The organism is Flavobacterium koreense, from assembly GCF_054776075.1.
The window spans coordinates 1-57,671 of the sequence record NZ_BAAHCF010000013.1 but is presented as its reverse complement, the minus strand read 5'-3'; the positions used below and the strand labels follow the sequence as shown (position 1 = coordinate 57,671).

Sequence of the window (57,671 nt, the reverse complement as noted above, 5' to 3'; positions counted from 1 at the left end):
ATCTTTTACTCTTCCGCCTCTCACTAATACTATCGAGTGCTCTTGTAAATTGTGTCCTTCACCTGGGATGTAAGCATTCACTTCATTTCCATTAGTCAAACGTACACGCGCTACTTTACGCATTGCAGAGTTTGGTTTTTTTGGAGTTGTAGTGTAAACACGCGTACAAACACCTCTTCTTTGAGGACAAGAATCTAAAGCAACCGATTTACTCTTCTTAGTGATCTGAGTTCTTCCTGTTCTTACTAATTGTTGAATAGTTGGCATAATTAAATACTAAAAATTACTTGTTTATAAAATTCCCGCTTTTTACGGGGTTGCAAATGTAGTAATTATTTTTAATAAAAAAAATCATAATTCATTAATTTTCAATAACATTTCTTAACGACGGAAAAAAATATATTAAACTCTAAAATTTTACGTTATTTTTACAACGATAACAAATAGTAAAATAACTAGCTCTATAGCCCTGATGCAAGGGAAAATCCTTTTTTTGTAAAAAAAGATTTGGAAAGGCAGCAGGAATAAGGATTGCTGATAAAGCTCAACCCATTCGCTCCTCCTTCGACAAGCTCAGGATGACAAAACAAAAAAATATTTTGAAACAACTAATTTTAATTTTCACACTTCTGTTTTCCCTAAATAGCTTTGGGCAAAATGTGCATTTGAAGATTATTGGTGAAAATGACAAGCAAACTAAAATTATCGATTCTGTAGGTTATTCTAAATCTTTTAGTAATGCCAAAGGTGTTGTTGATGAAACAAAATTATTTTCGGAAAAGTTGTTGAAGGTTGGTTTTTTAGAACAAGAAATTATTGAAAGTAAAAAGGAAAATGACAGCACTTTTTTATACCAATATAATATAGGTGAAAAAACTAATTTTATACATATATATATAGGTAAAGATTATGCCGTTAAAAATTGGGGTATTTATGAAGTTAAAAATGATACTTTGAAATTGCCTTTTAGTGAAAGTGAAGCTTTTTTGAATGCTACATTGAAACAATTGGAATCAAAAGGCTTTTCTATGGCAAAAGTAAAATTACTAAACATTAAAAATAAAAAAGGTGTTGTTACTGCCGAATTGAATGTAAAAACGGAACAAAAGCGTCAACTGAATGATATTGTTATTAATGGTTATGACAAATTTCCGGAAGGTCATAAGAAAAATCTGAAACGACTTTATAAAAAAAGAGTTTTCAATCAACAGAATTTGGAAAAACTTTATAAAGACATTGAACAATATCGATTTGTAAAGCAAACTAAATATCCTGAGATTTTATTTACCAAAGATTCTACCAAAGTTTATGTTTATTTGGAAAAAGCAAAAGCAAATAATTTTGATGGTTTTATTGGATTTTCTAATGATGAGAATTCTAAAGTCATTTTTAATGGTTATTTGGATTTGACTTTGAATAACATTTTAAATTCAGGTGAAAAAATAGCTTTATATTGGAAAAGCAATGGAGAAGATCAAAAAACGTTTAATCTAGGTTTGGAACTTCCTTATATTTTTAAAAGTCCGATTGGTTTGAAAGCGCAATTAAACATTTTCAAACAAGATAGTACCTTTCAAAATACTCAAACTTCTATCGACTTAGGTTATTATTTTAATTACAATACTAGATTGTATTTAGGTTATCAATCGGCTGAATCTAGCGACATTAATAATGTAAATACCTCTACTATTAGTGACTTTGAAAACCAATTTATCACATCTACTTTTGAGTTTGTAGATTTCAAACAAGATGATTTTCTGTTTCCGGAAAAAAGTAATTATAGTGTAAAAATTGGAACAGGAAAACGCGAGTCTAAATTTCAAAGTAATTCGCAGTTTTTTGGAAGTTTGAATTTGAAACACAATTTGTATCTCAACAATAAAAATGTGGTCAATTTAAAAACTCAGAATTTCTATTTGCAAAGTGATGATTTTATTATTAATGAGTTGCATCGTTTTGGCGGTATCAATTCGATTCGAGGTTTTAATGAGAATAGTTTGCAAGGCAACATCTTCTCCTCTATTTTGACTGAATATCGCTATATTCTTTCGCCAAATATTTATGTTTATTCTATAATAGATTACGGTTATTTTCAAGACAAGACCACTAATTCTAATGGCAATCTTCTTGGACTAGGTTTCGGATTTGGATTATTGACAAAAAACGGACTTTTCAATTTGATTTACGCCAACGGAAGCACCAACGAACAAGCCATAAAACTTTCTAATTCTATTGTTCATATTAGTTTGAAGGCAACCTTTTAAATAATTAAAAATTATGAATTATGAATTATGATGTTTTTATCAATTTTTAATTCTTAATTTTTAATTCCTAATAACTACCTTTGCGCCATGGAAAAAGAAAACCAAATCTTCGGAATTAGAGCAATTATAGAAGCTATAAATGCAGGAAAAGAAATCGATAAAGTATTCGTTCAAAGCGATGCCCAAAGTGAATTGATGCAGGAATTGATGAAAGCTATGAAAAAAAATAGCATCAATTTCTCTTATGTTCCTGTTGAAAAATTAAACCGATTAACTCCAAATAATCACCAAGGTGCGGTGGCAACCATTGCTCCTATTTCGTTTGTAAAGCTAGAAACTTTGGTTGACAGCGTTGTAGAAAGCGGAAAAATGCCATTATTTTTAATCCTTGACCAATTGAGCGATGCTAGAAATTTTGGTGCTATAATTAGAACTGCCGAATGTACTGGTGTTGACGGAATTATTGTTCAAAAAACGGGTTCTGCACCGGTGAATGGCGATACTGTAAAAACTTCAGCTGGAGCGGTTTTTAATGTGCCAATTTGCAAAGTAGATCACATTAAAGACGCGATTTTCTATCTTCAAGGAAGCGGCATCAAAACTGTTGCTGCAACAGAAAAAACAGAAGATAGTATTTATGATATTTCATTAAACGAACCGGTTGCCATCATCATGGGAAGCGAAGACAGAGGAATAAATCCATCAGTTTTGAAAATTGTTGATGCCAAAGGAAAACTACCTATGTTCGGAACTATTGGTTCGCTAAATGTTTCTGTGGCTTGTGGAGCATTTTTGTATGAGACAGTTCGTCAACGACAATAATAATTTTATTAGAAGCGAATGGCTTGGGCTTTATTTGTAAACCATTTTCCCGCTATACATTACAATCTCGTCCCAAAAGACGAGATTTTCATTACTATCGGGGCTAAAAAGCAAACTATTCGTCTACTTGATCTTCTTCCTTATTTTCCTTAAAAACATAAACATATTTCAAAGGTTCAGCTAAAATTTCTTCATACTCAACCATTAGTTCTTCAGGTTTTGGTGGATTTACAAAGTTGCCGTTTTCATCAAATCGTTTCATGAAAGCATCTTCTTGCGGATTGAAATCAGGCTTTTCCCATTCGTATTGTATATCTTTTACGTAATCGGGTGTTTTGAATTTTACTGCAAAAACAAATCCTGTAAGCAAACCAGCTAAATGTCCTTCCCACGAAATTTTGTGGTCTACATCGGGAAAAACATACCAAATCATTCCGCCATATAAAACTACTACAGCAAGTGATAACGCCATCAATCGATAATATTGCGTCATCATTCCTTTAAAGAAAACGAAGGAAACCAAAACATAAATTAATCCGCTGGCACCGATATGATAGGATTCGCGACCAATAATCCATGTGATTATTCCTGAAAATAGTATTCCGTAAACCAAAACTTTTAGAGAAACTTCTCTGTAAAAATAAATCAAAGCTGTTGTCAAAATAAAAAGCGGCAACGAATTATTAGCAATATGACTCAAATCACCATGCAAAAACGGGCTAAAAATAACACCTTGTAATCCTGAAAAAGTTCTTGGTAGAATTCCGTGATTGTTTAAATCTAGGTTGAACGAATTGTCTATGTAAAATACAAACCAAATTACAACCATTAAAAACGTTGGAACAATCCAAGTTGATGGTGAAAATTTAAAATGGTTTATTTCGTTGTTGTGTCTCATAGTGACAATTGATTTATCAAAAATACAACCAATAATTATTTAATGCTATTTTGTCAGAGGAATCGCATTTAGTTATGAAGTTTATGTGATTTCTCGTTTGTCGAAATGACAAAAAAGAGAAAAAATATGTAATTTTACCACATGGAAGCACCTTTAGCCGAACGCATTCGTCCGCAGAAATTAGAAGATTACATTAGTCAGTTGCACTTGGTTGGACCAAACGGTTCGCTGACGCAACAGATTGCTCGTGGCGTTATTCCGTCTATGATTTTTTGGGGTTCGCCTGGAACTGGAAAAACAACATTGGCGCAGATAATTGCTAAACAAAGTAATCGTCCGTTTTACGAATTGAGTGCTATAAATAGTGGTGTGAAAGACATTCGCGATGTGATTGAAAAAGCGAAACAAAGTGGCGGATTATTCACGGCAAAAAATCCAATTTTGTTTATTGATGAGATTCATCGTTTTAGTAAATCGCAGCAAGATTCACTTTTGGCTGCAGTTGAAAAAGGTTGGGTTACTTTGATTGGAGCGACAACTGAAAATCCGAGTTTTGAGGTTATTCCTGCGTTATTGTCACGTTGTCAGGTTTATGTCTTAAATCCGTTTTCTAAGGAAGATTTATTAGCACTTTTAGAACGAGCGATGAAATTGGACACTATAATTTCTTCCAAAAAAATAAAAATAAAGGAATCAGAAGCGTTGTTGCGACTTTCTGGTGGCGATGGACGCAAACTATTAAATATTTTTGAATTGGTTGTAAACGCAAGCCCAGAAGGTCAAATTTTGATCACCAATGAAAAAGTTTTGGAATTGGTACAACAAAATACAGTTCTTTATGACAAAACTGGCGAACAGCATTATGATATTGTTTCAGCTTTTATAAAATCAATTCGCGGAAGCGATCCAAATGGTACTGTTTATTGGTTAGCTCGAATGATTGAAGGTGGCGAAGATGTGAAATTCATTGCAAGAAGAATGTTGATTTTATCAAGTGAAGATATTGGAAATGCTAATCCGACTGCTTTTATTATGGCGAATAATACGTTTCAAGCCGTTTCCACAATTGGTTATCCTGAAAGCAGAATTATCTTAAGTCAATGCGCAGTTTATTTAGCAACTTCTCCAAAAAGCAATGCAAGTTATATGGCTATTGGCGAAGCTCAAGCCGTTGTAAAACAAACTGGAGATTTACCGGTTCCAATTCATTTACGAAATGCTCCAACTAAATTAATGAAGGAATTGGGCTATGGTGATGAATACCAATATTCACATAATTATGCCAATAATTTTAGTGAACAAGAATATTTACCTGATGCCATTAAAGAAACTAAATTCTACGATCCTGGAAATAATTCTAGAGAAAATGGAACAAGAGAATTTTTAAAAAATCGTTGGAAAGATAAGTATGGGTATTAGTCCTTAGTTTTTTAGACTTTTTACAAATTAAAACTTTACTTCCACTTTTTCAGAAACTAATTTATCATTTTGATAATATTCAAAAATCCATTCGTTGTTTCTTGAATAGAAAACGCCTTGAATGATTCCTTTTGTAGCGATATAAACATCTTTTGTTGAAGTATTGAAGATTTTATAAATCACTTTTGGTTCAGAGTCTATGATTTGAAAACCATTTGTGATTGGTTGAACAAATAAAGATGAATTATCAACTTTAGAAGTATAAACCTTGACATTCTCACTAGTTACAACAACCTTTTCTACATTTACTTTAACAGGAGCTGGAGCTGGTTCACCAATCATTCCTAAACTCTTTTGCGAAGGTTGATATTTGTGGTTTTTTAAAATACTAAAACTATCAAAAGCCATTCTCAAAGCTTGATTATAAGCAACTTTATATTCTTTATCTTTACTTGTTCCTTCTTCTGAAGTATATAAAATTGTTCCTCTACAGTCTTTTATAACAACTTTCACTCTTGTTGTGAAAAAATTATTATTAGGAATAACATCAACAAATACTTTATTACAATTATTTGCAATAAAATCATCTGGAGCAGTTTCATTACTTAAATAGGTTTCGAAACCATATTTTTCCATAAATAATTTAGTCAAAGCATTTAAGTTATACATGTTTTCTTCTTTCAAAAAGTTGAATTTTGAAGGCACCATTGCATACTTATAGTCATTCAAATTTTGACTAAATCCGATAGCAGAAACTAATAAAAATAAAAGATAATATTTTTTCATTACAGGTAATTTTTTAATTCTATTAAGTGATTCACTTGTTTTATATGAGAAGGAATTTCAATTTTACTTTCGTTAAAAAATATTGCATCAATCCCAAAATCTAATGCTCCTTTAACATCAGCATCTATACAATCGCCAATCATAATACTATTCTGTTTATTGGCATTTGCTTTTAATAAAGCATACTCAAATATCTTAGGATTCGGTTTTTTTACACCAGCCATTTCCGAATTGGTTACAGAAATAAAATAATCTGAAATTCCAGAATTATTTAATTTTTTATATTGAACTTCCGCAAAACCATTGGTTATTATATGCAACTTATACTTAAGATTGAGATAATCTAAAACTTCTTTTGCGCCATCAAATAACATGTTATTTTCTGGCAAATAGGTTATATAATCAACTGACATTTGATTAATATCTTCATCGGAAATTGAATAGTTTAGCGCATCAAACGAATCTTTTAATCTCTTGTATCGTAGTTCCTCATGAGAAATTTTATCAACTTGATACAATTTCCAACACGCTTGATTGATTGGCGCGTAGATTTCTACAAACGATTTTGTATCCACTTTTGGGTGATTTTCTTTAAATATTTTATCAAATGCCAATTCAGAATTTTTATCAAAATCCCAAAGTGTATGATCTAAATCAAAGAAAATATCGGTAATATGTTTCAATTTTAAATTTATTAATTGACTTGAAAAATTGCTAACTTTTGAATTTATAATTAGAAAATACCATTATCATTGAAACTATAATAACCATTTTCTGTAATAATAATATGATCCAATACAAAAATATCCATTTGTTGACCAGCTAATTTCAATTTTTTGGTCACTTCTTTGTCTGCATCACTTGCTAGCAATTTTCCAGATGGATGATTGTGTGTCAAAATTAACGAAGTTGCGTTATATTCCAATGCGGTTTTGAAAATTATTCTGCTGTCTACAACTGTTCCTGTAATGCCACCTTTTGATAGTTGTGATTTATGGATTACTTTATTGGAATTATTGAGATATAAAACCCAAAATTCTTCATGAGGTAATTCGCCAATTATGGGTTGCATAATTTCGAAAACGGCTTTGCTTGAGGTTATTTTTTTAAGCTCCTCTGCATCTTCGGTTCGTCTTCTTCTTCCTAATTCTAATGCTGCGGCGATAGTGATTGCTTTTGCTTCACCAATTCCTTTAAATTCGGTAAGTTTTTGGATTGATAATTTTCCGAGTTGATTTAAATTATTATCGACAGAAAATAAAATGCGTTGACAAAGTTGCACTGCGCTTTCATTTCTTGAGCCGGAACCAATTAAAATAGCAAGTAATTCGGAATCTGATAAGGAAGATTTTCCTTTTAGTAGAAATTTTTCTCTTGGGCGATCGTCTTCAGCCCATTGATTGATAGGTGTGTACATAATTATTTTGGCGTTTATAAAGCACAAAGAACTATATTTTTTTAAAGAGTTCAAAATAAAATGATTAGAATTTTCGTTTGAATAAGAAACAATTCATGAAACTAACTCTAATTCTTCTAGTGATTTTATTTTCTTTTGGATGCAAAAAAGCTGAAAAAAATAATTTGAAAACTGATAACATTTCAGTTGCTGCGATTGAAAATCCTTCTACTTTTGAAGAGAAGCTTTCAAATGCTGCAATTTCAATTATTGATGAAAATGTAGTTTACACTCCAAATTATGTTTCTTTAAAATATCCAAATGGAGATGTTCCACCCAAAACTGGAGTTTGCTCTGATGTTGTAATTCGGGCTTACCGAAAACTTGGAATTGATTTGCAAAAAGAAGTTCACGAAGATATGAAAGCCAACTTTTCGAAATATCCAACCAAATGGGGTTTGAAAAAAACAGATACTAATATTGATCATAGAAGAGTTCCGAATCTTGAAGTGTTTTTTGAACGAAAAGGCAAAAAATTAGAAGTTTCAAATAATCCAAACGATTATAAAACAGGCGAAATTGTAACTTGGATGATTAATGGAAAATTACCTCACATTGGAATTTTAACTCACAAAAAATCAATAGATGGAAACCCAATGATTGTCCACAATGTTGGTGGAGGACAAGTCGCAGAAGATTGCTTGTTTAGTTGGGAAATTGTTGGGCATTTTAAGTATGGAAAGTAATTACACTTCCTTTTTAGCAAAATAAGAATAAATTAAAAATACAATTACAGCTAAAATCCCTAAATAAAAAACAATTAAAATTAGAACGGAAATAAATGCAATAAATCTAGTTCCAATATAACTATCCGAATCAACAAATATTTTCCAATTCTTATTTAAAACACCTTTAGAATCCAAAACATAAAATAAATCTAAAATTGCGCTTAAAATCTCCATTATTTTCTTTTAGTTTCAAATAAAGAATATATTTTCAAATTACTTCAACAATCCTTTTACCTCATCAAAATTCAATCCACCATAATTTCCTGAACTCATTAATAACAATGCAGAATTATCAAAGTTTTGACTGAATAAGAAATTCTTAAAATCGGCTGGATTGGTATAAATTATTAAATCTTCTCTTTGAAATGATTGTGCAATTTGATCGTAAGTTACTTCTTCTAGTTGCTTGATTTTTACAGCATCTGGCGAATAGAAAACTACGGCAACATCTGCTGCGTCTAGTGCGCCTTGATATTCTTTTAAGAATTCGGCATTTAAACTACTGTAAGTATGCAATTCTAAACAGGCAATCAAAGTTCTATCTGGATATTGATTCTTAACCGCTTTTGTAGTTGCTGAAACTTTACTTGGTGAATGAGCAAAATCTTTGTAAGCTACTTTTCCTTTTCCTTCAGCAATTTTTTCTAGACGTTTACTTGCTCCTTTAAAACTGGCAATGGCTTCGTAGAAATCGGCTTCATCAACACCCATATTTTGGCAAATCCATTTGGCGCCAGCAAGATTATTTAAATTGTGTGCTCCAAAAACTTCAATTGGCATTGAGCCTTCTGGCGTATCAAGCAAAGTAGTTCCATCTTCAACTGTGTAACTTGGCGTTTGATATGCAATTTTTCTGATTGGGTTTTCAGAATTTTCGGCTACTTTTTTAACGGTTTCGTCTTCTTCATTGTAAACAAGAATTCCACCTTTTGTAATTTGATTTACAAATATTTCAAATTGCTCTACATAATTTTCAAATGTTGGAAACACATTAATATGATCCCAAGCGATTCCGGAAAGCAAAGCAATATTAGGTTGATACAAATGAAATTTTGGTCGTCTATCAATTGGTGAAGACAAGTATTCATCACCTTCAAGGACAATAAAATCGTTGCTTTCTGTTAGATGCACCATGGTGTCAAATCCTTCCAACTGTGCTCCAACCATATAATCAACTTCGATATTATGATAATGCATTACGTGCAAAATCATTGAAGTTATGGTCGTTTTTCCATGTGAACCACCAATTACTACTCGAGTTTTATTTTTGGATTGCTCGTATAAAAATTCAGGATAAGAATAGATTTTCAATCCTAATTCTTTTGCTTTTAGCAACTCTGGATTGTCTGCTTTGGCGTGCATTCCTAAAATGATAGCCTCAATATCTTGAGTAATTTTTTCTGGAAACCAACCCATTTCAATAGGCAACAAACCTTTTTTTTCTAAACGTGATTTTGATGGCTCAAAAATCGCGTCGTCGCTTCCTGTAACTTGGTATCCTTTATTGTGTAATGCTAGTGCTAAATTGTGCATGGCTGCACCGCCAATGGCTATGAAATGTGTACGCATTTGAAATTCCAATTATTAAAATTCCAAATCCCAAACCTATAATTATTGGAATTTGGAATTTGAGTTTTGTTATTTTTTTTCGAATTGTTCTTTTAACTTTGTTGCTTTCGCCTTGTCTTTAATTTTATTCAAATATAAATTATATAATTTTTGAAAAGTGGTTTTTGAGTTGCCAATTTCGTGTGCTTTTATATAATTTGCTTCTGCTTTTTTATAACGATTGAAATATTCGTCGATGTAACCTTTGGAAAGGTAGCCATCTACTTTAGAAAGTTCCATTAATTCGTTAGAATATTTTACAGCTTTAGTCTCACTTCCACCAACAATTCCTGGCAATTCTATGTAAAGCATTACCAATGCCCAACGTGAATCTATATGTTTTACATCTAATTTTGCAGCTGTAAGAAAGGCATTTTCTACATCATCAATCATTCCTAAAGCTTTGAATTTATTGACTGATTTTGCTTTCATTCCTAAAGCTCCACCATATTTATACCAATAATTGGCTGTTTTAGGAAACTGAGTTTTTAAAACTTTATATTGTTTGATAGCTTCGTCCCATTTTTTTTGATGTCCTGCAATATCGCCAAGATATTCAACTGTTTTGTAGTGATTTGGATTGGATTTTAAATAGCTTTCAAAAAGAGTTTTGGCTTGATCGTACTTTTCTTGTTTGTAGAGTTTTTCTGCTTTTTCAAAATCAGTTTCTGCCATCATATTGAAGGAAATTAGAAGAAATAAAAAAGGTAGAAATTTCATGGGTTGTTATTATTTTTCAAAAATAAGAAAAGTTATGTATTAAAGATGAAAGTGTTTTAAAGAACTTAACATTTGTTCGATACAATTGCTACCTAGCCATGATTACCTCACTTGACTTTTATTTTATATAAGTGTTCGGTGAATGCTCCGCATTTGAAGCAACTGCCATGCAGTGCAAAAAGCAGGAAAGCTTCGGGACAAAAATTCCCGAGCCATTCGCTAATAAAAAAACTCCGAACTAATTTCTTAATTCGGAGTTATTATTTTACGATTATCTCGTAATTCGTATTTTGTACTTCGTACTTTTATTTATCTTACCAAAGTCATTTCGTCAACGATGTGTTTTGCACCTGAGAAATTTTCAATAACCCATAGAACATAACGAATATCTACGTTGATTGTTCTTTGTAATTTGTTATCAAAGATTACGTCACCAGCCATTGCTTCTATGTTTCCGTCGAAAGCTAGTCCGATTAATTCTCCTTTTCCATTAAGAACTGGCGAACCTGAGTTTCCTCCTGTGATATCATTATCAGTTAAGAAATTCACGTGAAGCGAACCATCTTTATCTGCATAACGTCCGAAATCTTTGTTTTTGTTCATTTCTAAAACACGCGCTGGTAAATCAAATTCTTGATCTCCTTTTTTGTATTTTTTTACTTGACCTGCAAGTGTTGTGTAGTTATTTACAACTGCATCATTTCTTTTGTCTGCTGGAAGTGAACGAACTTTTCCATAAGTTAAACGCAACGTTGAGTTAGCATCTGGATATTTAATAGCTCCAATTTTAGATTCTCTTAAACCTTCTACCAATAAACGGAATGAAGAGGCAAAATCATTTTGAGCTTTAGTTACTTCATCCGATTTTTTTCCGAAATGTGCAACCATATCATTTGACAAAGCATATAATGGATCGTTTGTTAGCATAGCTTCACTTGGTAAATCTAAGAATGCTTTAACTCTATCTACTGATGTAAAAATACTTAAATCAAATGCAGCGTTTACATATTTTGTAAAATCATTATTGTTTGCATCACCAATTTGTTTTACCATAGGAGCAATTGCATAACCTGTTGATTTAGTTGCATATGTTTTTAATTGAGCCGCAAGAATGTCTTTCTCTGCTGGAATGTGTAATTCTTTAAACATTTCTGTAGCCATCTCAGTGATTTGAGGTGCCATTGTAGCACGTTTTGCAGCATCAGCTTTCACATACAAATCTAATTGTCTTCCTAAACTTCTTCCAATAGTTCCGAAAGAAGATGTTCTGAATAATTGTTGTAAGTAGTTATCGTGACGAGATTTCTCGTTTGTTAAAGCATAAAAATTATTTAAGTTAGCAATTACGTTTCCGTATTTAGCTTTATTTGCTGGTTTGTTAGCCCATTTATTAAATTTAGCTTCTTGAGCTGCTTTAGATTTTGCAGTACCAAATTTGGTTAAAGCATCAATCATTCCTTGACGGTTTTTCCAGTAATTAGCAGTTGAAGCATATTTAGAAGCATACACTAAGTTCAAAGCATCACTTTGATTCATATATTTTTTCATTCCGTCCATACCTGTTTTTGCACCTTCAACCCAAGCAGGATATGCAAATTTTACATTTTGCTCAATTCCACCGGCTGGCATCCAACGGTTAGTTCTTCCAGGATATCCAAGAATCATTGCAAAGTCATTTTCTTTAACACCACTTAAATTAACTGGTAAGTAATGTTTTGGTTTTAAAGGAACATTGTTTTCAGAATATTCTGCTGGAGAACCATCAGCGTTTGCATAAACTCTAAACATTGAGAAATCTGCAGTATGACGTGGCCATTCCCAGTTGTCAGTATCACCGCCAAATTTTCCTAAACTTTCTGGAGGAGTTCCAACTAAACGAACGTCTTTATAATCTTGGTAAACAAAATAATAGTATTCATTTCCTTGAAAAAATGGACGAACAGAAACTGTATATTTTCCACCTTCGTTATTTTCTTTTTCAATTTTAGCAATTTCAGCATTGATAGCTTTTTCTCTATCTGCTTCGCTCATACTTGAGTTTACTACTGCTAAAATTCTTTTTGTACAATCGTCCATACGAACAAAGAAACGAACGTATAAGCTTGATGGTTTCATTTCAGATTTTCTATCTGCAGCCCAATAACCATCTTTTAAATAATTTTTTTCTGCTGATGATAATTCTGCAATAGCATCATAACCACAGTGGTGATTTGTTAAAACTAAACCATCTTTAGAGATGATTTCTGCTGTACAACCTCCGTTGAATTGTACAATAGCATCTTTCAAACTATGATTGTTGATGCTGTAGATTTCTTCGGCTGTCAATTGCAAGCCCATTTTTTGCATATCGCGGTGATTTAAACGTTCGATGAACATTAAAAACCACATTCCTTCGTCAGCTTTAACACTTGTTGGAACAAGCATAATGGCAGCAATTAAGGATAATAAAATTTTCTTCATAATTGAAAATATAAAAGGTTAATTGTTTGTTCGCTAATAGTCTATTTAAAATGCAATTTGTTACACTTTGAATTGAATATTGCAAAATTTTAGTGTTGCGAAATTACGATTTTTTGAGGATTATTTAAATTTTATGGTCGAAAACCTGAATTAATAAGTTAATTTTAACTTTACTTTAGGAAATCAAAACACAAAAAAAAGCCTCGAAAATTTCGAAGCTTTACTTTATTTAGAAATATCTTACAAACCGTGGCTGTTCTCAGGCTTTTCATCTTCTACATTTAGCATTTCCCAAAGTTTGTCTTTTAATTCTGTCAAACCTTGTTGAGCAACAGATGAAATGAACATATAAGGAATTCCGAGTTTGGATTTATCTAGATGTTGTTTCATTTCTGCTTTTAATTCATCATCGAGCATATCGCATTTTGAGATTACTAAAAGTCTATCTTTATCCAACATTTCTGGATTGTAACGACGTAATTCGTCTAATAGAATTTCGTATTCTTTTTTAATATCATCCGCATCGGCTGGAACCAAGAATAACAGCGTTGAATTTCTTTCGATATGACGCAAGAAATAATGTCCTAATCCTTTTCCTTCAGCTGCACCTTCAATGATTCCTGGAATATCTGCTATAACAAACGATTGAAATTCTCTGTAAGCAACAATTCCTAAATTAGGTTTTAATGTTGTAAATGGATAATCTGCAATTTTTGGTTTAGCTGAAGTTAAAACTGAAAGTAAAGTTGATTTTCCTGCATTAGGAAATCCTACTAAACCAACATCAGCAAGCACCTTTAATTCTAGAATAACATCCAATTCTGTTGAAGGCATTCCGGGTTGTGAATATCTTGGCGTTTGGTTGGTTGAACTTCTAAAATGCCAGTTTCCTAAACCTCCTTTTCCTCCTTGAGCTAGAATTCGTTCTTCGCCGTGTTCTGTGATTTCAAAAAGAATTTCTCCTGTTTCGATATCTTTTACAACAGTTCCTAATGGTACTTCTACATATTTATCTTCACCATCGTGACCAGTACTTCTAGAGCTTCCTCCATCGCCACCGTGACCACCACGCATGTGTTTAACAAATTTCAAATGGAATAATGTCCAAAGATTTTTATTTCCTTTTATGTAAACGTGTCCACCACGACCTCCATCACCACCATCTGGACCGCCTTTTTCAATAAATTTTTCTCTATGTAAATGCGTTGATCCTTTACCTCCTTTTCCGGAAGTAACATATATTTTTACGTAATCTACAAAATTTCCTTCTGTCATTTTATTAGTATTCAGTGTTCAGTGTTTAGTATTCAGTGATTTAGATTTTCTAAAACAATACTTTCACATAGCACTATTTATTTTTCAATGAACAAATTAAAGTAATCAGAAAACTGAACACTAAAATCTGAACACTGATTACTTTTTAATTATTTTTAATGTTGGTAACTAGCACTTTGTCAATTTTAACGCCATCCATATCTATAACTTCAAATTCTAGTTTGTTCCAAATAAGTTTTTGTCCTTGTTTTGGTATGATTCCTAATTCGGTTACGATTAATCCGCTTACGGTTGTTACATCGTAATCGCCAATTAAATCATCCATATCAAAATAGGTTAGAAAATCGTGTAACGAATAATGTCCGTCCACCAACCAACTTCCGTCTTCACGAGCAACTATTTTGAATTCATCTTCATAGAAGTCAGCAGCGTCTCCAACTAAAGCTTCTAGAATATCATTTAATGTAATAATTCCTTGAAAAACACCGTGTTCATCAGTAACTAAAGCATAATGTACTTTAGACAATTTAAAATTTTCAAGTGCTTTATAGGCAGAAGTATGTTCTATAAAATAGACTGGCTCTTTCGTGATTTTTTTCAAATCAAACTCACCTTTTTCAAAACTTGAAAACAAATCTTTCAATAATACTATTCCGTTTACGTCATCTAAATTATCTTCACAAACTGGATAAACTGAGTGCAACTCGTCTAGAACTTTGTTTTTAATTTCCTGAATTGAATCTTCGTGAGATAAATAAATAATAGAATTTCTATGTGTCATTAACGAATTTACTTTTCTATCTCCAATATGAAAAACACGTTCAACAATATCGTGTTCAATTTCTTGTATTTCTCCGCCTTCTGTACCTTCTTTAATAATTGCCTTAATTTCTTCTTCGGTTACTTTTCCGTCTGCAGTTGGTTTAATTTGCAATATTTTCAATAAAAAATCTGTTGAAGTTGTAAGCAACCATATAAATGGCATGGTAACTTTTGAAACAATTTTCATTGGAACAGCAACAGCTTTGGCAATTGATTCTGGATAATTTAGTCCAATACGTTTTGGCAATAATTCGCCTAAAACTAAAGAGAAAAAGGTTAAAGTAACTACAACAATTCCAACTGCAATTGAGTTTGCATAAGGTTTTAATGCTTCAAATGATGCTACAAAATTTTGAACATCTGTAGTTATTTTATCACCTGAATAAATACCGGTTAGAATACCGATTAATGTAATTCCAATTTGAACTGTTGATAAAAATTCATTAGGTGAATTTGCCAAATCTAAAGCAGCTTTGGCATTGGTATTCCCTTTTTTGGCAGCCGTTTCTAATCGATTTTTTCTAGCAGATATTAATGCAATTTCTGACATTGAAAAAACACCATTTAAAATGATTAGAAAAAGTATTATTAAAATTTCCATAGTTTAAAATTACAAAAAAAGAGCATAAATCCCTATTATCGGAAATAGCTCCTTTTGTGAGTGCAAATATCTGAAAAAAAATTGAATGCTCGAAATTTATCTCCAGGTCAATTCTTTAGACTATAATTTATCGAAAATTTGATTCAATCGTTCGTTAACTTCTAAGATAGTTCCGATACCATTTACAGCATGAAATTTTCCTTGAGATTTGTAATAATCCATTAAAGGTGCTGTTTTTTGATTGTATTCGTCATAACGATTTCTGATTTTTTCTTCATCTTGATCGTCTGGTCTTCCAGAAGTTTTTCCTCTTTCTAACAAACGAGCTACAAGAATATTATCATCCGCTTCAAGTGCAACAGTAGCCGTAATAGTTTGATCTTTAGATTCTAAAAATTTATCTAAAGCTTCTGCTTGTGCTAAAGTTCTTGGAAAACCATCAAATAAAAAACCTGCCGAATGTGGGTTTTTATCAACTTCGCTTTGCAACATTTGGATAGTTACTTCATCTGGAACTAAATCGCCTTTATCCATATAGGTTTTGGCTAATTTTCCTAAATCAGTATCATTTTTGATGTTAAATCTAAAAATATCTCCTGTTGAAAGATGTGTTAAATTGTATTTTTCTTTTAAAAATTCAGCTTGTGTGCCTTTTCCTGCACCTGGTTTTCCGAAAAGAACGATGTTGATCATTTTGATTAAGATTGTTAGATTATTGGATTGTTAGATTATTGTGCTAATTGATAAACGTCTGCTAGGTTTCTTCCTAAACCATCGTAGTCTAAACCATATCCAACGATGAATTTATTAGGAATTCTAATACCTACGTAATCTATTTTAATGTCTTTTTTATATGCTTCTGGTTTGAAGAATAAAGTTGCGATTTTTAAATGCTTTACTCCTTTTTCTTTGAAAATTGCTTTCAATTCTTCAATCGTATTTCCTGTGTCTACAATATCTTCAACAATTACAACGGTTCTTCCTTCAAGGTTTTCGTTGATTCCGATTAGTTGTTTAACGTCATTTGTAGATTGTGTTCCTTCGTAAGAAGCCATTTTCATAAAACTTACTTCACACATTCCTCTGTAGTGCTTCATCAAATCGGACATTACCATAAAGGAACCATTTAAAATCCCAACAAAAACTGGAACTTCATCAAAAAAATCGTCGTCCATTTGTTTGGCCATATTTGCAATTGCGAAGTCAATTTCTTCTGAAGAAATAAATGGCTCGAAAGTTTTATCATGAAGATGTATCATTGTGTTGTTGTTTTAAAAAATAAAGGAGCAAATTTAGTGAAGTATTAAGTATTAAGTATCAAGTATTAAGATTTTTTTGTTAATTTAATATATTTACAAAATGAATGCAACTTATTACAATCAAATCGCTAAAAGCACAGCACATAGGAAAAGTAGAGATGATAATAAAGATTTCATCTTTGCCAATCCTGATTATTTAAAGTATTTATTAGAAATTGCATTTAATATTAAGGACAAAAATCACCATAAAGCGTGTTGGATTTTGGAATTGATATGTGAAGAAAAAATGGATTTATTTCTTCCCTTTTTAGAAGATTTTTGCGAGACTTTACCTCATTATAAAAATGATTCTGCCATACGTTCGATTTCTAAAATCTGTTTATTTCTATCCAATTCTAAAAAATATTCTTTAACAGAAAATCAAGAAGAAAAGATAATTGAGACTTGTTTAGATTGGTTGATTGAATCCAACAAAGCTGCAAATGCAGCTTATACAATGCGAACTTTGTACAATCTCGGTAAAAAACACACATGGGTTAATGAGGAATTAATAGTGCTACTTCAAAGAGATTGCAGTCACCAAACTCCTGCTTATAAATCGGCAGTGAAAGATATTTTGAAAAAATTGTAAAATTAATAGTTTTGAATAACTTTTTCTAAAATCATTCTATCGGTAATTTCCTCACAATATTTTTTTATTCCATCAAAATTTGTATAACCAATTGCTCGCCAAGTTACTTTTCTTGTATCCTTATTAATAGCAAATGTTTCTTGAGTAAAAGACACACCATAAGCACCATAATTATATTTATCGTATTTAAAGAAAATAATTCCATCATTCTTATTTTTATCGCATATTGGAATTAAATCTTCAATAAATGATTTTTTCTCTTCATTCAATTTTAAAACATCTTGCTTTATTTCAAGCAAGTAAAAATCAGCATTTATATTTGTAAGATTATAGTAATCTTGTAGTTTATTTTCAATCCTTTTAGATGTACTTTCAGTAATTCCGTTGTAAGTAATTACAATTAATGGTTTTTTGAAAGACACCAAATTTTCATTATCAATTACATTTGAAACTATTTTAAAACTTGCACACCCAGTAAAAAAAAATAAAATAATTAAATTTAAAATCAATATTTTTTTCATATCAAAGTACTTTGTCATTTATTAATTTATCAACAAACTCAGTAGTCATATTATTTACTGAATTCCCATGCCAGGGAGAATATACTTTTGACTTCCAAACTTCTTTATTAATTTTATAATCAAAAGCAGTAACTAAATAACTAAAATCTGTAATACTAGTCATTCCATAACTTTCATATATATTTATTTGGGTCAATTTAAAAGTAAAAACAATATCTGAGGTTTTATCTTCATACGTTTTTATCATCATTGAGTTAATCTGAGATTCATTCATTTCATTCAAATTAATTAGTATAACATATGGAGCCATCCTAGATGCTTCAAAACTCTTATTCAAATTTTTCTCAACTTCCTCAGCAATTTTTTGCTCTCTTTTACCTGAAAACATTATGTAAAATATAGGCGCTTTATAGGGTTGAGAAAACAAAGTGTTATCCACAACAGAATACATTCCCGGTTTTATACAACTTTGAAGTTGCAGAGTGAGAAATATTAGTAAAAGAACTTTTTTCATTGAATAAATAATTTATTCAAAAAAAATGATAAAGATTTAATAAATTTTAATATTCCAAAATAATTATTTACGTACATTTGTAAAAACTTTACGTATATGAATACTAAACTCACTTTATCTCTTGAAAAAGAAATCATAGAAAAAGCAAAAATCTATGCTAAAGGAACAGGCAGAAGTTTATCTGAAATGGTTGAAAATTATTTTAGAAGTTTGGTTGAAAAATCAAATAAAAACAATGAAAAAGATGAATATGAAGACATTCATCCAAGTGTAAAAAAATTAATTGGAAGAATTACACTTCCTGATGATTTTGACATTAAAAAAGCTAAAGAAGAATATTACAAAGAAAAATATGGAATATAAGCATATTTTTTTAGACACCAATATATTAGTAGATTTAGTAGCCAACAGAAAACCTTTTTCAGAAAATGCTATTTCAATTTTTGATTATTGTCAAAAGTCAAATATAAAAATGTATTCAACATCACACTCTATTGCAACACTGCATTATATTGCAAAAAAAATGGTTGATGAAAAAGAATTGCGTTTAATTATTGAAGATTTGTTGGATACCATTTCCATAATAGCTGTAACGGAATCTATTTTAAAAAAAAGCTTGAAATCAAATCATAAAGATTTTGAAGATGCTATACAAATCGTTTCTGCTCAATCAATTAATGATATGAATTGCATTGTTACAAGAGATTTGAAAGATTATAAATATGCCGAAATCAATGTATTAACGCCTGATGATTTTTTAAGCACACTAGAATAAGATTAAAAAAATTGAAAAATTGAAAAAAACAACACAACTACAACGCAATGAATTATTTCTCATCCGATTTTAAATTAGGTATTCTCGGTGGCGGACAATTAGGCAAAATGCTTTTGACCGAAACTAGAAAATTCGATATACAAACTTTGGTTTTAGAACCAAGTGAAGAAGCTCCGGCAAGATACAGTTGCAATGCTTTTTATAAAGGAAGTTTGATGGATTATGACACCGTTTATCAATTTGGAAAAATGGTAAATTTGTTAACCATCGAAATCGAAAACGTAAATCTAGATGCTTTAGACGTTTTGGAATCAGAAGGATTACCAATATTTCCTTCACCAAAAACATTGCGTTTGATTCAGAATAAAGGTCGTCAAAAAGATTTTTATGTTGAAAATAACATACCAACTTCACCTCATCAACGATTTGTGGATTTGAATGATTTGAGAAAATCTTTAGAAAAAGACGAATTAGAATTTCCTTTTGTATGGAAATGTGCCCAATTTGGTTATGATGGAAATGGTGTAAAAATAGTACGCTCAACAATAGATTTAGTCAATTTACCAGAAGTAGAATGCATTGCAGAGCAAATGGTTCCGTTCAAAAATGAGTTGGCAGTAATCGTTGCTCGTTCGGTTTCTGGCGAAGTGAAAACCTATCCTGTGGTTGAAATGGAATTTCATCCTGAAGCCAATCAAGTAGAATATGTGATTTGTCCTGCAAGAATTGATGAAAAAGTGGCTCAAAAAGCTACCGAAATAGCTCTTAAAGTTTCAGAAGCTTTCAATCACGTTGGATTATTAGCGGTAGAAATGTTTCAAACAGAAGACAATGAAATATTAGTAAATGAAGTTGCGCCAAGACCTCATAATTCAGGACATTATTCGATTGAAGCGAGTTATACTTCGCAATTTGAAAATCATTTACGTGCTATTTTAGATTTACCTTTAGGAACTACCGATAGCAAAGTTGCCGGAATTATGGTAAATTTGGTCGGTGAAGAAGGTTTTTCGGGACAAGTGATTTACGAAAACATCGAAAAAATAATGGCAATTGATGGTGTAACACCTCATATTTACGGCAAAAGAGAAACAAGACCTTTCCGAAAAATGGGACACGTTACGATTATAAATGAAAATATGGTTGACGCGAGGAAAATTGCGGAAGAAGTAAAAAATAGTATTAGAGTGATCAGTGGTCAGTCGCAGTAATCAGTCGCAGTTGGCAGTTGTGGTCAATAGAAACAATTTTAAACAACATTAAACTAAAATAATGAGCAAAGTAGCGATCATAATGGGAAGCATTTCGGATATGCCTGTAATGCAAGAAGCCATCGACATCTTAAAAGGATTTGACATCGAAACTGAAGTCGATATTGTTTCGGCACATAGAACTCCTGAAAAGTTATTTGATTTTAGTAAAAATGCACACAATCGTGGAATTTCAGTAATAATTGCTGGTGCTGGTGGCGCGGCTCATTTACCAGGAATGGTTGCTTCAATGTCGCCTCTTCCTGTAATTGGAGTTCCTGTAAAATCTAGTAATTCTATTGATGGTTGGGATTCAGTTTTATCGATTCTTCAAATGCCTGGTGGCGTTCCTGTTGCAACAGTTGCGTTAAACGGATCAAAAAACGCTGGAATTCTTGCTGCACAAATCATCGGAAGTCATGATAAATGTGTGCTTGACAAAATAATTTTCTACAAAGAAAGTTTGAAAGAAGCTGTGAATAAAGCAGCATCTGAATTGAAAAAATAATTATCTTTGATAAAAAGAATACTATGAACATTCAAACTTCTAAAATTGAGTTGGCAAAGGTTATTTTGGATATTGAAAACCCAAAGTTGATTGAAGAAATTATACTTTTGATACAATCCAAATCCACTTTAACCGAAAAGCAAAAAACGGCTATTGATGAAGCAATTTATTCATTGGAAAATAATGAAGGAATTACTCATAATATGGTTATGGAAGAAACTAGAAGTCGTTATTCTAAGTATTTCAAATAATGAATATTATTTGGTCGCCACAAGCTAAAAAAGACTATTGGCAAAACATTGATTATTTAGAAGCTGAATGGACATTTCAAGATGTTGTGAATTTTATCGACAAAGTTGACTACACCATTACTTTATTAGATAAAAATAACATTGAATTCATTTCTACAAATTATAAAGAAGTTAATAAAGTGGTGATTACAAAACAAATTACTCTTTATTACAAAATAAATTCCAACACCTTAGAATTACTTCGTTTTTGGAATACCTACCAAGATTTAGAAAATTTTAAACTTTAAAAAACTTTGCGCCTTTGCGCCTTTGCGAGCAATGAAAACACTTACCTCAACATTCAATACCAAGAACAACACCGCACCTTTTTCGCAAATAAAACTAGAAGATTACAAACCTGCTTTTATCGAAAATATTGCAAAAGCAAAAGCAGAAATTGACGCCATAATTACAAATTCTGAAGCTCCAACATTTGAAAATACGATTGTTGCTTTAGATTTTTCTGGTGAAAATTTAGATAGATTGTCATCGATTTTCTTCAATTTGAATTCGGCAGAAACTTGTGACGAAATGCAAAAAATCGCTCAAGAAGTTTCTCCGTTGTTGACTGAATTTAGTAATGATATTGCTTTAAATGAAGATTTATTCAAACGAGTAAAAGCAGTTTATGATCAAAAAGATTCTTTCACTTTAACTACTGAACAAGCTACTTTATTAGATAAAAAATTCAAAGGATTTTCTAGAAATGGAGCTTTATTGAATGAAGATGACAAATTAAAATTACGTGAAATTGACACCGAATTAGCCAAAATCAAATTGACTTATGGAGAAAATGTTTTAGCAGAAACTAATAACTATCAATTGCATATTACCAATGAAGAAGATTTAAAAGGTTTGCCTGATGGCGCCAAAGAAATGGCAGCAAGTTTGGCAAAATCTAAAAATTTAGAAGGTTGGGTTTTTACCTTAGATTTCCCAAGTTATTTACCTTTTGTGACTTATGTTGAAAATCGTGAATTGCGAAAAGAAATTGCAATCGCTGCTGGAAAGAAATCATTTCAAGACAACGAATTTGACAACAAAGAAAATGTAAAACGAATAGTAGAATTACGTCATAAACGAGCTAATTTATTAGGATACAAATCGCATTCTGATTTTGTTTTAGAAGAACGAATGGCTCAAAATCCTGAAAAAGTACTTTCTTTTTTGAATGATTTATTAGAAAAAGCAAAACCAGCTTCCCAAAAAGAATTTGCTCAACTAACTGCTTTCGCAAAAGAACTAGACGGAATTGACCAACTAGAAAAATGGGACGGAGCTTATTATTCAGAAAAACTGAAACAAAAACTATTCAACTTTGATGATGAGATTTTAAAGCCTTATTTCAAGTTAGAAAATGTTTTAAATGGAGCATTTACTATTGCTGAAAAACTATTCGGAATTACTTTTAAAGAAGTTTTTGATATAGACAAATACCATGAAGATGTTCAAACATTTGAAGTTTTGGATTCCGAAGGACAATTAGTTGCCATTTTCTACTCCGATTTTTTCCCAAGAAAAGGAAAACGAAATGGCGCTTGGATGACTTCTTATAAATCGCAAGCAGTGAAAAACGGAATCAATGAAAGACCTCACGTTTCTATCGTTTGTAATTTTACTCCACCAACAGAAACGAAACCTTCACTCCTAACCTTTAATGAAGTAACAACTTTATTCCACGAATTTGGTCACGCATTGCACGGAATGTTAGCCAACACAACCTATCCAAGTTTGTCTGGAACTTCGGTTTATTGGGATTTTGTGGAATTACCAAGTCAAGTGATGGAAAATTGGTGTTACGAGCCAGAAGCTTTGGCTTTGTTTGCTAAACATTATGAAACAGGAGAAATCATTCCGCAAGAATATGTAGAAAAAATCAAAGAAAGCGCGAGTTTTTTAGAAGGAATGGCAACGTTACGTCAATTGAGTTTCGGAATTTTAGATATGACGTATCACGGAAAATCTCAAACTATTGCTGATGTCAAAGCTTTTGAAAAACAAGCCATGGAAGGTACAAGTCTATATCCTGATGTAGAAGAAAATTGCATGAGTACTTCTTTTTCACACATATTTCAAGGAGGATATTCCTCTGGATATTACAGTTATAAATGGGCAGAAGTTTTAGATGCTGATGCGTTTGCCTATTTCCAAGAAAAAGGAATTTTCAATAAAGAAGTAGCTACTAAATTTAAAGACAACGTCCTTTCAAAAGGTGGCACCGAATTACCAATGGAATTGTATAAAAAATTCCGTGGCCAAGAACCGAAAGCTGATGCGTTGTTGAAACGTGCTGGATTAATTTAAAGTACGAGTTACGAAATACGAAGTCCGAAAAAAAATGACCGAAGTTCAGCTTCGGTTTCTTTTTAAAATAAACTTTCATTTTTTTTTGAAACTTTAAAAACTTTTATATATCTTTGTCCTATTAAAATGAAATAACCATCAAAATGGAATTCAAAGAGGCTAAAAATAAATTCGTTCAAACTTGGGGTGCACTGGGTAGCCAATGGGGAATAAATAAAACCATGGCTCAAATTCATGCACTTTTGATGGTTTCTCACGAAGCAGTTTCGATGGAAGACATTATGGAAGAATTGCAAATTTCTAGAGGAAATGCTTCTATGAATTTAAGAGCATTAATGGATTGGGGAATTGTTTACAAAGAATACAAAGCTGGTGAAAGACGCGAATTTTTTACAGCTGAAAAAGATTTAGACGAATTAGCAGTAAAAATTTCAAGAGAACGTAGTAAACGAGAAATCAAACCTGCTTTGAAAGTTTTAAAAGAAGTTTCTTCAATAACATCAGACAACACAGCTGAAGAAAAACATTTTGTAGATCAAACAACAAAATTGTATGACTTTGTATTAAAAGCTGATAATATGTTAGACAAAATGACCGAATACAAAGACAATTGGTTGGCAAAATTGGTTGTTAAAATAATGAAATAAAACTAAAAAATTTAATCAAAACTTTCATTTTTTTCTGAAAGTTTAAAACAATAAATAATTATGAGACAGTTTGTATTTTACCTAAATCTAATTCTAACAATAGTAGCTTTGATTCCAGTTTTCATAGAAAATGTTGTTGGCTACAATTTAGATAGCAGTGATGGATTCTTAATGTTGCTTGGATTCTTTCAGGTTTTTATAGCCTTTACTTTAACGTTTTATGCTATTGCAAATGATAGACTCTTGCTACTTCTTTTAATTATTTATTGGTTTATTGTAACACTATTTTTTAAGTTTTTTATAAAAGACTTTATTTATATAAGTCTTCTCATAGCACTTTACAATTTATACATAAACTATTGCAGCTTTTCTAATTCAAAATTTAATATACTTAACAAATGAGCTTCTTAACAGCAGAGTGGAATGATTTAGCAATGTTCAATTACGAAATTGATCCAAAAATTTTAGAAAATTATGTTCCAAAAGGTACCGAAATCGACTTATGGAACGACAAATGTTACATCAGTCTAATCGGATTTATGTTTGAAAACGTAAAAGTTTTAGGAATCAAAGTTCCTTTTCATATAAATTTTGAAGAAGTTAATTTACGATTCTATGTAAAAAGATACGAAAATGGAATATGGAAACGAGGAGTTGTTTTCATTAAAGAAATTGTTCCGAAGCATGCTATTACGATTGTCGCTAACACCTTATACAATGAACATTATCAAACAATGAAAATGCTTCATTCAAGAACTGAAAGCGAAACTTCAAAATCGTTTAAATACGAATGGTTTAAAGATGCTAAATGGAATTCAATTGCAATGAAGACTGATAAAAAAGCAATTCCAATTGAACCAAATTCAGAAGCAGAATTCATTACCGAACATTATTTTGGTTACACCAATTACAATAAAGATAAGTCTATTGAATATGCTGTTTCGCATCCAAGATGGGAACAATTAAAAGTAATTGAATCCAAAATTGATGTTGATTTTGAAAGTATTTATGGTAAAGATTTTAAATTTTTACAAGACTTGAAGCCAACATCTGAATTTCTAGCATTGGGTTCAAAAATTACTATTGAAGGTAAAAAAACTTTACGATGAAAACTTTAAGAAAAATAAACAATATTGCATTTTATACTACATTAACTCTATTTATTACTTTATATCTTGGAATGTTAGCACAAATTCCACTTGGGATAATTCAAGTTATATCTGCAATCATTCTAACTTATATTACTTATCTGAAATCAAGATATGCTAAAAAACATTTAACAATATACTGGTTTGCAACTATAACAGAGCTCACTTTACTTTATTTAGAGCAGTTTTACTATCAATCAAGTAATGATTTCATTGAACTTACATTAATGGTACTCTTCCCAATGTCAATTGCAATATATTTTTTTATTATTATGAGAAAAATCACAAGCGAATACGAACTTAAAAAAATAAACTTATGAACTTCATTATACCAAATTGGCTGATTATCCTAAGTGGAATAGGTCAAATATTTACAGCAATGATTTATCCTTACATCCGTCATGAAGTTTTTGATTGGTATAATGATGTGAAACAATTGAAACCATTAAACCAAGAAATTGCAAAAACCTACGGAAGATATATCCAAGGTTTAAACTTCTCATTTGGATTGATTGCCATTTTATTTACAAATGAATTAAAAGAACAGTCAGCTCTTGCAGTTGCATTAACTGGATTGATTGCTGCTTATTGGGTTGGAAAAGTAGCCACTCAAATTGCGTATTATCCAATGTATGACATTCCGAAAAGAACCTTATTTAAAGTTGGAAGCTATTTTATGAATACACTTTTTGTTCTTTTTGCTGTGGTAAATACACTACTTTTCATTCATAATTTAATTGGGCATTATAAGTTGTAAAATATCAAAAAATGACACATCAAGAAATCCTTAAAAAAGTGGAGTGGAAAGATTTGAAAAACCTAACTTTCAAAGAAATGTTAATTGAAAATAATCTAACTATTCCGTGGTTTGTTATTTCGATAACATTAGCTTATTTTGGATATTATCTTTTAGCGTTACCGTTTTCTGCCTTTTTCTTTTTAACCGGTTTGAGACAAGTTCATAATGGTTTTCACAATTCATTAGGAACTAATAAATTTTTAACTTGGTTTACACTTTATTCAAATAGTATATTACTAATGGTTTCAATTCATGCAGTGAAATTCAATCACATTAGGCATCATAAATATTGTTTGTCTGATGAAGATTATGAAGGTAAATCAGCAAAAATGAAATGGTATGAGGCTATTTTATATGGACCAATTCATATGTTTTTAATTCATAAAGTCACTTTTGAACTTGGAAACAAAAATTACATAAAAAACATGATTTTAGAGTTATGTTCCATTGCAATATTCGTATTTATTGCATTCTACTTTAAAATTGATTTTTTAATTTATCACATTTGTATCATGATTTTTGCTGAATTTCTAATGGCTTTTTTTGCTGTTTGGACAGTACATCACGATACAGAAGAAAATCCTGAAATGGCTAGAACTCAAAGAGGCAAATGGAAAAACAAAATAACCTTTAGTATGTTTTATCATTTAGAACATCATTTATTTCCAGCAGTTCCAACAATCAAACTACCAGAATTAGCAATGAGAATAGATAAAATATTACCAGAAATTGAAAAGAAAAATACTTTCTAATAATGACCACAATAAACCTTACAACAAAAATTAAAACCTCTAAACAAGTCATTTTCGACTTATCAAGAAATATTGATGTTCATAAAATATCCACAGCAAAATCTAACGAAACTGCTATTGATGGAGTAACTTCTGGCTTGATTAATAAAGGCGAAACCGTGACTTGGCGTGGTAAACATTTTGGATTTTACTTAACTCATAAGAGTATAATTTCTGCAATGGAAATTCCAAGTTATTTTGTAGATGAAATGGTTGAAGGTAAGTTTAAATCCTTCAAACACGAGCATTCCTTCATCGATGGAAACGGATTTGTAATGATGATTGATAAAATTCAATATCAAACTCCTTATGGTATTTTTGGAAAACTATTTGATGTACTTATTCTGAAAAAACATTTAACCAATTTTATTACTGAACGCAATAAAGTTTTAAAAGAGTTAGCCGAAAACCACCAAAAATAACCACCAAAATATAGGAATGCTTTCCACCCAAAAAGAAGCATAATAGCGTGATCGATTTTCATTTGAAAACAACAAGAATAAAATCGTTGTTATTGCCAAAGCCGATTTCAATGCAAAAAATTCCAATTTATAATCAGACGATAAAAATTCTAATAACACGAAAAGCATCATCAAAGCAATTCCTACTCGTTTGGTTTTTACGACTCCAATCTGTTGCGGAACGGTTTTCAAATGCGGATCATCTAATCTTAAATCGATGATTTCAAAAATTAATATCAATACAAAAATCAATATAAATCGTTGTGCTGCAACCAAAAACATATAACTTGTTAAAGGCAAACTGTTATTAATTATTGGGAGAAAAAGCGTCACTCCTACCCAACACAATGCCACAATGTAAATTTTAAATCCAGCCCAATTTCGAGCATTTTTTTTGTTGGGAAAGAACGGTAAAGTATATAATAATGTTATGGCGAGAAATACAAAACCAATAATTTGTGTAGTTTTCGCTAATTGAAAAAAATAATATCCAGTAGCTACCAAAGATAGAAAACTCAAAAAGGCAATTCCTTTTAATTGAAGTGACATTTGTACTTTTTTTGTTCTTGCCAAAGCGTCATATTTCACAAAATTATAACCGACAATTGTTCCAAAAAAAGCGAAGTAAGAAGTAGCAAAATCATTAGAAATGCTAAACAAAATCTGCGTCAATTGAACCAAAGCATAAACAGACAAAGCCACATGAATGCTTGAATTGATGTAAAAACCGAAAAGTTTTCTAAAAAATCGCATGCTACAAAACTAATCATTATGTTAATAAACCTTGTTTTTAGTTAACAATTTCTCAAAATATTACCCTTTGTTTAACTTAAAAATAAAAGTTTAATAATTACTTTTGTTGCTTAAATCTGAACTCGATTCAGATTCTAAACAACACACAAACTTTATATATATAATTATTTAAATGAAAACAGACTCATTTGCATTACGCCACATAGGTCCACGTGAGAACGACCTACAACATATGTTTAAAACCATAGGAGTAGAAAGTCTTGACCAGTTAATTTATGAAACTGTGCCAGACAATATCCGTCTAAAAAAAGACTTGGATTTAGACGCTCCAATGACTGAATATGAATACCTAACGCACATTCAAGAATTAGGAAAGAAAAATAAAGTTTTCAAATCATATATTGGTTTGGGTTATCATCCAGCGATTGTTCCTGCGGTAATTCAGAGAAATATTTTTGAAAATCCAGGATGGTATACAGCTTACACGCCTTATCAAGCTGAAATTGCTCAAGGTCGTTTGGAAGCTATTTTGAATTTTCAAACTACAGTTATTGAATTAACAGGAATGGAAATTGCTAATGCTTCTCTTCTTGACGAAGGAACTTCAGCAGCTGAAGCAATGGCTTTATTGTTTGATGTTCGTTCTCGTGATCAAAAGAAAAACAATGCTAACAAATTCTTCGTTTCTGAAGAAATTTTACCTCAAACATTATCGGTTTTACAAACTCGTTCTACTCCAAAAGGAATCGAATTAGTGGTTGGAAATCATGAAACATTTGATTTTTCTTCTGACTTTTTCGGAGCAATTTTACAATATCCAGGAAAATTTGGTCAAGTAAATGACTATGCTAGTTTTATTGCAAAAGCACACGAAAACGAAATAAAAGTAGCTGTAGCTTCTGATATTTTATCATTAATAAAATTAACTCCTCCAGGAGAATTTGGTGCTGATGTAGTTGTTGGAACCACTCAACGTTTCGGAATCCCGATGGGTTATGGCGGACCACACGCTGCATTTTTTGCAACTAAAGAAGAACACAAACGTTCAATGCCAGGAAGAATCATCGGTGTAACTATTGACGCTAACGGAAACCGTGCCTTGAGAATGGCTTTAGGAACTCGTGAGCAACACATCAAACGTGAAAAAGCTACTTCTAATATTTGTACTGCTCAAGTTTTATTAGCTGTTATGGCTGGAATGTACGCCGTTTTTCATGGTCCAAAAGGATTGAAATATATAGCCAATAAGGTTCACGCTTCTGCTGCAACTTTAGCTGATGCCTTGAACAAATTGGGCGTTTATAATGTAAACACATCTTTCTTTGATACAATTGCTGTAAAAGCTGATGCTTCAAAAGTGAAAGCCATTGCAGAAAAACACGTAGTGAATTTCTTTTATGTTGATAACGAAACCATTTCAATTTCTGTAAATGAAACAACATCAATTTCAGATTTGAATCAAATCATTGCCATTTTTGCAGAAGCAACAGGTAAAGAAAGTTTCAAAGTTTCTGAATTATCTTCAACAAATAATATCCCAAGTTCATTAGAAAGAACTTCAACTTTCTTGACGCATGATGTTTTCAACAGTCATCATTCTGAAAGTCAGTTGATGCGTTATATCAAAAAATTAGAACGTAAAGATTTATCGTTAAATCATTCCATGATTTCATTAGGTTCATGTACGATGAAATTGAACGCTGCAGCCGAAATGCTACCATTATCAATGGCAAATTGGAACAGTATTCACCCATTTGCTCCAGTGGAACAAGCGGAAGGTTATCAAATTATGCTTAAAAAATTAGAGCATCAATTAAATGTAGTTACAGGTTTTGCAGGAACAACTTTACAGCCCAATTCAGGTGCACAAGGAGAATATGCAGGCTTGATGGCAATTCGTGCTTATCATTTATCTCGTGGTGATGATCACAGAAATGTATGTTTGATTCCATCATCTGCTCACGGTACTAATCCAGCTTCGGCAGCAATGGCAGGAATGCAAATTATTGTGACCAAAACCATGGAAAACGGTAATATTGATGTAGAAGATTTAAGAGCAAGAGCTATTGAACATGCAGCAAATCTTTCATGTTTGATGGTAACTTATCCTTCAACTCATGGAGTTTTTGAAAGTGCTATTTGCGAAATCACTCAAATCATTCACGACAACGGTGGTTTGGTTTATATGGATGGTGCAAACATGAATGCACAAGTTGGATTAACAAATCCGGCTACAATTGGTGCTGATGTTTGTCATTTAAATTTACACAAAACATTCGCTATTCCACATGGTGGCGGTGGACCAGGTGTTGGACCAATTTGTGTAAACGAAAAATTAGTTCCGTTTTTACCAACTAATCCAATTATTCCTACAGGAGGAAATCAAGCGATTACTGCTATTTCTGCTGCACCATATGGTTCGGCATTAGTTTGCTTAATTTCTTATGGATATATATCTATGCTAGGTTCAGAAGGCGTTACAAATGCTACAAAATATGCAATTTTGAATGCCAATTATATGAAAACGCGTTTAGAATCGCACTACCCGGTTTTATATTCAGGAGAAATGGGAAGAGCAGCTCACGAAATGATTTTAGATTGTAGAGCTTTCAAAGAAAAAGGAATTGAAGTTACCGATATTGCAAAACGTTTAATGGATTATGGTTTCCACGCACCAACAGTTTCTTTTCCAGTAGCAGGAACTTTGATGATTGAACCAACAGAATCAGAAGATTTAGCGGAATTGGATCGTTTTTGTGATGCCATGATTTCTATTAGAAAAGAAATTGAAGCAGCAACTAAAGAGGAAACTAACAATGTGTTGCACAACGCACCGCATACTTTAAATATGTTAACTGCTGATACTTGGGTTTTCCCTTACACCAGAGAACAAGCGGCTTACCCATTGGAATACATTGCAGAAAATAAATTTTGGCCAAGCGTTCGTCGTGTAGATGATGCTTATGGTGATAGAAATTTAGTTTGCAGCTGTGCTCCTATTGAAGCATATATGTAATTTGTAAGTACGGAAGTACAAAATCAGAAATACGAAGTTTAAAGGTTTCAAATTAATTTTTGAAACCTTTTTCTTTTATAAATATGACATAAATCAGCCTATTGAATTTGGAATCGTGTAACTTTGCACTTTAATTTTTTCTGAAATGAATGACGTTCAAAATCAAGATGACTTATATATTATTGTAGAGGATTTTTATAAAAAACTTTTAGCTGATGATAAAATCAGTTACATTTTTACTGATGTTGTCAAAATAAAGTTGGAGGAACACTTACCTATTCTAGTGACTTTTTGGTCGCAAGCCATTTTTGGAACCGGCGGTTATTTTAATAATTTAACTCAGATTCATTTGGATGTAAATATGAAATCCTATTTATCAAAAGAATTGTTTGAAATTTGGTTGACACATTTTGAAGCAGCCATAAACGAAAATTTTGAAGGTTTTAATTGCGAACGTATGAAAAATATGGCACACAATCTTTCAACGATTATGCAAATAAAAATCGCTCAAAACCAATCATAAAATTATGAAATTACTATTTTATTAGAATAATAATAACAAATTCACAATTATATGCACGCATATTAATTAATAGTGTCTAAATTAATTTTTTATTATTAAATTTACATAAAATCTATTCATTATCAACAAAATGAACATAAAAATAACAGGTTCTGGAAGTTATATTCCAACAGAAATAGTAACCAATAAAGACTTTTCAAATCATGTTTTCTTGAACGAAGATGGAACGCCGTTTCCACTTCCAAATGAAGTTATTACAGAAAAATTTTACGGAATTACTGGAATTGAAGAACGTCGTTATGCTTCTGATGATTTATTGACATCTGATATCGCTTTTATTGCTGCAAAAAAAGCAATTGAAGACTCAAAAATTGATCCTGAAACTCTAGACTACATCATATTTGCTCACAATTTTGGAAATCAGAAAAAAGGAGCTATTCAAGCAGACTTACTTCCAAGTTTGGCAACTCGTGTAAAGCACGACTTACGCATAAAAAATCCAAAGTGTGTAGCATATGATATGCTTTTTGGTTGCCCTGGTTGGGTTGAAGGTGTTATTCAGGCAACTGCATTTATAAAAGCCGGAATGGCAAAAAAATGTTTGGTTATTGGTGCTGAAACATTATCTAGAGTAACCGATCCACATGATAGAGATTCAATGATTTATTCTGATGGTGCTGGCGCGACAATTATTGAAGCGGTTGATGGTGAAGCAGAAGGAATTCTAGCTCATGAATCGGCTACTTATGCTTATGATGAAGCCAATTATTTATTCTTTGGAAATTCCTTTAACAAAGACCATGACCCTGATGTTCGTTACATAAAAATGCATGGTAGAAAGATTTATGAATTTGCCTTGAGCAATGTTCCAAAAGCCATGAAAGAATGTTTAGATAAAACTGGAATTGACATCAATCAAGTGAAAAAAATATTGATTCATCAAGCTAATGAAAAAATGGATGAAGCGATTATTCAACGTTTTTACAAATTATACGGACAAACGCCACCTGAAGGAATTATGCCAATGAGCATTCATAAATTAGGGAATTCAAGTGTTGCGACTGTTCCAACTTTATACGATTCCTTGATTAAAGGAAAAATTGAAAATCAAGAGATTCATAAAGGTGATGTAATTCTATTTGCATCGGTTGGCGCTGGAATGAATATCAATGCGATTGTTTATAGAATGTAAAAGAAAGTACGAAATAAGAAATACAAAGTACGAAGTAAAAATTAGTACATTTGCATCTTTAATTTTCAATGTTCATGTACGAAAAAACATTTCCCAATAAACGCTTTAAGCACACTTTAGAATTTTTACAAAAGCACGTTGCTACTTCTGAAACCATCTTTGATTTAGGTGTTCCAAATCCGTTTTCCAAAATTATGGAAGAGAATGGTTACACTGTGAAAAATACCAAAGGAGAAGATTTAGACAACGACCAAACGGCTTTGCAAAACGAAACTTATACGGTTTTTACAGCTTTTGAAATCTTTGAACATTTATTGAATCCCTATACTGTTTTACAAAACGTAAAGTGCGATAAATTGCTGATTTCCATTCCGCTACGTTTATGGTTTTCTCCTGCATACAGAAGCAAAACTGATATGTGGGACAGACATTATCACGAATTTGAAGATTGGCAACTAGATTGGCTTTTAGAAAAAACAGGTTGGAAAATTACTGCTCGTGAAAAGTTTACGCATCCAGTAAAGAAACTTGGTTTTAGACCTTTGTTAAGATATTTTACTCCTAGATATTATATTGTTTTTGCTGAAAAAGTGAAAAGTAATTAGTAAATAGTGAATATCTAATGAAGTATTACATCGTCATTCCATCACACAACGAAGAAGCCTTAATTTCTTTGACACTTCAATCCTTGGTTGAACAAACTGTTTTGCCTACTAAAATTGTACTTGTGAATGATAATTCTACTGATAAAACAGAAGATGTAGTCAATTCATTTGTTTCAAAATATCCTTTTATTTCTTTGGTGAATAAAACTTCTGATGCCATTCATTTACCGGGAAGTAAAGTCATTCAAGCGTTTCAAAAAGGCTTAGAAACTTTGGATGAAAACTATGATTTTATTGTAAAAGCAGATGCCGATTTGATTTTTCCTAATAATTATTTTGAAACCATTATAAAACATTTCCAATCAGATGAACGAATTGGAATGGCAGGCGGTTTTTGCTACATAGAAAAAAATGGCGAGTGGATTTTAGAAAACCTTACTGATAAAGACCATATTCGCGGAGCATTAAAAGCCTACAGAAAAGAAACTTTCAAACAAATTGGTGGATTAAAACCTGAAATGGGATGGGATACCGTTGATGAATTATTATGTAAATTCTACAATTGGAAAGTGGTTACCGATGAAAATTTACATGTAAAACACTTAAAACCAACTGGAGCAAACTACAACAAAACAGCTCGTTACAAACAAGGTGAAGCCTTTTATTCATTAGGTTACGGATTTTGGATTACTACTATAGCTTCCTTGAAACTGGCGATGATGAAGAAAAAACCATTGCTTTTTATAGATTACATAAAAGGTTTTTGGAAGGCAAAATCTTCAAAAAAACCACTTTTAGTTACTGACGAACAAGCTAAATTTATTCGTAATTACAGACTTCAGAAGATGAAAGAGAAATTGTTTTAAAATTTTAATCCATCTTTCACATAAAATTATAGTATTTTTACTGCCAACTATAAACTGAACACTGAACACTAATAAAATGATGTTAATTCGTTATTTAACGCAAATAGGTAGGTATTTTTTAATGCTGAAAGAAGTCTTCAACAAACCCACAAAATGGTCGGTTATGAGAGGATTAATTTTCAAAGAAATTGACGATTTAGTAATTGATTCCCTTGGAATTGTTGCTTTTATTTCCTTTTTCGTTGGAGGTGTTGTTTCTATTCAAACGGCATTAAACTTAACTAATCCTTTAATTCCAAAATATCTTATTGGTTTTGCCACAAGACAATCGGTGATTTTAGAGTTTGCTCCTACTTTTATTTCCATCATTATGGCAGGAAAAATGGGTTCGTTTATCACATCAAGTATAGGAACAATGCGTGTTACTGAGCAAATAGATGCATTAGAAGTAATGGGTGTAAATTCATTAAATTATCTAGTTTTCCCTAAAATAATCGCACTTTTATTGTATCCATTTGTGATTGGAATAGCAATGTTTCTTGGTGTTCTTGGTGGCTGGATGGCTGGAGTTTATGGTGGTTTTACAGCAAGTAATGAGTTTATACAAGGAATTCAAACCGAATTTATTCCATTTCATATCACTTATGCCTTTATAAAAACAGTTGTTTTTGCTATGATTCTAGCTACAATTCCTTCTTTTCATGGTTATTATATGAAAGGTGGAGCGTTAGAAGTTGGTAAAGCAAGTACCGTTTCATTTGTTTGGACATCTGTAGTAATCATCTTGGTGAATTATATTTTAACTCAATTACTTTTAACCAATTAACCGATGATAGAAGTAAAAAACGTAGAGAAATCTTTTGGAGAATCTAAAGTTTTGAAAGGAATTTCGGCAACTTTTGATGCTGGTAAAACTAATTTAATTATTGGTCAAAGTGGTTCTGGTAAAACTGTTTTACTAAAATCATTATTAGGTATTTTTACTCCTGATGTTGGTACGATTTCATTTGATGGAAGAATTTATTCTGAACTATCTGCGGATGAAAAACGTGCCTTGAGAACAGAAATTGGAATGGTTTTTCAAGGAAGTGCTTTGTTTGACAGTATGACGGTTGAAGAGAATATTGGTTTCCCATTGAAAATGTTTACCACAAAATCTCCTGAAGAAATTAGAGAACGAGTAAACACTGTAATTGATAGGGTTAATTTAGTTAATGCCAACCATAAAAAACCATCGGAAATTTCAGGTGGAATGCAAAAACGTGTTGCTATTGCAAGAGCTATAGTAAACAATCCAAGATATCTTTTTTGTGACGAACCCAATTCAGGATTAGATCCAAAAACGGCTATTGTAATTGACAATTTGATTCATGAAATTACTGTTGAATACAATATAACAACAGTTGTAAATACTCACGATATGAACTCGGTTATGGAAATTGGAGATAAAATCATTTTTCTTAAAAATGGAATTCTTGCTTGGGAAGGTTCCAAAAAAGACATCTTCAAAACTGATAATGAAGCTATAGTTGATTTTGTTTATTCTTCAAACTTGTTTAAAAAAATTAGAAAAGCACAGAATAAAGAAGAATAGTTTAGTACTCTCTTACCAAATAAACCCAACCTGTTTTTGGTTCGCTATTTTCAAAATTAATCAAATAATAATAAGTTCCGTCTGGCAATAATTTGTCACTATTCTTTTGTTGTCCATGCCATTGGTCAATATAATTTTCTTGTTCATATACAACCATCCCATAGCGATTAAAAATCTTTATTTCACGAATTCCTGTAAATCCTGATAAATCAAAAGAGTCATTTAAACCATCACCATTTGGAGATATACCATTTGGTATTGTACACATGGTACTTAAAACTTCCACTGCTTGAAACGTGCTACATCCATCGATGTTTGTAATAACAACAGAATAAGTTCCTTTTGGTTTATTTGAAATTTGAATTGGATTTATTGTACTAGTAAAACCATCTGGACCTGACCACAAGAAAGTATCTGAGCTTGAAAATGTTCCATTAGCAGGTATTGCAGTAATTGTGAAATTATTATTAATACAATTAGCTTCAATAGTAAATTGAGGAATAGGTTTTACCAAAATTGTTTTAGTTGTAGAAGAGGTACAACCATTTAAATTAGCTGTAACCGTATAATTCCCAGATAAAATTGTGGTACTATCGTTAAAAACCAAATTCTGAGTAGTAGCCGTAAAACCATTAGGTCCAATCCATTGATAAGTTGCATTTGGAATGGTTTCTGTAAAAAACTGAATATCATCACCACTACAATAATTAGAATCTACATCTACAATCGGATCCATCGGAATAGGATTAAAAGTAATTGATACAAAAGATTCATCTATAGCATTACAAAATCCTGAAACCGTATATTTAAAATTGTAGACTCCATAAGATATTCCAAGTGGTAACCAGTTATTTCCTGATAACATACCGCTATTTGTAATTTCTTGCCAAACGCCTCCTGTGTCGTATGTTCCATTCAATAATGTAAATAAATTTACTGAATTTGATGTTCCGCAAAGCACCAAATTTCCATCCAAACCAGCGTTGGGAATTGTACTCAAAGGAATTGTATAGGACAAAATTCTATCAACACAAGAACCTGGAATTGTTGAATAAATTCTAACATAATAAGTTCCTGCATCTGTAACTCCATTAAATGGATTGAAAGTTAAAACATTTGTAGTACTTAAAATAGTAGTCGTATTTGTTCCTTTCCACCATTGATAATTTAAAAAAGAAAATGCCTGAACTGACAACTCACCTGATTGACCTTGACATAAATTACTAGCTGTTATTGAAGGTTCTGGCAAAGTTGTTATATCAAAAAGTCGATTAACAATATTTCCACAAGTATCTTGCACTTGAAAGTTATAAATTCCGGGTTGTAGACCAGAAAAAATATTTGAATTACCATTATTTACTAAAAAAGGCAAGCCGTCTTTTGAAGTTATTCTATAGGTTAATGGAGGAATTCCATTGGCAACAATTATAATTTGTGTCCCTTGATTGACGCAAGGTAGCGCGTAAGCTGTTGTTATTTGCAACCCACCATTATATTCAAAACTTCTTATGTTTTCTATACATTTTAACAAACTTGGACTTCCATTAGAAAAATATTCATAAGTTTTCAAAATTCTAAATTGCCCAGTAGCAGCTATGTTTAAATTTGTGGTATTGTTTATTAAGTTAATTGAATTACTTGAACTAGGCATTGAGTTAGTTGGATATACTACTCCAGTTGTTGGATGCACCCATTGTCCTGTTATAGAATTGTATTTTTGTAACCAAAACTGTGATAAATATGCACTATTATCATTATAATTTAATACTAAATCAAACGAGCCACAATTTGAAACAACCTGAATATCCTCGGTAGTTGTATGGTATCCGGTTAATAACCTAGTTTCTGTTCTTTCTACATTACAAATATCTTTAGAATAGAAAGTATAGGTTCCTTCTGGTAAAGAATTCATATAAAATATGCCATTGGCGGCAATATTAAAACTAACATTATAAGGTAACGGAAATGAAAAAGTAGAAGGTGCTGCAATAATAGTTACTACTTGAAGAGGTCCGTTTGGACTTATTAATCCTATAGAATCAAAACCTACTCCACAACCTTTTCTATCCAATAACACTAATGGATCATTAGAAACCACATTAGAAATAGTAGCTGTTAAAGTGTATACCTGATTACAATTATCTGTTATCGCTAAAGTATAATTTCCTGCTGGTAAATTAGTTATCTGAACATACATACTATTTGGATTGGCTAAAGGAACCAAATAAGGCAATGTTTGGTTCAAAGCCGTTGGAGCACTAGTAATTCTAATTGAAGATATTGTCCCACCAGCACTTGTAACCGTAATTATCCCATCATTAGAGGTACAGCCTGGAAAAATATTTCCAGCAGCCGTCATTGATACCACTCTTGGCAAAATTATTATTTCATATTGAAAACTATTGCCACACACATCAGTTCCTGTAAAATTATAGGTTCCAGAAGGTAACTGCATTGTAAAAACTCCTGAATTTATATTAAAAGAAACATTGTAAGGAAAAGTTTGATTTATTGTTGAAGGCCCGCTCGTCATTATTACAGACGTAACTAACGGACCACCATTTGGTATTTTAACAATAGCGTCACCTGCACATGAATTAGGGACTGGCAAAACTTCAAATCCGGGCAAAACAGCTACTATTGAAACCTGAGTTTGTACTGATCTTCCGCAAGCATCAACAATCTGAATAGTGTAGTTACCAACTGGTAAATCATTTATACTGTTTGAACTATAAACTAAAACACTTGAATTAAATGGCCCAGGATGGTTACTATTAAAAAGTGTAGGATTAAAACCAGCAGGAGCTGAAATAAAACTTGTTGTATAAGGCGGTAAAAAATCACAAAGTGAAACTTCTATTCCAGTAATACAATTGGCATATAATTGCTGCGAATTAGCACTAAGTTGCCCAAAAACCGGAATAGCATTGTTAGCATAAATATTGCCACAAGCATCTGTTACTTGAATATTGAAAGTATAATTTTGAGCATGAAAAAAAGGAACAATTAATGACACTAATTGACTACTAGAATTTCCAGAACTCAAAGTTTGACTTTGAATAATTGGAGCACCACCAGAAGGAGGAAATGTTGTAGTTTGAATAGTAAGTGGATATCTTATTGAAGTATTTAAATCAGCCGTTACTAAAAAGGTACCTGATATTGTATTGCAAGTATTTAATGCACAGGTTTTGATAAAGTCACCTAAAGTGAGATTAGGCGGATTAGTAAAACTTAAGGTATAGGTCTGAACAACTCCTTCACCACAAGCATCGTTAACTCTAATGTTATAGGTTCCAGGTCCTAATCCAGTAAACAAATTCGAAGTTTGAGGTGGTCTTATAACAGGTCCAGAAGTTATTTCATAAGTTACTGGATTTCCAGTCAAAACAGTCGCTACTATTGTTCCAATTGCACAACTTGTTTGTAAACTTGTAACTTGATAAGTAAGTAAAACTCTTGTATCATTTATTTGAATGCTTTGTTGGGCAGTGTTAGATAAATTACCCAACGTTTGAGTTGCAATAACTGTATAATTACCTGATTGCAATCCTGTAAAGGTTGTATTGGAAGTTGTCGCAATTGGAGTAGTTACATTTGGTAACAAATAAATTGAATAAACAATTGTTGCTCCAGGTGTGGTATTTTGAACATTAAAACTCAAGGAACCATTTCCTGTACAAGTCTCATCGGTCTTTGTAACAACTAATGTAAAACTAGACAGTTGTGCAAATGAAAATTGAAAAAAAAATACAAGAAAGAAAATTAGATGTAATTGATTTATAGTTCTTGTGCCTTTCATAAATTGTATTTTTACATTAGATGTATAAATTTACAAAAGGTTGCGCTATTTTTTATAAAATTACTTACAAATTATTTGCTAAACCTGTTATTCGTTTAATATCCTGCTCTTTAGACTTTGGATAAATCATTAAAACACCTTCTTTATCAACGATAATATAATCGTGTAAACCATCGACAACTATAATCTTATTGGCATCGGAACGAATTATATTGTTTGAAGCATTTTCTAAAATAACTTTGGCATTAATAACTCCATTATTATTTTCATCCTTATCAATTTTTTCATGCAATTGTCCCCAAGTTCCTAGGTCATTCCAATCGAAAGTTGCTGGTAAAACATAAACATTTTTGGCATTTTCCATTACGGCATAATCAATAGAAACATTTTCAGCAGATGCATAATTTTGATTGATAAAGTCTTTTTCAGATGATGTATTATAACTTTCATTTCCTTTCAAAAACAAAGCACTCATTTGTGGTTGAAATTTTTCAAAAGCAGAAGTTATTGATTTCGCACTCCAAATAAAGATTCCACCATTCCAAAGGAAATTTCCTTGTTCTAAAAACGATTTTGCGGTTTCATAATCAGGTTTTTCTCTAAATTGATTTACTTTTTTTATAGGATTTGCATCAGATTTATCAAATTCTATATAACCAAAACCTGTATTTGGAAAAGTAGGTTGAATTCCTAAAGTCATTAAAGCATCTTCTTTTTCACAAAAATCAAAACATTGTTTCAAATTATTTGCAAACTCATCTTCATCTTCGATCCAATGGTCGCTCGGTGCAACTACCATAACTGCATTAGGGTTCAATTTTTGAATTTTTAATGATGCATATAAAATACAAGGTGCCGTATTTCGCATTGCTGGTTCTAACAAAACTTGCTCTTGCTTAACCATTGGCAATTGTTCTAAAACTAAATCATTGTATAATTCATTAGTCAATATAAAAATATTTTCTACAGGAATTAATTTTGACAAACGACTGAAAGTTTTCTGAATTAAAGTATCTCCAGAACCCAACATGTCATGAAATTGTTTTGGAAATTCTGTTGTAGAAACCGGCCAAAATCGTGAACCAACGCCACCAGCCATTAATATTGCGTAATAATTATTGTTCATTGTGTTATTTTTTTGCGCAAATGTACTTTTAAAAATTCCTTTCAAATATCACATTCTTTAAAAGGATAATTGTCTTCGATGAATTGTAAAAATGTAAAGATAAAGAGTTATTTCTTCTTGGAAGTTGACATTTGAAAAAATAATAAAACTTATACCGTTTTGGCTCTTGTTGATTATTTATGTAATCTAGAAGCACGAAGTGATTTAATTTTTTTAATTAGTGACACGAATATATTTATAATAAAAAGGAGTTGAAGGAATAATAAAACTAAAAAACTTACTGTCAAAACAATATTAATATATTCAAAACTATCATACAATGGAAATTCTTTTGGATTATCAAAAAGAGAATATGGGAAAATCAATAAAATAATCGATAATATAGATCCAAAAATGTGAATTTTAGAAATTATTTTGTTTAGCTCAATTTTAATAATATTTAATAAAAAGTAAAATATAAAAATAATGAATAGTAAAGAAGAAAACAACCAATACAAATGACAATTTGCAATTACATAATAAGTGTCATGTACATTAATATCAAATGTTTCTTCACCAACTAAAAAGCCTAAGATTAACAATATCAATGATGAAATCAGCAACAAATAATAAGCTTTAAATTTCTTCATCTTATCCAGGAATTATTTCAACCTCAGCGTTGGCGTTAAACAAAAAAGTTCTTCCTGTGTTTACTTCAATACATTCATATCGTTTTACTCGGAGTCCTTTTTTCTGAAAAATTCTTCCATTTTTTATTCTGAACAAACTTCCACTTGGCACTTCATGAATGTAATGAACATCTGGCTTTCTTTCGTCAAATTGTTTTAAGGCAAAAGCTAATTTGGCATCAGTATCACTACTAGCAGTTGGATTTCTAAAATGATTCGCCACCAAAGGCAAAACCGAATGCGGAAAAATTTCAGGTCTTATAAAAGGAACCATCAATCTTTGAAACGTCATCTTCCACTCTACTCCATGAGGTAAAATTTTTCTTCCGTATTTTTCAAAAGCTACTAAATGGGAAATTTCGTGAACTAATGTTATTAAAAATCGGTATTTATTTAAATTGGCATTTACAGTAATTTCGTGTTTACCGGAAAGTCCTTTTCGATAATCACCATGGCGCGTTTGTCGCTCATTAACGATTTTTAAATGCACTGAATTAGCTTTGATTAATTCAAAACACAATTCGACAGCATGCTCAGGAAGGTATTTTGATAAGACTTCGCTCAATTTAAAAACATTTTATGGAGTTGAACTAGAAACCTGCAACACTTTTCCGTTATAAAATTTATTTCCAGTTAAAGCAAAATTGAAAATATAATCAGCCATTTCTTTTGGTGAAATTGGTGCTTCATAACCAGGAAATGCTTCTTGCAACATTTCGGTATTGACAGCTCCAAGTGCTAAAACATTGAACGCAATTCCTTGTTCTTTATATTCTTCTGCTAATAATTCTGACAAAGTAATTACAGCGCCTTTACTTGAACTATAAGCCGCTAAACCAGGAAATTTCATACTTCCTTGAATTCCGCCCATCGAACTTATGGAAACGACATGACTTCCTTTTGGCATATAAGGCAAGGAAGTTCTAATCAAATTAGCTACTCCAAAAACATTTACTTTATAAACTCTTTCAAAATCAGATTGTGTCAATTGTGAAAATGGTTTGTTGACTAAACATCCTGCATTATTGATTAAAACATCTACTTTTTTCCAAGTAGAAGCTATGAATTTATCAATGGTGTGCATTTCGTCTTCAACTGCAATGTCAATTGATAGACAAGAAATGTTTGGATTATCAATTAATTCTTGAGGTGTTTTTCTTGAAATGGCTAAGACTTGATGTCCAGCATTTGCAAATTGTAATGCCAGTTCATATCCAATTCCGCGAGAAGTTCCTGTAATAATAATGTTTTTACTCACAATTTAAAATTGTTTTTTGGTGTTAGTAAATCTTTGATTTCATTTGTTTCTTTACTTGATGGTAAAGATAAAAAAACTATTTAGAATACTTTTTATAAAACTTAAATCCTTGTACTAATCCCAAAATTATAAATACTAACGGAATTATTACTTTCATTAAATATTTTGCTAAAAAATCAGTTTGGTTTGTTACATAATCTAAAGATAAAATCAAAACCAACATTCCAGAAAAGGTTCCGAAAATAGTTCCGAAAACGTAGAAATATTTTCTTGATTTTGAAACTTCTATATAATTTCCATTTAACAAATACAAATTCCAACTTGTCCAAAACGGAATTTGAATAAAGTTTAAACAACTTAATATTACTCCAACAACAAACGGAGAATAATCAACATATTTGTCTAAAACTGTTTGAGAAGATGTTTCTTTGGTAGCACTTGAATAAAAAATATAAGCCAATAGAAACATAAAAATAATAGAAAATGCTTCTATAAATTTAATCAGTTTTTTATTTTCAATTAATTTATTAGCAAATATCAAAGTGAAATAAATTACAAAAAACTCAATTGAAATAACACCAAGTAAATAGAAAATGGTTTCGTTTAATCCGAAACTTTTATAAACTTCATAACCCACAATATTCAAATAACCAAGCGGAATTGAGCCAATAAAACTGACTAAAAACCCGACGAATATGTTTTTTAGAATTTGCATTAAAAATTTACAATCTTATTACTTTGTTCTAAATGCAATTTATATTCTTTCATTCCTTCTTTATGGTTCAAATAAGGAAAACCTCGTTTATGATTTTGAACACTTATTTTATACATATAAGTAATATGACGAGCCAATTCTTTCCAAGCAAAAAACAAAGAATGTTTAGGATCATAAATATGCGTTGGTTCACTTGCTGCACCATTTACCTCAACGATTGCAAAGTTTTTTCCTTGTTCTAAATCCATCCATGAATCATACATTACATCCAATCTTCCAAAATAAAATTCAGAAATTTCTTGACACATTGAATCAATAGTTTCATTTAATTTGTCTGTAATTAAATTACTCGCATCAATAAATTTTGCACCACGAGCATGATTTCCATAAGGCACAAGATTTAGTTTTTTTCCTTTTTCTAAAACCTTATTAAATTGAGTTCCGAAATCTTTCTTAATATTTTCAATTTGTAATTCATAACGAGGATTTGCTCTTATCAATTGCTCCATTGTTGCTTTTCCATCACCCTCAATAATTACATATTCTTTGGCTACAATTCCAGTTACTTTTCCTTTATTTTCGTTTGGAAATCGAACATAGAAAATACCAACTTCATTGGCATACGGAATCAGATCTTGGATTAAATAATCAAAATTTGCATTAGAATTGTAAGTTCTCAATTCTTCCAAATCATGAATTTTTTTCACTGCCGAACCTCGCAAACCAATATCTGGTTTTGCAATAAATGGAAATTGAATGGTTGAATTTTGAAAAACTGAAATTACTTTATCAAATTCGTTATTTTCTAAAATGAGTTCGGTTTTTGGATAATATTTCTGTGGAATTAAATCATAAATTTCCTTTTTACTTTCTGCCATAAATCCACCATTTTTTATCTTAGGATTGCATGAGTTAAAAAAGAAAATTGTTCGCGCTTTTATGGCATAAAAAGCCCACAAAAAATAAATAGGAATATAGACAATTTGAAACGGCCAATATTCCCAACGAAAAAGTTTATGAAAAAAAAGTTTCAACTTATTGTATTGTAATTGAATTAGTAAATTCCTCCTGATTTTGTAAATCGTGGTACGAAAGTACAACTTTATTTTCTTGAATTATAGTCTGAGTAATACTCAAGGTTTTCATTTCGTTATTTCTGTTGATAATCAATCCGTTCTCATAATCATCATTTTTGGCATAACGATGAAATTGAAAAAGTTTTTCAGAAGAGACTTCATTAGAAACTATAAAATTTTGAAATAATTCTGCTCTATGCTCTCGAATTTCTTTTGGATATAAAGTTGACGAAGACCAAATATGGCTTTGATTTACATCTAAATTTAAAGTAGCTTTTTCTATTTCATTCCAACGTAATTGGTATAGTTTTTTGTCTTGAAACAATACAATTGTGAAGGGTTCAATACCAAATAAATCAATGGTATTCCATTCCTCAATAGGTGAATTTGAACTTATTAAATCAAGAACAATTAATCCGCGACTTTTTCTGTAAGATGGTTTTAATTGATGTTTTTCATCGGCACCATTTAGAAGTACTAAAACAGTTCCGTTTTCAGCAACAGCAAACCAAGTTCCGCCAGCTTTTTGGTCTTTTGGGAAGTAGATATTTTTGTTATTTACAGTATATTTTTGAGGTTCAATAGCACTTGGACGAGCTACTTTTTCATCACGGTTGTGTGTTAAAATTGCTTTTCCGTTAGAAAAAACAAAACTTACTGTGCACATTGATTTCTATATTCAATTGTAGAACGAGCCACTCCAAAATTTGAATCAATTTTTATCGAATCATTTTGCAAAACAGCCACTTTTATCAATGCTTGATGATGAATACAATGTTCTAAATTATATAACAATTCACGATTATAATTGCTTTCTATTTCTAAAGTTTCGCCGTCAATAACTTGATGCAAAAGCAAATTTTTATTTGGCTTTTCAAGATTACTTTTTATGGTTTCAATAGCGGATTTTGCTGTTTCAGTACTTGTTTGAATAGCATAATCTCTTTTTCTACTATCATAATTTACAACACCACTTTCATATTGATTTTCTAAACATTGAAAAAGCTCAATTATATGACGTGTATGTTCACCAATTGTTGCATTACTCAATCCACTGCATTGAAATGTATAATCATCTGCCGATAATTGAGACAACAAGTCATTTAACTCGTTTAAAGTATTGTGAATAGAAGGAATTAACATATATATAGCATCTTTTTTATATTTACGTTTTAAAATACAACCAAGTTTTCTAGATTTTGAATTTTAATAAATCTAATAGTTTGTGCTTTTGATTGTAAATTAATAGTAAACAACAAAGAAACGTAATTATTGCCAAAATAAAAAGTGTTCCTCCATCGTTTTTTACTTCAATTCCTAAAATAAAAAGATGCGAAAAAATGGCACCCAACATTGTGCCCAATCCAAGTAATGCGCCAAGCAATGTTGTTCTTGGAATTAAGATTAAAATTGAGGCAATAAGTTCAACAATTCCAGAACCGATTCGACCAAAAGGTTCAATTCCTAAAGTTGTAAATATATATACTGATTCTTCTGCTCCAGTAAATTTGAAATATAATGTTTGAACAAGAATTACAACTGCAACAAGTTTAATAATCCAAATAAAAATTGAGTTTTTCATTTTGTAAAATTTAATTGATTATTTTTTTCCAATTAGCATCGGCTTTCTTTTTTAGGTTGGTTTCATTTTTATTCCAACTCTTTAGCGTGTTATTGAAATAAGCATTGTAAAAAAGATATAATTTTCCATCAATGATTTTGAAAGTTTCTGGATTAATTTCTACTTTTTCTCCATAATCACCCATAGCAAAAGCACACCATCCGCCATATTGCGGTTCATAACTTGAAGGATTTTTTAGAAATAAATCTTTGTTTGCTTGTGATGAAAAATTGTAAGTTACTCCTTCATAAGTTGCAGTAAAGGACGATTTACCTTTAACTGCTTTTTTCAAAGTAAAATAAGCAACTGGATCATAGCCTTGAATAGCAACCTTGTTTTCTAGATTGAATTCTTTAATTCTTTTGGATGCGTTTTGAGCAAATGTTGTTATTGAAAATAATAAGACAACTAAAATAATGGATGTTTTTTTCATTTGTAAAGGTTTTAAATTTCAGAAGCAAAAATACATTGCTATAAAAAACCTATTTGTCGGCTAGTTTACATTTGAATGAAAAAAAACTAAAGTTTTGAAATATCGTCTATTATAATCTCTCTTCTATTGTAGTAAATAAGGTTTCTTTCTTCCAATTCATTTAGTAATAAAGTAGCTGTTTGTCTTGAAGTACAAATGATTTGAGCAATATCACTTTGAGTTAAATAATTTTCAATAACTACTTTATTTCCTTCAAATTTTCCTTCGCGTTGCGCCCAATCTTTCAAAAAAGAAGAGAGTCTACTCTTAGCGTCTTTAGTCACCAAATTAGAGTAATTATTCTTAAAACGTTTCATTTTCAATCCAACAAACTTGGTATATGACAAAGCTAATGAAGGATTTCGTACTAATAAATCTTCAAAATCTGATAATAAAAAGCTACAAATCGAGACCTCGTCTGTCAATGCTTTTGCATACTCATTAACATCAGAATCTTGCTCTAATGAAAGTTCACCAAATAAATCTCCTTTCTGAAGAATCTCTTTTATTGTTTCATTTCCTTCTTCGTCAATTGAAACAATTTTGATATTTCCTTTTTTAAGTAGAAAAATTCTAGGAACATCAGAAGAAGAAAAATAAATGACATCGCCTTTTTTTGCTTTTTTAAAACCAACAATAATGCAAAGTTGTTTTATTTGCGACATACTCAATGTCCAAAACAGCTTGTGATCACGCAAATACCAGTATTTTAATTCTTCATACATAATGTAAAAATATAAAAAAACCTTTAAGAAATTACTTAAAGGTTTTTTTTGAATTATAATTAATTTTTATTTCTATACCAATCCTCTAGAAATTACAATACGTTGAATTTCAGAAGTTCCTTCATAGATTTGAGTGATTTTAGAATCACGCATCATTCGTTCTACATGGTATTCAGCTACATAACCATTTCCACCGTGAATTTGAACTGCTTCATTAGCAACTTCTAAAGCAATTTCAGAAGCATATAATTTTGCCATAGCTCCAGAATGCGCAATATCTTTACCTTCGTCTTTTTCGCATGCCGCTTTCATTACTAATAATTTAGCTGCAGTAACTTTTACATACATATCAGCCAATTTGAAAGCAATAGCTTGGTGATTGAAAATTTCTTTTCCAAATGCTTTTCTTTCTTTAGAATATTTCAAAGCAATTTCATAAGCACCAGTTGCAATTCCTAATGCTTGCGATGCAATTCCGATTCTTCCACCATTTAAAACATTCATGGCAAAAGCAAATCCGAAACCGTCAGCACCAATTCTATTTTCTTTTGGAACTTTCACATCATTGAATAATAAGGAATGTGTATCACTTCCGCGAATTCCCATTTTTTTCTCTTTTGGCCCGATATCAAAACCTTCCCATCCTTTTTCTACAATAAAAGCATTGATTCCTTTGTGACCTTTTTCCACATCTGTTTGCGCAATTACTAAATAAGTTGAAGCTGTTGAACCATTTGTAATCCAGTTTTTTGTTCCGTTTAACAAATAATAATCGCCTTTATCTATTGCAGTAGTTTTTTGAGAAGTTGCATCGCTACCTGCTTCAGGTTCAGATAAACAAAAAGCACCTATAACTTCACCTTTTGCAAGTGGAACCAAATATTTCATTTTTTGTTCTTCGTTGCAATATTTCTCCATTCCAGCACAAACTAATGAGTTATTTACCGACATGATTACGGCAGCCGACGCATCTACTTTTGCAATTTCAGTCATTGCCAAAACATAGGAAACGCTATCTAAACCAGCTCCACCATATTTAGGATCAACCATCATTCCCATAAAACCTAACTCAGCCATCATTTTGACTTGCTCTGTTGGAAATTTAGAATGTTCGTCTCTTTCAATTACTCCAGGTAGTAGTTCGGCTTGAGCAAAATCTCTCGCAGCTTGCTGAATCATCAAATGCTCTTCGGTAAGATTAAAATCCATATTTTTTTTATGTTAAAATTATAATTTAATATTTTGGTTTTTTTGTGATATAATCTAATTTGAAACTTCCACTTTTTATTGAATCAAAATTTATTGAAGGATAATACTTTTTAAAAGTTTCTACATCTCTAAACAACTCATCTTTTATTTTGATAACATCACCTGAATCTGGATTTTGATTTGCAATTCTATCATCAAAAATAATGTTACCTAAATAACTAATTTTACCTTTTTCGATATTGTAAGGAATTGAAAATCCTCTAACAAAACCTTTAGATTGAAAAGCTTGAATTCCACTATTAGAGAAAACTCTAATAAATGGGATATCATATTTACCTTCAGCTCTTTCAATCATAAAAAGATAAGTTCTACCATTATCAAGTTGTCCACTATGTTTTGGAGTTAATCCATTTACCGGTATACTAATTTCATCTCTGTTATAATCAGTTAGTCTTAAAAAATAACCATTATAACTAGGTTTTTGATCAATAAAAGTAATTGTACCAATTAACAAACCATTCTTAGAACTACTATCAAACTTAAAACTCTCAGAATTTGGAAGGCTTTTAGAAGCACATGAAAATATGATTTGGAATATAAAAAATAATAACATCAAGCTTAATAATTTTTTCATAATTTTAGAAATCTTAAAATGTATATAAAATAAAACACAAAAAATTAAAATCTGTAATTAATTTTAATCCTTTGTAGTTTGAAAATAATTTTTCAAAATTATAATAATTAATTAACATTTCAAACGTTTTCGTAATTTTAGCCAATGTTTAAAGAAACTTACAAAATTATAGGAGTAATGTCAGGCACTTCGCTTGACGGAATCGATTTAGCACACATCAATTTTACCATAAAAGACAACAAATGGCGTTATCAAATTTTGGAATCCGAAACCATTTCGTATTCTCATGATTGGTTAAACAAATTGAAAGTAGCCGTAAGTTTTTCTGAAGAAAATTTGATTGAATTAAATGAAGAGTATACCGAACTTTTAGGAAACATCATTAAATCATTTATCGAAAGAAACTCAATTTCAAATATTGATGCCGTTTGTTCTCATGGACATACCATTTTACATCAACCTCAAAATGGTTTCACATTACAAATTGGAAATCTTCCAAAAATTGCTGAAATAATTCAAGAAAAAGTAGTTTGTGATTTCCGTGTACAAGACGTACAACTTGGTGGTCAAGGCGCACCATTAGTGCCAATTGGTGATAGAATATTATTTTCTGAATATGATTATTGTTTGAATTTGGGTGGATTTTCAAATATTTCATTTGAAGATAATTCAAAACGTATTGCTTTTGATATTTCGCCTGTTAATACTGTTCTAAATTTTTATGCCAATAAATTAGGATTGGACTATGACGACAAAGGAAAAATCGCTCGTTCAGGAAAAGTTGATTCTGATTTATTGAATGAATTAAACGCTTTAGATTATTACAAAAAATCGTTTCCAAAATCGCTCGGTTTTGAATTTGTAAAAGAAATTGTGTTACCATTAATTGAAAAATATTCGATTCCGATTGAAGATAAAATGCACACATTCACCGAACACATTGCTTTACAAACTTCATTAGCATTACCAAACAAAACCGGAAAAATTCTAATAACTGGTGGCGGAGCTTATAATGATTTTTTAATTGAAAGAATGCAATTTCACTTACCAAATATCCAAATCATAATTCCGAATAACAAAACATTAGAATTTAAAGAAGCGTTGATTTTTGCGCTTTTAGGAGTTTTGAAATTACGAAATGAAATCAATGTTTTGAGTAGTGTTACTGGTGCGAAGATGGATCATAGTTCAGGAAATATTTTCATTCCATGAAGAATTTCAAATACCCAATTTTAGTTTTATTGATAATCATTTTAGGGATTTTTTCTAGAAAAATCTCAATCATTCCACTTTTCGTTGGCGATTTATTATACGCAATGATGATTTATTTCATTGTTAGAGTTTTTTCCAATAAAAATGATTTGCTAAAATCTGCCATCATTGCTTTATTAATTTGTTTTAGCATTGAATTTCTTCAACTTTATCAAGCCAATTGGATGATTGAAATTAGAAAAACAACTTTCGGACATTATGTTTTAGGGCAAGGCTTTTTATGGAGTGATTTGGTTGCTTACTTCATTGGGGTTTTAACTTCATATTCGATTGATAAATATTCAAAAAAGATTAAGGTTTAAACAAATTTTATAAAAGGAAAATCTCAAATCTTTTTAAAACCTTATATTTGCAACACAAACAGACTACATAAAAAAACAATGAAAGATTTACTTAAAAAATTTGAAAATAAACAACCCGAAATAGTATTCAACTGGAAAGATAGCGAAACCGAAGCCGAAGGTTGGACAGTTATAAATTCTCTTCGTGGCGGTGCAGCTGGTGGTGGAACTCGTATGAGAAAAGGATTAGACATGAACGAAGTTTTATCATTAGCCAAAACGATGGAAGTGAAATTTTCTGTTTCTGGTCCGGCAATTGGTGGTGCAAAATCTGGAATCAATTTCGACCCAAATGATCCTCGCAAAAAAGGCGTTTTACAACGTTGGTACAAAGCAGTTTCGCCTTTATTGAAAAGTTATTACGGAACCGGTGGTGACTTGAATGTTGATGAAATTCACGAAGTAATTCCATATACAGAAGAATGCGGTGTTTGGCATCCGCAAGAAGGCGTTTTTAACGGACATTTTAAACCAACAGAAGCTGATAAAATCAATAGAATTGGGCAATTGCGTCAAGGTGTTATCAAAGTAATTGAAAACCCAAAATTCTCTCCAGACGTTTTAAGAAAATATACAGTTGCCGATATGATTACAGGATATGGCGTTGCTGAGGCTGTTCGTCATTATTACAACACTTATGGTGGTGATTTTAAAGACAAAAAAGCCATCGTTCAAGGATTTGGAAATGTAGGTTCGGCTGCTGCTTTTTATCTTGCCGAAATGGGTGTAAAAGTTATCGGAATTATTGACCGCGATGGAGGAATAATCAACGAAAACGGATTCTCATTTGAAGAAATCAGACGATTATTTTTGAATAAAGACGGAAATAAATTGGTTGCCGAAAATATGATTCCATTTGAAGAAATCAATCAAAAAATATGGACTATTGGTGCTGATATTTTTGCTCCGTGCGCAGCATCAAGATTAGTAACTAAAGATCAATTGGATAATTTAATAGGTTCTGGATTAGAAGTGATTTCTTGTGGTGCGAATGTACCATTTGCAGATAAAGAAATTTTCTTTGGACCAATTATGGAAGAAACTGATAGCAAAGTAAGTTTGATTCCTGACTTTATTTCAAATTGTGGAATGGCGAGAGTTTTCGCTTATTTCATGGAGAAAAAAGTACAAATGACTGATGAAGCCGTTTTTTATGACATTTCTGAAACTATCAAAAAAGCTATCGGAAAAACATACTATTTAAATAATTCAAAAGTAAACATCAGCGCAACAGCCTTTGAAATTGCATTAAAACAATTGGTGTAAAATGAAACCAAAAGGGTTATTCCAATCATTTTTTGAAAGTGAAAAAGCTGGCGGATTGGTTTTATTAATTTGTACAGTTATTTCTCTTGTCATTGCAAATTCTTCATTTTCTGAGGATTACATTGCTATGTGGCATTACCAAATTGGCAGTCACAGTGCCGAGCATTGGATAAATGATGGTTTAATGACCATTTTCTTTTTGTTAATTGGATTAGAATTAGAACGAGAAGTTTATAAAGGTGAATTATCCAAAATTAAAGATGCCATTTTACCTATTTCAGGTGCTTTAGGCGGAATGTTGATTCCTGCTTTAATTTACTTTGCTTTCAATGCTGGAACTCCTACAGAACATGGAATTGGAATTCCAATGGCTACAGATATTGCTTTTGCAATTGGAATTTTATCATTATTGGGAAACAGAGTACCAATTTCACTCAAAATTTTTCTTACTGCTCTTGCTGTAATTGATGATTTAGGTGCCATAATTTTAATTGCACTTTTTTATACCAAAACCATTTACTTTACCAATCTAATTATCTCTCTTTCTATTTTTGGAGTTCTTTTGATAATGAATCGATTGAAAGTGACTAACTTGATTTTATATCTTGTTGGAGGAATTTTTATGTGGTATTTTATGTTGAATTCTGGAGTTCACGCTACGATCACTGGCGTTTTATTAGCCTTCGCTCTTCCTTTTGGAAATGGAAGTTCTAAAACTATTTCGTCTCAATTACAACATTGGTTGCATCATCCTGTAGCTTTTATCGTTATTCCAATTTTTGCCTTGTGTAATACAGCCATTGTGATTAGCAAGGATTGGATTCACAATTTTTCTGAATCCTATTCATTAGGCATTATTTTTGGATTGGTACTTGGGAAACCAATAGGAATTTTTCTTTTCACTTATTTATCTGTAAAATTAAAATTTACCCATTTACCAGAAGATTTAAATTGGAAGAAAATTATAGGTGTTGGATTCCTTGGTGGAATTGGTTTTACAATGTCCATTTTTGTTACACTTTTAGCATTTGAAGACAATCAAATAATTACTAATTCGAAGTTTATGATATTGATTGGCTCATTAATTTCAGGTATAATTGGGTTTATTTGGCTAAAGAAAAGTTTATCAAATGTTAATCCTTTGCACGAAGATTAACAATTTTTAGTATATTTCAACGTTAAAACATATAAAACAGTAATTATGAGTTTAGATTCTACACCTGCTGACAAAAGAAAATCGCTTTTAATCGCGACACTTATCTATGCTGTATTGCTTTTGATTATGTTTTTTATACGCTTTTGGCCTCCATCAGATGCTGAACTTGCTCTATTAGCTGGTGGCGGTGGCGGTGGCGGAGTTACTGTTAACTTTGGCGATACCGACTTTGGCTCTGGCGCAGACTTTCAAAGTAAAGAATTAGATGTTAAAGAAGTTTCAAAAAACAATGAAGCACAACCAACTCCTGATGAAGATATAATTTCTGAAGATACCGATGCAGATAAAACGGATGTCGTAATCCCGAAAACAAAACTTGTAAAAAACCCAAAGCCAATTGTAAAACCTGAAATTAAGAAACCTGTTGAAATAAAAAAACCTGTAAAAAAAGTTGATGATGCTTTAGCTAACATTTTAAAAGGAAATAAAAAAGGTGGTGATGGAAATAGCGGAACTTCAGGAAATCAAGGACGTGCTAATGGCGACATCAACTCTTCAGGATATTCTGGAACTGGTGGTTCTGGCGGAGGAACAGGTGGAGGAAACGGACCTGGCAATGGAACAGGAACTGGACCTGGAAGCGGTTCTGGAAGTGGTGGCGGAAACGGAAGTGGAAATGGTTTAGGAAATGGTTCTGGATATGCTTTAAATGGTAGAAAAGCTTTAAGCAAGCCTCAACCTGCTTATAATTGTAATGAAGAAGGAATTGTTGTTGTTCAAATAACAGTTGACAAAAATGGAAACGTAATTGAAGCTAAACCTGGAGCAAGAGGAACAACCAATGCCGCAAGCTGTTTAGCAAGTCAAGCTAGAATTGCAGCAATGAACACCAAATGGAGCGCAAGTCCTGACGGAACTGAAAAGCAAGTTGGAACTATAAAATACAATTTCAGTTTGAAAGATTAATAAATATTCAATACAATGGCAATCTAGCCCTGATTGTAGAGAAAATAAAAAATGTTTCCATTGTTTGGAAGCATTTTTTATTGTAATGAAAAGCAGGAAAATGGATTACTGATAAATCACGAACCATTCGCTCCTATTTAGAATTATTAGTTGCTATGACAAACTTTAATTTGTTCTTGACTCCTATTTGTAATACATCAACTAAATCTTGCACTTGTAGGTTAAATGGAATTCTAACCACAACTGTTTGGTCTTTTGCATCGCCCATTTGAGCTAATAATGAAGCTTCAAGTTGATCAAAAGCTACTTCTTGCTTATCAAGATAAAAACGTTTGTCTTCGGTTACTGATAAGCTTATAAGTTGCTTGTTAGTTTTTTCACTTGTCTTTGATTTTGGTAACGTCATTTTTATCACATTAGGATTTGCTAAAGTGGAAATGATTAAGAAAAACAATAACAAGAAAAACATAATGTCGCTCAAAGATGATGTAGCGACTTCTGCATGAAATCTTTTATTTCGTTTTACCATTTGGACGTTGAATTATGTTAACAAAATCAAGTACTTGTTTTTGAATTGCTAAGGTGAAACTATCAATTCTACCATTATATAAGTGATAAGCTGAATAAGCAATAATACCAACAACTAATCCTGCTCCCGAACTAATCATTTTTTCATACAAACCTCCTGAAATGTTTCCGATACTAATATCTTCCGTTTGAGAAATACTATAGAAAATTTTAATAACTCCTGAAATAGTTCCAATAAAACCAAAAGTTGGTGCAATACCTGCAATAAGTCCCAATTGTCCCAGTTTCTTTTCCATTTCACCAACTTCAATATTAGCAGCACGTTCCATATTTGATTCAATTTCTGAAATTGGTCTTCCAATAGTTAGAATACCTTCTCTAAGGACATAACCTGATGCTGTATTACTTCTATCAGCAACCGAAACTGCCATATCAATATTTCCTGCATTCAAATTATCACGAATATCACGAATTAAATTTGGATCAATCACTGCACGTTTATGGATATATAAATAACGCTCGATAATTATATAAAAAGTATAAAAAAGTAAAAGAGCAATTGGAATAAGAAAAAAACCTCCTTTTAAAATAAATCCTAAAACGGAAATTTCAGTTGTATTTACAGTGCCTTCAATTACTGCTCCTGTAGCTTGAGCGATAGTATCATTTTGGACTTGAAGAAAAAAATTAATCATATAAATTAGATTTTTGATTTAGTTGTTAAAAATAATCTCAAATTTGCACTAAAGATAAATTCTAATACAATATTAAACTACAAAATTGGGAAAATATTTTGTTTTAAGATTATTTTATTAAAAAGAAATGAACTATCAAGAAACTATAAACTGGATGTTTAGCCAACTACCTATGTATCAAACACAAGGCGCGTCGGCATACAAAGAAGATTTAACTAATACTATATTGCTTTCAAAACACTTAAGCCATCCTGAGAAAGATTTAAAATGTATTCATGTTGCAGGAACTAACGGTAAAGGCTCTACTTCTCACCTACTAGCATCGGTTTTACAAGAAGCTGGCTATAAAGTTGGACTTTATACATCACCACATTTAAAGGATTATAGAGAAAGAATTAAGATAAACGGCAAAGAAATTTCAGAGAAATTTGTATGTGAATTTATATCAAAAAATAAATCTTTCTTTGAAGAAAACCAATTAAGCTTCTTCGAAATGACCGTCGGACTGGCTTTTGAATATTTCAAAAAAGAAAAAACGAATATCAATATAATCGAAGTTGGAATGGGTGGAAGATTGGATTCAACCAATATAATAAATCCATTAATTTCAGTCATTACAAATATTGGTTTAGATCACACACAATTTCTAGGAAACACATTAGAAGCTATTGCATTTGAAAAAGCTGGAGTAATTAAAAATAATATTCCTGTAGTAATAGGAGAATATACAAAAGAAACAAAAAATGTTTTTCTAAATAAAGCAAAAGAAACCAATTCTGAAATTTTCTTTGTATCAGATTTGATAGCAGAAACTTATCCTTCAGAATTATTAGGTGACTATCAAATTCAAAACAAAAAGACCGTTCTTCAAACCATTAAAGTTTTACAAAGTCAAAATGAATTTAAAATATCCGAAGAAAACATCAAGAATGGATTTCAAAAAGTAATAAAAAACACCGGATTACAAGGAAGATGGCAACAATTAAAGGAAAATCCAAAAGTAATATGTGATACAGCTCACAATTCACATGGATTAAAAATAGTTCTAAATCAAATCCAAAATGAAAAATTCGAACAATTACATATTGTCTTAGGAGTAGTAAATGATAAAGATTTGAATGAAATCTTACCTTTATTCCCTAAAAATGCAAAATATTATTTCTGCAAACCAAATATTCCAAGAGGATTAAATGCAGAAATTTTACAAAAAAAAGCCGCGGATTTCCAATTAAACGGAAAAGTATATAATTCTATTTCAAACGCTTATCAAGAAGCTTTGAAATCATCTACTAAAAAAGACTTTATATACATAGGCGGAAGTACTTTTGTGGTAGCAGAAGTTTTATAAAAAATGTTTGCAGAATTAAAAATAAGCCTTATATTTGCACCCTGATTAAGAGAAATCATAATCATGATAAAAGGGCGATTAGCTCAGCTGGTTCAGAGCACCTCGTTTACACCGAGGGGGTCGGGGGTTCGAACCCCTCATCGCCCACCACTTTTATCACATTTACTGATAATATAACAAGCATTATCGGGCGATTAGCTCAGCTGGTTCAGAGCACCTCGTTTACACCGAGGGGGTCGGGGGTTCGAACCCCTCATCGCCCACAAAAAAAGACAAATTCATTTTTTTGAATTTGTCTTTTTTTTGTCCTTCTCTAAAAGCAAATAATTTATTAATCCATTAAAATCTCCTATATTAAATAAAAAAACTCCTCAAAAATGAGGAGTTTTTTGTTTGTTTAATATGTTGTTTTTTTATCTTTTTAATGAGAAATGGGCTTTAAATTGTTTCATCGCACCAGCTTCAGGATAGTCAACCGTAAACCAGT

The 57,671-nt window shown here is 31.3% G+C and carries 63 protein-coding genes and 2 tRNA genes (1 of these 65 running past the window's edge); 33 read left to right on the top strand and 32 right to left on the bottom strand.

Features of this window, described 5'->3' with window-relative positions; all coding sequences use genetic code 11:
- A protein-coding gene (rpsL, locus tag ACYU7A_RS07710; RefSeq protein ID WP_007136570.1) for a 30S ribosomal protein S12 crosses the window boundary here: on the bottom strand, positions 1-267 show its 5' portion. It extends 117 nt beyond the left edge of the window; the window shows 267 of its 384 coding nt (coding positions 1-267); its start codon is at positions 265-267; its stop codon lies beyond the left edge, outside the window.
- Between the two features lie 332 nt (positions 268-599).
- Between rpsL and ACYU7A_RS07705 the strand changes: the two genes are divergently transcribed.
- Both ACYU7A_RS07705 and rlmB read left to right on the top strand, forming a co-directional pair.
- On the top strand, positions 600-2,264 hold the full coding sequence (locus tag ACYU7A_RS07705) for a BamA/TamA family outer membrane protein (RefSeq protein WP_460575504.1): 1,665 nt from the start codon (positions 600-602) through the stop codon (positions 2,262-2,264).
- Between the two features lie 87 nt (positions 2,265-2,351).
- A complete protein-coding gene (rlmB, locus tag ACYU7A_RS07700; protein WP_344816882.1) occupies positions 2,352-3,086 on the top strand; it encodes a 23S rRNA (guanosine(2251)-2'-O)-methyltransferase RlmB in 735 nt (244 codons plus the stop codon).
- Positions 3,087-3,201: 115 nt separating this feature from the next.
- Here rlmB and ACYU7A_RS07695 read toward each other — a convergent pair whose 3' ends face one another.
- The gene (locus ACYU7A_RS07695; protein ID WP_460575502.1) at positions 3,202-3,984 is read right to left on the bottom strand and encodes a rhomboid family intramembrane serine protease; all 783 of its coding nucleotides are present in this window, start codon (positions 3,982-3,984) and stop codon (positions 3,202-3,204) included.
- 141 nt (positions 3,985-4,125) lie between these two features.
- On the opposite strand from ACYU7A_RS07695, the gene ACYU7A_RS07690 reads away from it, so the two are divergent.
- Complete coding sequence (locus tag ACYU7A_RS07690; protein WP_460575500.1) at positions 4,126-5,403, top strand: replication-associated recombination protein A; 1,278 nt, start codon at positions 4,126-4,128, stop codon at positions 5,401-5,403.
- Between the two features lie 27 nt (positions 5,404-5,430).
- Here ACYU7A_RS07690 and ACYU7A_RS07685 read toward each other — a convergent pair whose 3' ends face one another.
- From ACYU7A_RS07685 to radC, 3 genes are read right to left on the bottom strand one after another with little or no spacing between them, the layout of a single operon-like run.
- Positions 5,431-6,189 (bottom strand): hypothetical protein, encoded by a 759-nt coding sequence (locus ACYU7A_RS07685; protein ID WP_460575498.1) that lies wholly within the window; start codon positions 6,187-6,189, stop codon positions 5,431-5,433.
- Complete coding sequence (locus ACYU7A_RS07680) at positions 6,189-6,872, bottom strand: YjjG family noncanonical pyrimidine nucleotidase (RefSeq protein ID WP_460575496.1); 684 nt, start codon at positions 6,870-6,872, stop codon at positions 6,189-6,191. Before ACYU7A_RS07680 ends, ACYU7A_RS07685 begins: the two co-directional genes overlap by 1 nt.
- A gap of 50 nt (positions 6,873-6,922) precedes the next feature.
- On the bottom strand, positions 6,923-7,606 hold the full coding sequence (radC, locus tag ACYU7A_RS07675; RefSeq protein ID WP_460575494.1) for a RadC family protein: 684 nt from the start codon (positions 7,604-7,606) through the stop codon (positions 6,923-6,925).
- Between the two features lie 95 nt (positions 7,607-7,701).
- Here radC and ACYU7A_RS07670 point away from each other — a divergent pair, with 95 nt between their 5' ends.
- Entirely contained in the window at positions 7,702-8,331 is a 630-nt protein-coding gene (locus ACYU7A_RS07670) for a DUF1287 domain-containing protein (RefSeq protein WP_460575492.1), read from the top strand.
- Here ACYU7A_RS07670 and ACYU7A_RS07665 read toward each other — a convergent pair whose 3' ends face one another.
- The 8 genes from ACYU7A_RS07665 to hpt form a co-directional block, all read right to left on the bottom strand.
- Complete coding sequence (locus tag ACYU7A_RS07665) at positions 8,332-8,547, bottom strand: hypothetical protein (protein ID WP_460575491.1); 216 nt, start codon at positions 8,545-8,547, stop codon at positions 8,332-8,334. It abuts the gene before it with no gap.
- A gap of 39 nt (positions 8,548-8,586) precedes the next feature.
- Entirely contained in the window at positions 8,587-9,942 is a 1,356-nt protein-coding gene (locus tag ACYU7A_RS07660) for a UDP-N-acetylmuramate--L-alanine ligase (RefSeq protein WP_460575490.1), read from the bottom strand.
- A 69-nt stretch (positions 9,943-10,011) separates the two neighbouring features.
- Positions 10,012-10,701 (bottom strand): tetratricopeptide repeat protein, encoded by a 690-nt coding sequence (locus ACYU7A_RS07655; protein WP_460575488.1) that lies wholly within the window; start codon positions 10,699-10,701, stop codon positions 10,012-10,014.
- A gap of 309 nt (positions 10,702-11,010) precedes the next feature.
- Positions 11,011-13,161 (bottom strand): S46 family peptidase, encoded by a 2,151-nt coding sequence (locus ACYU7A_RS07650; RefSeq protein WP_460575487.1) that lies wholly within the window; start codon positions 13,159-13,161, stop codon positions 11,011-11,013.
- 240 nt (positions 13,162-13,401) lie between these two features.
- Positions 13,402-14,436: a GTPase ObgE gene (gene obgE / locus ACYU7A_RS07645; RefSeq protein WP_345090847.1), complete on the bottom strand. Its 1,035-nt coding sequence runs from the start codon at positions 14,434-14,436 to the stop codon at positions 13,402-13,404.
- Between the two features lie 145 nt (positions 14,437-14,581).
- Positions 14,582-15,808 carry a hemolysin family protein gene (locus ACYU7A_RS07640; protein ID WP_460575567.1) on the bottom strand — a complete coding sequence of 409 codons (1,227 nt, stop codon included), beginning with the start codon at positions 15,806-15,808 and terminating at the stop codon, positions 14,582-14,584.
- A 171-nt stretch (positions 15,809-15,979) separates the two neighbouring features.
- Positions 15,980-16,552 carry an adenylate kinase gene (locus ACYU7A_RS07635; protein WP_460575485.1) on the bottom strand — a complete coding sequence of 191 codons (573 nt, stop codon included), beginning with the start codon at positions 16,550-16,552 and terminating at the stop codon, positions 15,980-15,982.
- A gap of 35 nt (positions 16,553-16,587) precedes the next feature.
- A complete protein-coding gene (hpt, locus tag ACYU7A_RS07630; RefSeq protein WP_344816897.1) occupies positions 16,588-17,118 on the bottom strand; it encodes a hypoxanthine phosphoribosyltransferase in 531 nt (176 codons plus the stop codon).
- 100 nt (positions 17,119-17,218) lie between these two features.
- Here hpt and ACYU7A_RS07625 point away from each other — a divergent pair, with 100 nt between their 5' ends.
- Positions 17,219-17,749 (top strand): hypothetical protein, encoded by a 531-nt coding sequence (locus ACYU7A_RS07625; RefSeq protein WP_460575484.1) that lies wholly within the window; start codon positions 17,219-17,221, stop codon positions 17,747-17,749.
- Positions 17,750-17,751: 2 nt separating this feature from the next.
- Here the strand turns inward: ACYU7A_RS07625 and ACYU7A_RS07620 are convergent, their stop codons facing one another.
- Complete coding sequence (locus ACYU7A_RS07620) at positions 17,752-18,270, bottom strand: hypothetical protein (protein WP_460575482.1); 519 nt, start codon at positions 18,268-18,270, stop codon at positions 17,752-17,754.
- A gap of 1 nt (position 18,271) precedes the next feature.
- Positions 18,272-18,784, bottom strand: a complete 513-nt coding sequence (locus ACYU7A_RS07615) for a hypothetical protein (protein WP_298306358.1) — start codon at positions 18,782-18,784, stop codon at positions 18,272-18,274.
- Between the two features lie 96 nt (positions 18,785-18,880).
- Here ACYU7A_RS07615 and ACYU7A_RS07610 point away from each other — a divergent pair, with 96 nt between their 5' ends.
- The 13 genes from ACYU7A_RS07610 to ACYU7A_RS07550 all read left to right on the top strand — a co-directional run bounded on the left by ACYU7A_RS07610 (position 18,881) and on the right by ACYU7A_RS07550 (position 27,718).
- A complete protein-coding gene (locus tag ACYU7A_RS07610; protein WP_298306356.1) occupies positions 18,881-19,147 on the top strand; it encodes a DUF6364 family protein in 267 nt (88 codons plus the stop codon).
- On the top strand, positions 19,137-19,559 hold the full coding sequence (locus ACYU7A_RS07605; protein WP_460575480.1) for a type II toxin-antitoxin system VapC family toxin: 423 nt from the start codon (positions 19,137-19,139) through the stop codon (positions 19,557-19,559). Before ACYU7A_RS07610 ends, ACYU7A_RS07605 begins: the two co-directional genes overlap by 11 nt.
- A gap of 47 nt (positions 19,560-19,606) precedes the next feature.
- The gene (locus ACYU7A_RS07600) at positions 19,607-20,770 is read left to right on the top strand and encodes a 5-(carboxyamino)imidazole ribonucleotide synthase (protein WP_460575478.1); all 1,164 of its coding nucleotides are present in this window, start codon (positions 19,607-19,609) and stop codon (positions 20,768-20,770) included.
- Between the two features lie 61 nt (positions 20,771-20,831).
- Positions 20,832-21,317: a 5-(carboxyamino)imidazole ribonucleotide mutase gene (purE, locus tag ACYU7A_RS07595; RefSeq protein WP_460575477.1), complete on the top strand. Its 486-nt coding sequence runs from the start codon at positions 20,832-20,834 to the stop codon at positions 21,315-21,317.
- A gap of 23 nt (positions 21,318-21,340) precedes the next feature.
- Complete coding sequence (locus ACYU7A_RS07590) at positions 21,341-21,568, top strand: hypothetical protein (RefSeq protein WP_460575475.1); 228 nt, start codon at positions 21,341-21,343, stop codon at positions 21,566-21,568.
- Positions 21,568-21,855 carry a type II toxin-antitoxin system RelE/ParE family toxin gene (locus ACYU7A_RS07585; RefSeq protein ID WP_460575473.1) on the top strand — a complete coding sequence of 96 codons (288 nt, stop codon included), beginning with the start codon at positions 21,568-21,570 and terminating at the stop codon, positions 21,853-21,855. The genes ACYU7A_RS07590 and ACYU7A_RS07585 overlap by 1 nt, the downstream gene beginning before the upstream one ends.
- A gap of 31 nt (positions 21,856-21,886) precedes the next feature.
- Positions 21,887-23,911 (top strand): M3 family metallopeptidase, encoded by a 2,025-nt coding sequence (locus ACYU7A_RS07580; protein WP_460575471.1) that lies wholly within the window; start codon positions 21,887-21,889, stop codon positions 23,909-23,911.
- A gap of 143 nt (positions 23,912-24,054) precedes the next feature.
- Positions 24,055-24,558 (top strand): GbsR/MarR family transcriptional regulator, encoded by a 504-nt coding sequence (locus ACYU7A_RS07575; protein ID WP_288132980.1) that lies wholly within the window; start codon positions 24,055-24,057, stop codon positions 24,556-24,558.
- Between the two features lie 398 nt (positions 24,559-24,956).
- On the top strand, positions 24,957-25,667 hold the full coding sequence (locus ACYU7A_RS07570) for a YqjF family protein (RefSeq protein ID WP_460575470.1): 711 nt from the start codon (positions 24,957-24,959) through the stop codon (positions 25,665-25,667).
- Positions 25,664-26,026 (top strand): hypothetical protein, encoded by a 363-nt coding sequence (locus tag ACYU7A_RS07565; RefSeq protein ID WP_345090822.1) that lies wholly within the window; start codon positions 25,664-25,666, stop codon positions 26,024-26,026. Before ACYU7A_RS07570 ends, ACYU7A_RS07565 begins: the two co-directional genes overlap by 4 nt.
- Positions 26,023-26,463, top strand: coding sequence for a hypothetical protein (locus ACYU7A_RS07560; protein ID WP_460575468.1), 441 nt, complete (start codon positions 26,023-26,025; stop codon positions 26,461-26,463). Before ACYU7A_RS07565 ends, ACYU7A_RS07560 begins: the two co-directional genes overlap by 4 nt.
- Before the next feature lie 11 nt (positions 26,464-26,474).
- On the top strand, positions 26,475-27,257 hold the full coding sequence (locus ACYU7A_RS07555) for a fatty acid desaturase family protein (protein WP_460575466.1): 783 nt from the start codon (positions 26,475-26,477) through the stop codon (positions 27,255-27,257).
- A 2-nt stretch (positions 27,258-27,259) separates the two neighbouring features.
- Positions 27,260-27,718, top strand: coding sequence for an SRPBCC family protein (locus ACYU7A_RS07550; protein WP_460575464.1), 459 nt, complete (start codon positions 27,260-27,262; stop codon positions 27,716-27,718).
- On the opposite strand, the gene ACYU7A_RS07545 is transcribed toward ACYU7A_RS07550, so the two are convergent.
- On the bottom strand, positions 27,695-28,510 hold the full coding sequence (locus tag ACYU7A_RS07545; protein ID WP_460575462.1) for a UbiA prenyltransferase family protein: 816 nt from the start codon (positions 28,508-28,510) through the stop codon (positions 27,695-27,697). The two genes, ACYU7A_RS07550 and ACYU7A_RS07545, sit on opposite strands and share 24 nt — an antisense overlap.
- A 172-nt stretch (positions 28,511-28,682) precedes the next feature.
- Between ACYU7A_RS07545 and gcvP the strand changes: the two genes are divergently transcribed.
- The 7 genes from gcvP to ACYU7A_RS07510 all read left to right on the top strand — a co-directional run bounded on the left by gcvP (position 28,683) and on the right by ACYU7A_RS07510 (position 36,306).
- Positions 28,683-31,526, top strand: a complete 2,844-nt coding sequence (gene gcvP / locus ACYU7A_RS07540; RefSeq protein ID WP_460575460.1) for an aminomethyl-transferring glycine dehydrogenase — start codon at positions 28,683-28,685, stop codon at positions 31,524-31,526.
- Between the two features lie 145 nt (positions 31,527-31,671).
- Positions 31,672-32,049 (top strand): group III truncated hemoglobin, encoded by a 378-nt coding sequence (locus ACYU7A_RS07535; protein ID WP_460575458.1) that lies wholly within the window; start codon positions 31,672-31,674, stop codon positions 32,047-32,049.
- 130 nt (positions 32,050-32,179) lie between these two features.
- Positions 32,180-33,241 carry a 3-oxoacyl-ACP synthase III family protein gene (locus ACYU7A_RS07530; protein ID WP_396147542.1) on the top strand — a complete coding sequence of 354 codons (1,062 nt, stop codon included), beginning with the start codon at positions 32,180-32,182 and terminating at the stop codon, positions 33,239-33,241.
- Positions 33,242-33,315: 74 nt separating this feature from the next.
- Positions 33,316-33,846, top strand: a complete 531-nt coding sequence (locus ACYU7A_RS07525) for a methyltransferase (RefSeq protein ID WP_460575456.1) — start codon at positions 33,316-33,318, stop codon at positions 33,844-33,846.
- A gap of 17 nt (positions 33,847-33,863) precedes the next feature.
- Positions 33,864-34,712: a glycosyltransferase family 2 protein gene (locus tag ACYU7A_RS07520; protein ID WP_460575454.1), complete on the top strand. Its 849-nt coding sequence runs from the start codon at positions 33,864-33,866 to the stop codon at positions 34,710-34,712.
- 76 nt (positions 34,713-34,788) lie between these two features.
- The gene (locus ACYU7A_RS07515) at positions 34,789-35,538 is read left to right on the top strand and encodes an MlaE family ABC transporter permease (protein ID WP_344816912.1); all 750 of its coding nucleotides are present in this window, start codon (positions 34,789-34,791) and stop codon (positions 35,536-35,538) included.
- Between the two features lie 3 nt (positions 35,539-35,541).
- Complete coding sequence (locus ACYU7A_RS07510) at positions 35,542-36,306, top strand: ABC transporter ATP-binding protein (RefSeq protein WP_298308861.1); 765 nt, start codon at positions 35,542-35,544, stop codon at positions 36,304-36,306.
- 1 nt (position 36,307) lies between these two features.
- Here ACYU7A_RS07510 and ACYU7A_RS07505 read toward each other — a convergent pair whose 3' ends face one another.
- The 14 genes from ACYU7A_RS07505 to ACYU7A_RS07440 all read right to left on the bottom strand — a co-directional run bounded on the left by ACYU7A_RS07505 (position 36,308) and on the right by ACYU7A_RS07440 (position 49,612).
- On the bottom strand, positions 36,308-40,108 hold the full coding sequence (locus tag ACYU7A_RS07505; RefSeq protein ID WP_460575451.1) for a gliding motility-associated C-terminal domain-containing protein: 3,801 nt from the start codon (positions 40,106-40,108) through the stop codon (positions 36,308-36,310).
- 64 nt (positions 40,109-40,172) lie between these two features.
- Positions 40,173-41,234 carry a mannose-1-phosphate guanylyltransferase gene (locus ACYU7A_RS07500; RefSeq protein WP_460575449.1) on the bottom strand — a complete coding sequence of 354 codons (1,062 nt, stop codon included), beginning with the start codon at positions 41,232-41,234 and terminating at the stop codon, positions 40,173-40,175.
- Positions 41,235-41,407: 173 nt separating this feature from the next.
- Entirely contained in the window at positions 41,408-41,863 is a 456-nt protein-coding gene (locus ACYU7A_RS07495; protein ID WP_460575447.1) for a hypothetical protein, read from the bottom strand.
- Position 41,864: 1 nt separating this feature from the next.
- Positions 41,865-42,467 (bottom strand): SprT-like domain-containing protein, encoded by a 603-nt coding sequence (locus tag ACYU7A_RS07490; protein ID WP_396147553.1) that lies wholly within the window; start codon positions 42,465-42,467, stop codon positions 41,865-41,867.
- Positions 42,468-42,479: 12 nt separating this feature from the next.
- Positions 42,480-43,163, bottom strand: coding sequence for an SDR family NAD(P)-dependent oxidoreductase (locus tag ACYU7A_RS07485; RefSeq protein ID WP_460575565.1), 684 nt, complete (start codon positions 43,161-43,163; stop codon positions 42,480-42,482).
- 73 nt (positions 43,164-43,236) lie between these two features.
- Positions 43,237-43,875 carry a hypothetical protein gene (locus ACYU7A_RS07480; RefSeq protein ID WP_460575445.1) on the bottom strand — a complete coding sequence of 213 codons (639 nt, stop codon included), beginning with the start codon at positions 43,873-43,875 and terminating at the stop codon, positions 43,237-43,239.
- Entirely contained in the window at positions 43,875-44,753 is an 879-nt protein-coding gene (locus tag ACYU7A_RS07475) for a D-alanine--D-alanine ligase (protein ID WP_460575443.1), read from the bottom strand. The genes ACYU7A_RS07480 and ACYU7A_RS07475 overlap by 1 nt, the downstream gene beginning before the upstream one ends.
- A 157-nt stretch (positions 44,754-44,910) precedes the next feature.
- Positions 44,911-45,618 carry an NRDE family protein gene (locus ACYU7A_RS07470; protein WP_460575441.1) on the bottom strand — a complete coding sequence of 236 codons (708 nt, stop codon included), beginning with the start codon at positions 45,616-45,618 and terminating at the stop codon, positions 44,911-44,913.
- Positions 45,606-46,094 carry a DinB family protein gene (locus ACYU7A_RS07465; protein WP_460575439.1) on the bottom strand — a complete coding sequence of 163 codons (489 nt, stop codon included), beginning with the start codon at positions 46,092-46,094 and terminating at the stop codon, positions 45,606-45,608. Before ACYU7A_RS07465 ends, ACYU7A_RS07470 begins: the two co-directional genes overlap by 13 nt.
- Before the next feature lie 49 nt (positions 46,095-46,143).
- Positions 46,144-46,533, bottom strand: coding sequence for a DoxX family membrane protein (locus ACYU7A_RS07460; RefSeq protein WP_298308894.1), 390 nt, complete (start codon positions 46,531-46,533; stop codon positions 46,144-46,146).
- Positions 46,534-46,543: 10 nt separating this feature from the next.
- A complete protein-coding gene (locus ACYU7A_RS07455) occupies positions 46,544-47,005 on the bottom strand; it encodes a YHS domain-containing (seleno)protein (RefSeq protein ID WP_460575437.1) in 462 nt (153 codons plus the stop codon).
- Between the two features lie 86 nt (positions 47,006-47,091).
- Positions 47,092-47,769, bottom strand: a complete 678-nt coding sequence (locus tag ACYU7A_RS07450) for a Crp/Fnr family transcriptional regulator (RefSeq protein WP_460575435.1) — start codon at positions 47,767-47,769, stop codon at positions 47,092-47,094.
- Positions 47,770-47,841: 72 nt separating this feature from the next.
- Positions 47,842-48,978: an acyl-CoA dehydrogenase family protein gene (locus tag ACYU7A_RS07445; protein WP_460575433.1), complete on the bottom strand. Its 1,137-nt coding sequence runs from the start codon at positions 48,976-48,978 to the stop codon at positions 47,842-47,844.
- 25 nt (positions 48,979-49,003) lie between these two features.
- Positions 49,004-49,612 (bottom strand): hypothetical protein, encoded by a 609-nt coding sequence (locus ACYU7A_RS07440; protein WP_460575431.1) that lies wholly within the window; start codon positions 49,610-49,612, stop codon positions 49,004-49,006.
- Between the two features lie 144 nt (positions 49,613-49,756).
- Here ACYU7A_RS07440 and ACYU7A_RS07435 point away from each other — a divergent pair, with 144 nt between their 5' ends.
- The 5 genes from ACYU7A_RS07435 (at position 49,757) to ACYU7A_RS07415 (ending at position 54,613) form a co-directional block, all read left to right on the top strand.
- Positions 49,757-50,824: an anhydro-N-acetylmuramic acid kinase gene (locus ACYU7A_RS07435; protein ID WP_460575430.1), complete on the top strand. Its 1,068-nt coding sequence runs from the start codon at positions 49,757-49,759 to the stop codon at positions 50,822-50,824.
- Positions 50,821-51,186: a ribosomal maturation YjgA family protein gene (locus tag ACYU7A_RS07430; protein WP_460575428.1), complete on the top strand. Its 366-nt coding sequence runs from the start codon at positions 50,821-50,823 to the stop codon at positions 51,184-51,186. The genes ACYU7A_RS07435 and ACYU7A_RS07430 overlap by 4 nt, the downstream gene beginning before the upstream one ends.
- Before the next feature lie 78 nt (positions 51,187-51,264).
- Positions 51,265-52,491 (top strand): Glu/Leu/Phe/Val dehydrogenase dimerization domain-containing protein, encoded by a 1,227-nt coding sequence (locus ACYU7A_RS07425; RefSeq protein WP_460575426.1) that lies wholly within the window; start codon positions 51,265-51,267, stop codon positions 52,489-52,491.
- A 1-nt stretch (position 52,492) separates the two neighbouring features.
- Positions 52,493-53,647 (top strand): Na+/H+ antiporter NhaA, encoded by a 1,155-nt coding sequence (gene nhaA / locus ACYU7A_RS07420; RefSeq protein WP_460575424.1) that lies wholly within the window; start codon positions 52,493-52,495, stop codon positions 53,645-53,647.
- A gap of 45 nt (positions 53,648-53,692) precedes the next feature.
- A complete protein-coding gene (locus ACYU7A_RS07415) occupies positions 53,693-54,613 on the top strand; it encodes an energy transducer TonB (protein ID WP_460575421.1) in 921 nt (306 codons plus the stop codon).
- A gap of 133 nt (positions 54,614-54,746) precedes the next feature.
- Here the strand turns inward: ACYU7A_RS07415 and ACYU7A_RS07410 are convergent, their stop codons facing one another.
- Both ACYU7A_RS07410 and ACYU7A_RS07405 read right to left on the bottom strand, forming a co-directional pair.
- On the bottom strand, positions 54,747-55,142 hold the full coding sequence (locus ACYU7A_RS07410; protein WP_298119651.1) for an ExbD/TolR family protein: 396 nt from the start codon (positions 55,140-55,142) through the stop codon (positions 54,747-54,749).
- Positions 55,126-55,836, bottom strand: a complete 711-nt coding sequence (locus tag ACYU7A_RS07405) for a MotA/TolQ/ExbB proton channel family protein (RefSeq protein ID WP_425556581.1) — start codon at positions 55,834-55,836, stop codon at positions 55,126-55,128. Before ACYU7A_RS07405 ends, ACYU7A_RS07410 begins: the two co-directional genes overlap by 17 nt.
- A 127-nt stretch (positions 55,837-55,963) precedes the next feature.
- On the opposite strand from ACYU7A_RS07405, the gene ACYU7A_RS07400 reads away from it, so the two are divergent.
- From ACYU7A_RS07400 to ACYU7A_RS07390, 3 genes are all read left to right on the top strand, one after another.
- Positions 55,964-57,184, top strand: coding sequence for a bifunctional folylpolyglutamate synthase/dihydrofolate synthase (locus ACYU7A_RS07400; protein ID WP_460575418.1), 1,221 nt, complete (start codon positions 55,964-55,966; stop codon positions 57,182-57,184).
- 72 nt (positions 57,185-57,256) lie between these two features.
- Positions 57,257-57,334, top strand: a tRNA-Val gene (locus ACYU7A_RS07395).
- Between the two features lie 38 nt (positions 57,335-57,372).
- A tRNA-Val gene (locus tag ACYU7A_RS07390) sits at positions 57,373-57,447 on the top strand.
- Positions 57,448-57,671 lie beyond the last annotated feature (224 nt).

Coding starts and splice junctions, on each gene's coding strand:
- rlmB (WP_344816882.1), top strand. CDS start 2,352: ATGGAAAAAGAAAACCAAATCTTCGGAATTAGAGCAATTATAGAAGCT.
- ACYU7A_RS07695 (WP_460575502.1), bottom strand. CDS start 3,984: ATGAGACACAACAACGAAATAAACCATTTTAAATTTTCACCATCAACT.
- ACYU7A_RS07690 (WP_460575500.1), top strand. CDS start 4,126: ATGGAAGCACCTTTAGCCGAACGCATTCGTCCGCAGAAATTAGAAGAT.
- ACYU7A_RS07685 (WP_460575498.1), bottom strand. CDS start 6,189: ATGAAAAAATATTATCTTTTATTTTTATTAGTTTCTGCTATCGGATTT.
- radC (WP_460575494.1), bottom strand. CDS start 7,606: ATGTACACACCTATCAATCAATGGGCTGAAGACGATCGCCCAAGAGAA.
- ACYU7A_RS07670 (WP_460575492.1), top strand. CDS start 7,702: ATGAAACTAACTCTAATTCTTCTAGTGATTTTATTTTCTTTTGGATGC.
- ACYU7A_RS07665 (WP_460575491.1), bottom strand. CDS start 8,547: ATGGAGATTTTAAGCGCAATTTTAGATTTATTTTATGTTTTGGATTCT.
- ACYU7A_RS07660 (WP_460575490.1), bottom strand. CDS start 9,942: ATGCGTACACATTTCATAGCCATTGGCGGTGCAGCCATGCACAATTTA.
- ACYU7A_RS07655 (WP_460575488.1), bottom strand. CDS start 10,701: ATGAAATTTCTACCTTTTTTATTTCTTCTAATTTCCTTCAATATGATG.
- ACYU7A_RS07650 (WP_460575487.1), bottom strand. CDS start 13,161: ATGAAGAAAATTTTATTATCCTTAATTGCTGCCATTATGCTTGTTCCA.
- obgE (WP_345090847.1), bottom strand. CDS start 14,436: ATGACAGAAGGAAATTTTGTAGATTACGTAAAAATATATGTTACTTCC.
- ACYU7A_RS07640 (WP_460575567.1), bottom strand. CDS start 15,808: ATGTCAGAAATTGCATTAATATCTGCTAGAAAAAATCGATTAGAAACG.
- ACYU7A_RS07635 (WP_460575485.1), bottom strand. CDS start 16,552: ATGATCAACATCGTTCTTTTCGGAAAACCAGGTGCAGGAAAAGGCACA.
- hpt (WP_344816897.1), bottom strand. CDS start 17,118: ATGATACATCTTCATGATAAAACTTTCGAGCCATTTATTTCTTCAGAA.
- ACYU7A_RS07625 (WP_460575484.1), top strand. CDS start 17,219: ATGAATGCAACTTATTACAATCAAATCGCTAAAAGCACAGCACATAGG.
- ACYU7A_RS07620 (WP_460575482.1), bottom strand. CDS start 18,270: ATGAAAAAAATATTGATTTTAAATTTAATTATTTTATTTTTTTTTACT.
- ACYU7A_RS07615 (WP_298306358.1), bottom strand. CDS start 18,784: ATGAAAAAAGTTCTTTTACTAATATTTCTCACTCTGCAACTTCAAAGT.
- ACYU7A_RS07610 (WP_298306356.1), top strand. CDS start 18,881: ATGAATACTAAACTCACTTTATCTCTTGAAAAAGAAATCATAGAAAAA.
- ACYU7A_RS07605 (WP_460575480.1), top strand. CDS start 19,137: ATGGAATATAAGCATATTTTTTTAGACACCAATATATTAGTAGATTTA.
- ACYU7A_RS07600 (WP_460575478.1), top strand. CDS start 19,607: ATGAATTATTTCTCATCCGATTTTAAATTAGGTATTCTCGGTGGCGGA.
- purE (WP_460575477.1), top strand. CDS start 20,832: ATGAGCAAAGTAGCGATCATAATGGGAAGCATTTCGGATATGCCTGTA.
- ACYU7A_RS07590 (WP_460575475.1), top strand. CDS start 21,341: ATGAACATTCAAACTTCTAAAATTGAGTTGGCAAAGGTTATTTTGGAT.
- ACYU7A_RS07585 (WP_460575473.1), top strand. CDS start 21,568: ATGAATATTATTTGGTCGCCACAAGCTAAAAAAGACTATTGGCAAAAC.
- ACYU7A_RS07580 (WP_460575471.1), top strand. CDS start 21,887: ATGAAAACACTTACCTCAACATTCAATACCAAGAACAACACCGCACCT.
- ACYU7A_RS07575 (WP_288132980.1), top strand. CDS start 24,055: ATGGAATTCAAAGAGGCTAAAAATAAATTCGTTCAAACTTGGGGTGCA.
- ACYU7A_RS07570 (WP_460575470.1), top strand. CDS start 24,957: ATGAGCTTCTTAACAGCAGAGTGGAATGATTTAGCAATGTTCAATTAC.
- ACYU7A_RS07565 (WP_345090822.1), top strand. CDS start 25,664: ATGAAAACTTTAAGAAAAATAAACAATATTGCATTTTATACTACATTA.
- ACYU7A_RS07560 (WP_460575468.1), top strand. CDS start 26,023: ATGAACTTCATTATACCAAATTGGCTGATTATCCTAAGTGGAATAGGT.
- ACYU7A_RS07555 (WP_460575466.1), top strand. CDS start 26,475: ATGACACATCAAGAAATCCTTAAAAAAGTGGAGTGGAAAGATTTGAAA.
- ACYU7A_RS07550 (WP_460575464.1), top strand. CDS start 27,260: ATGACCACAATAAACCTTACAACAAAAATTAAAACCTCTAAACAAGTC.
- ACYU7A_RS07545 (WP_460575462.1), bottom strand. CDS start 28,510: ATGCGATTTTTTAGAAAACTTTTCGGTTTTTACATCAATTCAAGCATT.
- gcvP (WP_460575460.1), top strand. CDS start 28,683: ATGAAAACAGACTCATTTGCATTACGCCACATAGGTCCACGTGAGAAC.
- ACYU7A_RS07535 (WP_460575458.1), top strand. CDS start 31,672: ATGAATGACGTTCAAAATCAAGATGACTTATATATTATTGTAGAGGAT.
- ACYU7A_RS07530 (WP_396147542.1), top strand. CDS start 32,180: ATGAACATAAAAATAACAGGTTCTGGAAGTTATATTCCAACAGAAATA.
- ACYU7A_RS07525 (WP_460575456.1), top strand. CDS start 33,316: ATGTACGAAAAAACATTTCCCAATAAACGCTTTAAGCACACTTTAGAA.
- ACYU7A_RS07520 (WP_460575454.1), top strand. CDS start 33,864: ATGAAGTATTACATCGTCATTCCATCACACAACGAAGAAGCCTTAATT.
- ACYU7A_RS07515 (WP_344816912.1), top strand. CDS start 34,789: ATGATGTTAATTCGTTATTTAACGCAAATAGGTAGGTATTTTTTAATG.
- ACYU7A_RS07510 (WP_298308861.1), top strand. CDS start 35,542: ATGATAGAAGTAAAAAACGTAGAGAAATCTTTTGGAGAATCTAAAGTT.
- ACYU7A_RS07505 (WP_460575451.1), bottom strand. CDS start 40,108: ATGAAAGGCACAAGAACTATAAATCAATTACATCTAATTTTCTTTCTT.
- ACYU7A_RS07500 (WP_460575449.1), bottom strand. CDS start 41,234: ATGAACAATAATTATTACGCAATATTAATGGCTGGTGGCGTTGGTTCA.
- ACYU7A_RS07495 (WP_460575447.1), bottom strand. CDS start 41,863: ATGAAGAAATTTAAAGCTTATTATTTGTTGCTGATTTCATCATTGATA.
- ACYU7A_RS07480 (WP_460575445.1), bottom strand. CDS start 43,875: ATGCAAATTCTAAAAAACATATTCGTCGGGTTTTTAGTCAGTTTTATT.
- ACYU7A_RS07475 (WP_460575443.1), bottom strand. CDS start 44,753: ATGGCAGAAAGTAAAAAGGAAATTTATGATTTAATTCCACAGAAATAT.
- ACYU7A_RS07470 (WP_460575441.1), bottom strand. CDS start 45,618: ATGTGCACAGTAAGTTTTGTTTTTTCTAACGGAAAAGCAATTTTAACA.
- ACYU7A_RS07465 (WP_460575439.1), bottom strand. CDS start 46,094: ATGTTAATTCCTTCTATTCACAATACTTTAAACGAGTTAAATGACTTG.
- ACYU7A_RS07460 (WP_298308894.1), bottom strand. CDS start 46,533: ATGAAAAACTCAATTTTTATTTGGATTATTAAACTTGTTGCAGTTGTA.
- ACYU7A_RS07455 (WP_460575437.1), bottom strand. CDS start 47,005: ATGAAAAAAACATCCATTATTTTAGTTGTCTTATTATTTTCAATAACA.
- ACYU7A_RS07450 (WP_460575435.1), bottom strand. CDS start 47,769: ATGTATGAAGAATTAAAATACTGGTATTTGCGTGATCACAAGCTGTTT.
- ACYU7A_RS07445 (WP_460575433.1), bottom strand. CDS start 48,978: ATGGATTTTAATCTTACCGAAGAGCATTTGATGATTCAGCAAGCTGCG.
- ACYU7A_RS07440 (WP_460575431.1), bottom strand. CDS start 49,612: ATGAAAAAATTATTAAGCTTGATGTTATTATTTTTTATATTCCAAATC.
- ACYU7A_RS07435 (WP_460575430.1), top strand. CDS start 49,757: ATGTTTAAAGAAACTTACAAAATTATAGGAGTAATGTCAGGCACTTCG.
- ACYU7A_RS07430 (WP_460575428.1), top strand. CDS start 50,821: ATGAAGAATTTCAAATACCCAATTTTAGTTTTATTGATAATCATTTTA.
- ACYU7A_RS07425 (WP_460575426.1), top strand. CDS start 51,265: ATGAAAGATTTACTTAAAAAATTTGAAAATAAACAACCCGAAATAGTA.
- nhaA (WP_460575424.1), top strand. CDS start 52,493: ATGAAACCAAAAGGGTTATTCCAATCATTTTTTGAAAGTGAAAAAGCT.
- ACYU7A_RS07415 (WP_460575421.1), top strand. CDS start 53,693: ATGAGTTTAGATTCTACACCTGCTGACAAAAGAAAATCGCTTTTAATC.
- ACYU7A_RS07410 (WP_298119651.1), bottom strand. CDS start 55,142: ATGGTAAAACGAAATAAAAGATTTCATGCAGAAGTCGCTACATCATCT.
- ACYU7A_RS07405 (WP_425556581.1), bottom strand. CDS start 55,836: ATGATTAATTTTTTTCTTCAAGTCCAAAATGATACTATCGCTCAAGCT.
- ACYU7A_RS07400 (WP_460575418.1), top strand. CDS start 55,964: ATGAACTATCAAGAAACTATAAACTGGATGTTTAGCCAACTACCTATG.